The organism is Streptomyces aidingensis, assembly GCF_900112355.1.
Classification (GTDB): Bacteria; Actinomycetota; Actinomycetes; order Streptomycetales; family Streptomycetaceae; genus Streptomyces; species Streptomyces aidingensis.
This window is the reverse complement of record NZ_FOLM01000008.1, coordinates 225,129-282,799: the sequence shown is the minus strand read 5'-3', so window position 1 is coordinate 282,799 and position 57,671 is coordinate 225,129. Positions and strand designations below refer to the sequence as shown.

The window sequence follows — 57,671 nt, the reverse complement described above, 5'->3', positions numbered from 1 at the left end:
GCGGAGGAGCAGCAGGGCGATGTCGTCCGTGCGTTCGCCCTCGGGCCGGGTGCCGTGCAGCAGGGTGTCGGCCAGTGTCTCCAGGTCCGTCTCCCCCTCACGGCCCAGGGTGCGGGCGAAGGTGTGCAGGCTCTCGTCCAGATGCTCGTCGGGCACCTCGATCAGCCCGTCCGTGTACAGGGCCAGCAGCGTGCCCGGGGTCAGCGGCAGTTCGGTGGTGGTGTAGCGCACGTCCGGATCGATGCCGAGCAGAAGACCGGGCGGCAGTTCCACGGTTTCGGTGCGGCCGTCCGGATGGCGCAGCACGGGCGGCGGGTGACCGGCGGTGGCCATGTGCGCCTTGTGCCGGGCCAGGTCCAGGCTGACGTAGAGGCAGCTGGTGAACAGCTCCGGTCCGAGCCCGGTGAGCAGCCGGTTGGTGCGGCCGAGCACCTCGGCGGGCGACGCCCCGGAGGCGGCGTAGGCCCGTACGGCGGTGCGGACCTGCCCCATCAGCGCGGCGGCGGTGACGTTGTGCCCCTGGACGTCGCCGATGACCGCGCCGAGGAAGGTGTCGCCGAGCTGCACCAGGTCGTAGAAGTCGCCGCCGATGTCCATGCCGTGGGTGGCGGGGAGGTAGCGGAAGGCCACCTCCAGTCCGGGGGGCCGGGGCAGGTCGCGCGGCAGCAGACCGGTCTGCAGGGCGTGGGCGAGCCGGTGCTTGGTGTCGTAGAGGCGGGCGCGTTCCAGGGCCTGGGCGATCAGGCCGGAGAGCGCGGCGAGACTGTCGCGCTGTTCGGCGGTGAAGGTGTGCGGTCGCTTGTAGGCCAGCACGCAGGCGCCGATGCGGCGGCGGGAGGCGATCAGCGGCAGAAAGGCCCAGGCGGCCATGGAATCCTTCATGGCCGGGCGGTCCGGGTACGCCTGCTCCATCTCCTCCCGGGAGCCGACGAAGACGGGGCGGCCCGCGGTGACGGCGTTGGTGCCGGGGGTCGGGGCGGAGAGCGGGGTGGCGTCGAACCGGTCCATGGTGGCGTCCGGGTAGCCGCGGTGGCCGATGACCCGCAGCCGGTCGCCCTCTGCCGCCAGCAGCACGAATCCCTGGGCACCGAAGGCCGGCATGAGTTCATTGGCGGTGCGTTCCACCACGTCCTCGACATCGGCGGCCTCGGTGAGCGCGCTGGCGAGGTGGAGCAGGTGGTAGATGCCGCCGATGCGGGCGCGGGTCAGGACGCGGGGGCGGGGCGGCTGCCCCTCGCCGCCCGCCGTCGCCGGGCCGACGTCCCGGGAAGCCGCCGCGGGCCCGGCGGACGGCTCGGTGGACGGCTCGGCGATGGGCTCGGCGGAGGGTTGTTCGACGCGGCCGATCAGGACGCTGAGGCCGGTGGTGTCCGGATAGAGGCGGAAGAGCACCCAGGCCCCGTCGGTGCGGCGGGCGGTGAAGGTGACGGGCCCGCCGCCGACCACGGCGGCGCGGTAGGCGTCCTCGTAGGCGGGGTCGTCCAGCCAGGGCAGGACCACCCAGGGCAGTGCCCCGAGCAGCCGCTCGCGGCGCTCGCCGAGCAGGTCCGCCGCCCGGTCGGTGAGAAAGCTGATGCGTCCGTTCAGATCCAGCGAACAGACGCCCTCGGGCAGGCGCTGGGCGAACTCGACGGCGGCGAGCGCCTCCGCCGGGCTGGGGGCATCGGCGTGCGGCACGGGCAGTACCCGGGGCTGGTCGGCGGCGCGCAGCGGGTGACCGGTCCCGGCGGCCCGGTGCAGGACCTCGCCGATGCGGTCGGCGGCCGAGGTGACGACCTCGCGTTCGCGGGGGGTGAGCGGGGTGTGGCGGGTACCGGGCCACATCAGGACCAGCACCCCGTCGGCCGGACCGCTGCCGGTGGCGGGCGCGCCGGGCCCGGCTGCCGCGCCGGGCGGCGGCTGCCCGGCCAGGACGGGGACGGCGGCCAGCGCGAAGTCGTAGGGCGACACCATGGCGGTGCGGGGGTATGCGGCGGCCAGGTCCTCCCGGCCGGCGAGCCAGACCAGCCGCTTCTCGCGCGCCGCGTCCGGTGCCGGGCCGGGGTGGAGAAGAGGCAGCCGGGCCCAGGGGCCGGTGAATTCGGGAGGCACGCCGGTGACCGCTTCGAGGGCCAGCATGTCGCTCTCCGGCTCGGTGAGATACAGACCGGCCACATGGGCCCCGGTTTCCCGGACGGCCGCGCTCATCGCCCGGTCGATGCGTTCCCGCAGGGCTTCGGGGGGCGCGGCGTGCCGCAGGCGGCTTGGTGGCATCGTCGGCCTCCCGACTGCACCGGCGGCCCGCCTGCCGGCGCGGATGTCCCTGGTGTCACCGCCGAGGGCGGACCACCGCACCGCTGAAGCAGCGGAACGCTCCTCCTACACGGGACAATAGTCCGGAACCGGAGTCATGGCATCCGCTTCGGCTCAGCGCGTCAGCTCACGGGTCCGGTCGACGTCCTCGGCGATCCGGGCCTTCAGCGCCCCGATGCCGTCGAAGGTCTCCTGGCCGCGCAGCCGGGCGAGAAAGTCCACGGCCACATGGTCGCCGTAGAGGTCCAGGTCGGTGCGGTCCAGGGCGTATGCCTCGACGGTGCGGTCGGTGCCGTGGAACTGCGGATTGGTGCCGACCGAGATGGCCGCGGGCATCCGCTCGCCGGCGGCGGTCAGCCAGCCGGCGTAGACCCCGTCGGCGGGAACGGCGGAGAACGGCACGGTATCGAGGTTGGCGGTGGGATAGCCCAGTTCCCGGCCGCGGCGCGCACCGTGCACCACGACGCCCTCGACCCGGTGCGGGCGGCCCAGTACCCGGGCGGCACCGGCCACGTCGCCGTCCGCGATCAGGCGGCGGGCGAGAGTGGAGGAGAACGGCTGTTCGGCCGGGGCGGCGCCGGCCGCCCCCGGAGGTGCTGCGCCGGGCGCCGCCAGCTGGACGACGTCCACCTCGAAACCGTAGGTGCGGCCCAGCTCGGCCAGGGTGTCCACGGTGCCGGCCGCCCGGTGGCCGAAGCGGAAGTTGGGGCCCTCCACCACGGCGATGGTGTGCAGCCGCTCCACCAGCACCTTGACCGCGAAGTCGGCCGGGGAGAGCTGGGAGAAGGCGGTGGTGAACGGCAGCACCAGCACGGCGTCCACGCCCAGCTCGCCCAGCAGCCCGGCACGGCGCGGGTGCGGGGTGAGCAGCGGCGGGTGCAGCCCGGGGCGGACGACCTCCAGCGGGTGCGGGTCGAAGGTGACCACCACGGAGGGGACGCCGAGTTCCCGGGCGCGGGAGACCGTCCGGCCGATGATCACCTGATGGCCGCGGTGCACACCGTCGTAGGAACCGATGGTGACGACGCTGCGCCCCCAGTCGCCGGGGATGTCTTCCAGTCCATGCCAGCGCTGCACCGTCTGCACCGTGTACTCCGTCCCTGCTGTCCGTGCTGTCTGTGATCCGCCGGCCGTGCTCGGAGCCTGCCAGTCCCCAAAAATACCTGCCGGGGGCGGGGCGGCACGGTGCCGGGCCGCCGAGCGGGGTGTGCCGCGCGGCACAGCCCGGCGGTCAGCGGGGCGTGGCGAGGCCGACGGGCCGGTTCCGGCGGGAGGGACGGGGCTCGGTGCCGGCGCCCGGCGGCTGCGGCTGCGGCTGCGGCTGCGGCGACGGTGGCGGTGGCGGTGGCGGCTGTTCGGCCGCGGCCTGTGCGGGCACGGCCGGGGGCCGGGGGCCGGTGGCGCGGCGCAGCAGCTCGCGGCGGGCGCTGGGGCCGATCGTGGCGGCCCACTCCCCCGGCGCCCCGGCGATCCACTCCTGCACCTGGTCCGCGAAGCCGGGCAGTTCACGGGCCAGGGCCACCATCCGGTGGTCGAACAGCCTGGCGCCCTCGGCGGTGCGGTTGAGCAGCAGGCCGAGCCGGTGGACGAGTTCCCGGCCGCCGCCGCTGCGGGCCACCGCCTCCAGCACCTGGTCGAGTACGGCCGGATCGCGTTCGGTGCCGAGCAGTTCGTCCAGCAGCGGGGCGGCGAGCGGGCCGCCGGCCCGCCCCAGGACCCGGCCCAGCGCCGTGCGAAGCTGCGGCGGGCCGTTCCGCAGCAGGCCGGTGACCAGCGGATGGACCACCGAGCGGGCCGCCGGGCCATGGCGCAGCCGCTGTCGCAGAAAACCGGCGACGGGCTCGGGCGAGGTGAGCGGGCACTGCTCGGTGTACTCCCGGACCAGCCGGGCGATCCGGCGCGCCAGGGCCGGGGTGGTGACATCGGCCAGCGGCAGCAGCAGCGCGGCGGCGGCCTCGGTCCCGGCCCGGTCACCGGCGGCCGGGCCGTCGGCGGAGTCACCGGTGGGGAGGAGGCGGGTCCGGAAGGCGCGCAGCACCGGTTCCGGATGGGTGGGCAGCGCGGCGGTCAGCGCCCGGGCGAGCCCGGGCAGACGCGGTGCTCCGCAGGGCAGGGAGGTGAAGTGGTGCAGCGCGGCGGGCAGGTGGCGGGCCCGGGAGGCGGGGTCGGGCAGCAGCAGGGTGTGCGCGAGGGTGTGCAGACCGGCGTAGTCGGGCCGGGCCAGCAGGTCCTCGGCCGCTTCGCGCAGCAGCGCGCGGTCGGGCTCGTCGCGGACATGCGGCAGCACGGCGGCGGCGTGGATACCGGCGGCGGAGCGGCGGGAGGGCCGGTCGTCGGCGGCCCAGCGCCGCACCGCACGGCAGACGGCGGAGGGGTCGTCGTGGGCGAGTTCGGCCAGGAGCTCGTCGGCGCGCGGATGGGTGGCATCGGCCAGGGCCTCGGTGAGGGTGTCGGGCGAGGCCGAGCGGTGGGTGTGCAGCAGTGCCTGGGCGGCGTCGGCCACGGTGACACGGCGGGCGGAGCGGCGCAGCGGCCGTTCGTCGTCGAACCAGCGGCAGAGCAGCCGCTGGACGGTGGCCGGCTCGGCCGCCAGGTGTTCCGCGGCGACGGTGAGCCAGCGGTCGGGGCCGGGACCGGGGCCGTCGGCGGGCAGCAGCAGGCGCAGCAGGGCCAGCTTCTCGGCGACCGGCAGGGAGAGGCGGCGCCAGAAGGCGGGGCCGAAGCGGCCGGCGGGCAGGCGGCCGTCGCCGATGCGTTCGGCGAGCTGGTGCAGCGGGCCGGTGCAGGGGGCGGCGTCCGGCAGCCCGGTCAGCACCTCGGCCAGCAGCCGCTCCGCCCACCAGACGGCCGGGGCGGGGGCGGCGGCGGGGGCCGGGTTCGCGGCGGTCTCGCCGCGGCTGCCGCCGGGCAGCGCGTCGACCAGGCGTTGCAGACGGCGGCGCAGGGATTCCGGGCCGTGCCGCCGCTCCAGGACGAGCATGGCGAAGACGATCGGGCCGACGCGGTGACGGGGGATGGCGTCCTGCCCGGGGCGGGGGGCGAGGAGACGGTCGAGGGTGGTGTCGAGGTCGAGGTGACAGCCCTGGAGCCACTCGGCGAACTCCTCGTCCGCGAAGCGGTATCCGTTGCCGGCGGGGAGGAGGATCTCGTTGTCCAGCACCGCCCGGGCCCAGCCGCCCCGCCAGGGGAAGAGCTCCTCGAAGTCCCGGGCGGGCAGTACGACCGGGCCCAGGCAGCGGCGGGCGGCCTCGTGCAGCCGGGCGGAGACCCGGGCGGCCAGCCGGCACTGGTCGCGCAGCCGGACCGGGCCATGGCCGCGGCAGGTGAGCTGGGTGGCGATCAGCAGCGCGCACAGGTCCAGATGGGCGGAGAAGATGTCCACCCGCCCGGGGGCGCCGCCGGCGTCCCGGCCCTGCGCCGCCCGTACCCGGCTGAGCAGCCGGAGCGAGAGCGGATGCGCGGCCTCCTCGGCCGCGATGCGGCCGGCGGGGATGCCGAGCGCGCTGCGCGCCTCGGCGGCGCTGTCCACGGGCAGATCCCCCAGCTCCACCTGCGCCGCCAGCCCGCTCCCCCACACCTCCGGCCCGGACCCCGCGTGCCCGCCCCGCCCGCCGGAGGGAGCGGCGGCCGGGGCGGGAAGCAGGGGGGTGAGGTTGTGGGTCCAGAATTCGGGGCGGGTGGTGAGGGCCAGGCGGGCGTTCGAGGCGCGCAGCCAGCTCACCGTGCCGGCGAGCCAGGGCCGGAGCCGGGCCAGCAGCCGCCGGGGCATCTCCTCGGGCGCGTCCAGCAGCACCAGCAGCGGGGTGCCGGTGTCGCGGGCGATGCGGGCCACCACGTCCGGGTCGATACGTGCCGGATCGCCCACGGTGTCCGGGTGGGAGGCGGCGTGCGCCCGGCCGGCGTGGGCCAGCCGGCGGGCCAGCGCGTCCCGGACGGAGGCGTCGTCACCGTCCAGATCGGCGCCGGTGAGCCAGAGGGTGATCGCCGGTTCGGGGCCGCTCAGCCGGCGCGCCGCATGGGCGGCGAGCGCGGTGGTGCGGCCGGTGCCGGGCGGGCCGACCACGGCCAGCAGCGACGCCTCGCCGTGTTCGAAGGCGCGCAGCGCCTCGGCCGCCTCCCGCCGGTCCGCGGGCGGGGCGCGGTGCGGGGCGATGGCGGTGTGCACGGCGGCGGAGGTGAGTTCCAGCACTCCGGCGACGTTGAGATCGACGCCGAATGCGGGGACGGTGGCGCCGTTGCGGCGCAGCAGCAGGTCGACCGGGCCGCCCGGCTCGTCCTCGGCGGCGGCGCGCAGCGGCACGGCGAAGCCCGCCGAGCGGCGCGGGGTGTGCAGGGCGGTGCCGAGCACGGCCAGTACCGAGCCGGTCCGCGCGTCCAGCACCGGGCTGCCGGTGGCCGCGGTGTTCAGCCGCAGCTTGCAGGCGGCGGCTTCCGGGAGGTCCAGCTCGACGGCGCTGGGCAGCGGGTGGAAGCGGTCGGTCGCCGTGTAGGTGGCGGGAGACGTGCCGCGCACCGCGGCGGTCAGCCAGCCGCCGAGCCGGACCCGGACCCGGAGGTCCGCGGCGGCCCGGTCGGTGGCGCAGACCAGGGGCCGCACATCGAGCCGGCGGGTGCGCAGCAGGGCGAGGTCCCATGCCGGGACCGCGGTGATGTCCGCGGCCTCGATCACCTCGGTCCGGCCGCTGGGGGTGCGCAGTACCACGCGCGGCAGGCCGTCGACGGCCTCGTGGCTGGTGAGCACCGTGCCCTGGTGGTCGGCGAGAAAGCCGCTGCCGCGCGAGCGTCCGGCCAGATCGCTGATCCGTACCAGGGGCGGCGCGGGAAGCATCGCCGGTGTGGCCGGTGTCGCCGCTGTCATGGACCATCCTCCCGAACGCTTGCGGTGCGGTGAGGTTCTGCCCAGAGACCGGCCGGAATCAGCGGCGTTACGGCGAGTGCGCCCCCTGAATCGCCGAGCGCTCCGGCAGACGGGTGAATGGAGAGTGAGATCTCCGTGACGAAACCCGAAAACGCGTCCCGACCGGCGGCGCGGACTCAGGCGAGGACGGCGAGAATGCGGGCCCTTGCGGCGCGCGGCTCGATCAGGGCGATCAGCCGGCCGTCCGGGCCGAAGGCGGCGACCGGCCCGGACGGCAGATCGTCGGGGGTGGCGATCTGCACCCCGTTGCCCAGCAGGGCGGCGCGGCGCTCGTCCAGATCCCAGCGGGGAAACGCGGCGGCCGTGGCCTGAGCCAGCGGCAGCACGGCGAGTTCCCGCTCCAGCGAGGCCGGGGAATGCGCGGCGGCGATGCCGTAGGGCCCCACCCGGGTGCGGCGCAGGGCGGTGAGATGGCCCCCGGTGGCGAGCGAGTCGCCCAGGTCGCGGGCGAGGGCCCGGACATAGGTGCCGGAGGAGCAGACCACGGTGACGGTCAGATCGGTGACGGGCGTGCCGTCGGCGGCCGTGGTCTCCCGGACATCGTGCAGCGTGAAGGCGGAGACGGTGACCGGCCGGGCGGGCAGTGAGACCTCCTCGCCCTCCAGCACCCGCCGGTAGGCCCGCTTGCCGTCGATCTTGACGGCGCTGACGCTGGCCGGCACCTGGAGGATGTCGCCGGTCAGGGCCTCGATGCCGGCCGCCAGGGCGTCCCGCGCCACCGAGGCCGCGCCCGCCGAGGCGGTGATCTCCCCCTCGGCGTCGTCGGTCACGGTCCGCTGGCCGAGCCGGATGGTGGCCAGGTACTCCTTCTCGGTGAGCGCCAGATGCCCCAGCAGGCGGGTGGCCCGGCCCAGGCCGAGCACCAGCACGCCCGTGGCCATCGGGTCCAGGGTGCCGGCGTGCCCGACCCGGCGGGTGCGGGCGATGCCGCGCATCCGGGCCACCACGTCGTGCGAGGTGAACCCGGCGGGCTTGTCCACGATGACCAGCCCGTCCGGGCCCGCGTCCGGCCTGTTGTGCCGCTTGCTCATGGGGTGGCCGGTCCCCCGCCGTCCTCGCCGTCGCCGCCGTCCTCGCCGTCCCGGGTGTTCCCGCTCCCGTCCTCCTCGCCCGCGGTGCGGTAGGGGTCGGGGTCACCGGCGTACTGGGCGCCCCGGGAGCGCTGGCGCAGCTCCGCGTCCCGGGCCCGGGCGGCGGAGAAGAGATCCTCCAGCACCCGCGCGTTCTCCGGCAGGGCGTCCGGGACAAAGGCCAGCGTCGGGGTGAACTTGATCCCGGCGGCCTGGCCGACCGCGGAGCGCAGCAGCCCCTTGGCGCTCTCCAGGCCCGCCGCGACCTCCTGGCGCGCCGTGTCGTCGCCGTAGACGGTGTAGAAGACGGTTCCTTCCCGCAGGTCGCCGGTGACCCTGGTGTCGGTGACGGTCACCTGGTGATTCCTGATGCGCGGGTCCTTGATGCCGCGCTGGATCTTCTCGGCGACCACCTCGCGGATGAGCTTCGCCAGGTTGTCGGCCCGGGCGTTCTTGGCCACTGGTCCGTCTCCTTGATTTCTGGTGCGTACGGGCGACGGGCGGTGAGCGCCGGTGATACCCGGCCCGTACCGGGCGCCGGAGCACGGCGCGGGGTACGGGACAGGGGGCACGGTACCGGCGCTCAGTCGTCGTCGCCGTGGATGCGCCGCCGCACGGACAGCAGCTCCACTTCCGGGTGGCCGGCGACCAGCCGCTCACACCGGTCGAGAACGTCGGTCAGATGCCCGGCGTCCCCGGAGACCACCGCGAGGCCCAGCTCGGTCCTGCGGTAGAGATCCTGCTGCCCGGTCTCGGCCGCGCTCACCGCGTACTTCCGCTGGAGTTCGGCCACGATGGGCCGCACCACGGAGCGTTTCTCCTTGAGGGAGCGGACGTCTCCGAGCAGCAGGTCAAAGGTCATGGCCCCTACGTACATGACGATGATCGTAGCCGTCATGGCCGGGGCCGATCGACGGAGTTTCGGCTTTCCGCCCTGCTCCGCCGACCGGCCCCGGACCTCGCCGGTTCAGCCCGTCCGGTCAGGACCGGGGCTTCTCCCGCATCTCATAGGTGACGATCTGGTCGTCGATCTTGATGTCGTTGTAGTTGCCGAGGTTGATACCGCCCTCGAACCCTTCCCGGATCTCGGTGACGTCGTCCTTGAAGCGACGCAGCCCCTCGATGTTGAGGTTCTCGGCGACCACCTTGCCGTCCCGGACCAGCCGGGCCTTGGCGTTCCGCTTGACCAGGCCGGAGCGGATGATGACACCCGCGATGTTGCCGAGCTTGGAGGAGCGGAAGACCTCGCGGATCTCCGCCGTGCCCAGCTCCACCTCTTCGTACTCCGGCTTGAGCATGCCCTTCAGGGCCGACTCGATCTCCTCGATCGCCTGGTAGATGACCGAGTAGTAGCGGACGTCCACGCCCTCGCGCTCGGCCATCTGCGTGGCGCGGCCCGCCGCGCGCACATTGAAGCCGATCACGATGGCGTCCGAGCCGGTGGCCAGGTCGATGTCGGTCTCGGTGACCGCGCCGACGCCGCGGTGCAGCACCCGCAGCTCCACCTCCTCGCCCACATCGAGCTGGAGCAGCGAGGACTCCAGTGCCTCGACGGAACCGGACGCGTCGCCCTTGATGATGAGGTTGAGCTGCTGCATCTCGCCGGCCTTGAGCACCTGGTCCAGGTCCTCCAGGGAGACCCGGCGGACCCGCTTGGCGAAGGCCGCGTTGCGCTCGCGCGCCGCGCGCTTCTCGGCGATCTGCCGGCCGGTGCGCTCCTCGGAGACCACCAGGAAGTTGTCTCCCGCGCCGGGGACGCTGGTCAGGCCCTGCACCAGGACCGGCATGGCGGGGCCGGCCTCGGTGACCGGGCTGCCGCTGTCGTCCAGCATGGCCCGGACCCGGCCGTAGGCGTTGCCCACCACCATGGAGTCGCCCACGTGCAGGGTGCCGCGCTGCACCAGGACGGTGGCCACGGCACCGCGGCCCTTGTCCAGATGCGCCTCGATGGCGATGCCCTGCGCGTCCATGTTCGGGTTGGCCCGCAGGTCCAGGGTGGCGTCGGCGGTGAGGATCACGGCCTCCAGCACGCCCTCGATGTTGATGCCCTGCTTGGCCGAGATGTCGACGAACATGGTGTCGCCGCCGTACTCCTCGGCGATCAGGCCGTACTCGGTGAGCTGGCCGCGCACCTTGGTCGGGTCGGCGCCCTCGACATCGATCTTGTTGACCGCGACCACGATCGGCACCTCGGCCGCCTTGGCGTGGTTCAGCGCCTCGATGGTCTGCGGCATCACGCCGTCGTTCGCCGCGACCACCAGGATCGCGATGTCCGTCGACTTGGCACCGCGGGCCCGCATGGCGGTGAACGCCTCGTGACCGGGGGTGTCGATGAAGGTGATCCGCCGGTCCTCGCCATTGACCTCGGTGGAGACCTGGTAGGCACCGATGTGCTGGGTGATGCCGCCCGCTTCGCCCTCGATGACGTTGGTCTTGCGGATGGCGTCCAGCAGGCGGGTCTTTCCGTGGTCCACGTGACCCATGACGGTGACCACCGGCGGACGGGAGACCAGTTCCTCCTCGCCGCCCTCGTCCTCGCCGAACTCGATGTCGAAGGACTCCAGCAGCTCCCGGTCCTCCTCCTCCGGGCTGACGATGCGGACGGTGTAGTTCATCTCCTGGCCGAGCAGCTCCAGCGTCTCGTCGGAGACGGACTGGGTGGCCGTGACCATCTCGCCCAGGTTGAACATCACCTGGACCAGGGACGCCGGGTTGGCGTTGATCTTCTCGGCGAAGTCGGTGAGCGACGCGCCGCGGGAGAGACGGACCGTCTCGCCGTTGCCGCGCGGCAGCATCACGCCGCCGATCGACGGGGCCTGCATGGCCTCGTACTCCTGGCGCCGCTGCCGCTTCGACTTGCGACCGCGCCGGGCCGGGCCGCCGGGCCGCCCGAAGGCGCCCTGCGTGCCGCCACGGCCGCCGGGTCCGCCCGGACGGCCGCCGAAGCCGCCACCGGGACGGCCGCCACCGCCGCCGAAGCCACCGCCCGGGCCGCCCGGACGGCCGCCGCCACCGCCGCCGCCGGGACGGCCGGCGAAGCCGGTGCCCGGACGGCCGCCGCCGCCACCGCCGCCGGGACGGCCGGCGAAGCCGCCGCCACCGCCACGGCCGGGACCGCCGCCGGGACCACGGCCGCCACCGGGGCCGCCACGGCCGCCGGCGCCGCCCGGGCCGGAGGGCCGCTGCGGCATCATGCCCGGGTTCGGACGCGGGCCGCCGGGCCGCGGACCGGCCGGGCCGGCCTGCGGACGCGGCATGTTGCCGGGCGTGGCACGGCCGCCGCCCGGGGCCTGCGGACGGGGACCGCCCGGACCGGCCTGCGGACGCGGACCGCCGCCCGGCCGCTCGCCGCCGGGGCGCTCGCCGCCCGGCTTGGGGCCGGGGCGGCCGGGGGCCTGCGGGCGGCCCATGCCGGTGGCACCGCTGGAGGAGAAGGGGTTGTTGCCCGGCCGCGGACCGGCCGGCCGGCCGCCGCCCGGCTTGGGCGCACCGGGCTTGGGCGCGCCGCCGCCCGGGCGCGGGGCGCCGGGCTTGGGGGCGCCGGGACGCTCGCCGCCCGGCCGGCCGGAACCCGGACGGGGCCCGGACGGCCGCTCGCCGCCGGACCGGGGACCGGCCGGACGCGGCGCCGGGGCGCCGCCGTCGGCCGGGGCGCCCGGGCTCACCGGGGCGGCCGGCTGCGCGGGCCGCCCGCCGCCGGGCTTGGCACCGGGGCGCGGCGAGGGCGCGGGCGCGGCCGGGGAGGGCGCGCCGCCGCCCGCCGGGCCGGCGGGGCCGGGGCGGGGCGTGGCGGGCCGGGGCGCGGGGCCCGGCTTGGGGGCCGCGCCACCGGGTCGCGGCGCGGGGCCGCCGCCCGGCTTCGGGGCGGCGGGACGGGCCGAGGGCCTGGGGGCCGACGACCGGGCGGACTTCTGGGCGCCGCCGTCGCCCTTGCTGAATGCGTCAGTGAGTTTGCGTACCACCGGCGCCTCGATCGTCGAGGACGCCGAACGGACGAATTCGCCGAGCTCCTGGAGCTTGGCCATGACGACCTTGCTCTCGACTCCAAGCTCCTTGGCGAGTTCGTATACCCGGACCTTTGCCACTTCGCTCCTTAGTCGGTCCGGGGTGGGGTGGCCGCCGGACCTTCGCTACTCCACGGGCGTACTCATCGCGTACTCATCGAGTGCTCATCGCAATCTCGACCTGCTTCCGACTCGCGAGGTACGTGAACGCACGGACCTTCCGTGCGAACCGTCTTACGTCTTACGGACATCTTCACGGCATTACGGTGCCGTACCGCCGACCGCAAGCTGAAGATCCGTGGTGTCGAGCGGCCCCTGGACCCGGAAGGCCCGGGGAAACGCCCGGCGGCGGACCGCCAGCTCAAGGCAGGCCGGTATGGGATGCACATAGGCACCCCGGCCAGGCAGCGTACCGCGATGATCAGGGACGCAGCGTCCCTGGACCAGCGCCACACGCAACAGGACGTTCTGCGCGCCGCGCCGCCGGCAACCCACACAGGTGCGTTCCGGGCAGCTCCGGTCGCGCGTCCGGCCAGACACGATCGATTCTACCTCCCCGCGCGGCCCGCTCCACGACCGGGGCAGCGCTCCCGGCACACTGTGGCACACGCGTGTGACAGATGGTTGCGGACGGACGGCAGCGCCGCCGGCGGCGGCTCGGCCGCTTCCCGCCAAGGAGGCAAACACCGCTGCCGGCCGCGGCATTCCCGCCGCCCGCCCGGCGCACCGCCGCCGGCGCCGACCTCGCCCGGGGTCAGCGCCGGCCGGGGGCCTCGTCCAGGCCGGCGGGGGTCTGCTCGGTGTCCGGACGGATGTCGATCCGCCATCCGGTGAGCCGGGCGGCCAGCCGGGCGTTCTGCCCCTCCTTGCCGATGGCGAGCGAGAGCTGGTAGTCCGGCACCGTCACCCGGGCCGAGCGGGCCAGCCGGTCCACCACCTCCACGCCGCTCACCCGGGCCGGCGAGAGCGCGTTGGCCACCAGCTCGGCCGGGTCGTCCGACCAGTCCACGATGTCGATCTTCTCGCCGTTCAGCTCGGACATCACATTCCGCACCCGGCCGCCCATCGGCCCGATGCAGGCGCCCTTGGCATTGATCCCGGGCCGCATGGAGCGCACCGCGATCTTGGTGCGGTGCCCGGCCTCGCGGGCGATCGCCGCGATCTCCACCGCCCCCTCGGCGATCTCCGGAACCTCCAGCTCGAACAGCTTCTTCACCAGGTTCGGGTGGGTGCGGGAGAGCGTGACGGACGGGCCGCGGGCGCCGCGCACCACACGCACCACATAGGTGCGCAGCCGGGTGCCGTGGCTGTAGTCCTCGCCCGGCACCTGCTCCTGCGGCGGCAGGATCGCCTCCAGCTTGCCGATGTCCACCAGCACGTTCTTCGGGTCGCGCCCCTGCTGCACGGTGCCGGTGACGATGTCGCCCTCCCGGCTGACGTACTCGCCGAAGGTGATGTCCTCCTCGGCGTCCCGCAGCCGCTGGAGGATCACCTGCTTGGCGGTGGTGGCGGCGATCCGCCCGAAGCCCTCCGGGGTGTCGTCGAACTCGCGCGGCTCCGGCGGCTCCTCGCCCTCCGCCGCCTCCGGCAGATCGGCGGCGTCCTCCTTGGCCCACACGGTCACATGCCCGGTCCTGCGGTCCAGCTCCACACGGGCCTGGCGGCGGCTGCCCTCGGTGCGGTGGTACGCGATGAGGAGGGCCGATTCGATCGCCTCGACGAGCACGTCGAAGGAGATCTCCTTCTCCCGGACCAGCGCCCGCAGCGCGCTCATGTCGATGTCCACGGCTACGCCTCCTTGCGCTACTGCTGCTGCTTGCTGTCGCCGCGGGCGAAGTCCACTTCACCGCGGGCCTTGTCGATCTCGGCGAAGGCCACCCGACGCTGCTTGGGCCTGCGGCCCTTCTCCCCCGGCACTTCGAGGTCCAGCCCTTCGTCGTCCACCGCGCGCACCCGGGCGGTCAGCGTGCCGCCGCCGGAGAGCTGGAGGTGCACCATGCGGTCCAGGGAACGTTCGAAGTGCCGCCGCTCGGTCAGCGGGCGGTCCACGCCCGGGGAGGTGACCTCCAGGACGTAGGAGACATCGCCGAGCGCCCCGCGCCGGTCCAGGAGTTCCGACACGGCATGGCTGAGTTCGGCGCACTCGTCGAGCTGCACGCCCTCGTCGGTGTCGACCACGATGGTCAGCACCCGCCGGCTGCCGACCTGGGCGAGGGTGAGGTCCTCCAGGTCCATGCCCCGCTCGGCGGCCAGGGGCTCCACCAGTTCCCGGAGCCTGTCGTTCTGGGTGGTGCTCATCCGGGTGACTCCTCGGCCGCGTCTGCTGTTGTGGCGATGGGGGCTGTCTGGGTGACGGACGGTCGGGCACCGCCGCGCGCCGTGCGGCGCCTGCACAGCGGCGGCGACGGCGTCTTGCGCCACAGCCTACTGCCTACGGGAGAGTACGCGGACCGGACCGCACAAGGCCGCATCCATGGCGGCCGGGGTGGCGCCGGGCGGCGCGCGACCGCCCGGGTACGCTCCCATGCGGTGGCCGCCCGGCGGCGGCCCGCCCGCCGCCGGGCCGGACCGGGGCAGACGGTACGGACCGGCGGACGGTACGGGAGAACACGAACAGAACGAACAGAACGAACAGTACGGACGGGACGAGCGTGCGGCGAAACGTGACCGGCGGACCGCCGGGGAAGCCGGAAGGGCCGGCGGTGGCGAGCCCGCCGGGAACGCTGTCCAGGCGCTCCCTGCTGTCCGCGGGCGGCGCGCTCACCGCGGCCGGGGTGCTGACGGCGGGGTGCACCGGCGCCCCCCGGGGGGAACGGGCGGAACACCGGCAGGAGGACGGACAGGCGCGCGCGGAGCGGCGGCTGCGGGAGCAGGCCGCGGCGGCCGGCGCGGCACTGCTCGCCCGGTACGACGCCACCGCGGCAGCGCATCCGGCGCTGGCCGGGACGCTGGCGCCGCACCGTGCCGTCACCGCCGCGCACCTCGATGCGCTGCGCGCCCCCGCGGAGGCCGGCCGGAGCGGGAACGGGAGCGGCGCCGGGATGCGCGGGGGGAACGCCCCGGCCGCCCACCCGGTGCCGGAGCCGCCGGCCGAGCCGGAGGCGGCGCTGGCCGCGCTGGCCGAGGCCGAACAGGGCCTGGCCGAGAGCCGCTTGGCGGCCCTGGCCGGCGCCCCGCCCGCCACCGCCCGGCTGCTCGCCTCGCTGGCCGCGGCCAACGCCGTGCGCTCCCGGCTGCTGGCCCCGTCCGGGGCGGCGGAGCGGAGCCCGGCATGAGGCGGCGGGACGGCACCGGCGCGGCGCTGGCGGCGATCCAGGCGGCGCTGGCCGCCGAGCATGCCGCGGTATACGGCTACGGCGTGGTGGGGGCGTGGGCCCCGGAGGCCGAGGAGGAGGAGATCCGGGCCGCCTACGAGGCGCATCGCGCGCGCCGGGACGCCCTGCGCGACACGGTCCGCGGGATGGGCGGCGAGCCGGTCGCGGCGGCACCGGCCTACGCCCTGCCGTTCGAGGTGACCGAACCGGCGCACGCCCTGGAACTGGCCGCGGAGCTGGAGGCCCGGCTGACCGCGGTCTACGCCGATCTGGTCGCCGCCACCGAGGGTGACGCCCGCCGCAATGCCGCGCGGGCGCTGCGCGAGGGCGCGCTGCGCGCGGTGCGCTGGGGCGGGCCGGAGGCCGCCGTGGCCTTCCCCGGACTGCCCGAGTACGGACCGGCGGACGACGACGACGGCGGCGGACGGCCGGCCGGGCCGGCCGCCACGGCCGCCGAGGGCGGCTGATCCCGGTGGCGGCGGGCCGGGGCGACAGACGAGCCGAGGGGGGCGACCGACCGATGGTTTCCGTGCCGGGTCCACAACCGCCGCGCCGTCTGGTGCTGGCGCAGCAACGGCAGGCGCCCGAGTGGCTGGCCGGGCTTCCCGCGCTGGCCGCGGAGATGCTGCGCCGCTGGGGGCTGACCGCGGAGGCGGTGGCCGAGCCGGGCGGCCGGACCAGCATGACGCTGCTGGTGCGCCGCGGGGACGACGGCTCCCCGGCCGCGCTCAAGCTGTGCGCGCCGCAGTCCCCGGCCGCGCTGGAGGATGCCGCGCTGCGCCGCTGGGACGGGCTGGCCGCGGTGCGGTCGCTGCGTTGCGCGCCGGAGGAGGGCGCGCTGCTGCTGGAGCGGCTGCGCGGGGAGATCTCGCTGCGTTCGCTGCCGGACGCCAAGGCGATGCTGGAGGCGGTCTCCACGGTGCGCCGGCTGTGGGTGGACCCCGGCGGGGAGCATCCGTTCCCGACGGTGGCGGAGCGCACCGGCGCGCAGGCGGCGGCGATGCGGGCGGCGGCGGTGGCCGAGCCCGGGATCGCGCCGCTGGTGGAGGAGGCGCTGGCGGCCCGGGAGCGGATGCTCGGCCCGGCGGCGGCCCCGGGGGAGGGTCGGGAGCACCTGCTGCTGCACGGCGACTTCCGGCAGGGCGCGGTGCTGGCCTCGGACGGCGGGCGGGCGCCCTGGCTGGCGGTGGGGCCGGAGCCGGTGGTGGGCGAGCGGGCGTACGACCTGGCGCGGCTGGTCCGGGACCGGCTGCACGATCTGATGGCCTCGGCGGGCGCGGCGGCGCAGACCCGGCGGCGGGTGACCAGGCTGTCCGCGGCGGTCGAGGTGGACCCGGAGCGGCTGCGCGACTGGTCGGTGTTCCGGGCGGTCGAATCCGCGGTGCGCAACGCCGCCGCGGGCCACCGTGCCGACGCGGAATCCCTGCTGGAGTTCGCCACCTGGCTCTGAGCCCCCGCACGGGCCGCGGCGACGGGGGCCTGAGCGGGGGGCGGGTCAGCGCGGCCCGGCGGCCGGGCGCTCGCGGCGGCGCAGCGGCAGGACGGCGCCCATCACGGCGTACGGGCGCGGGGCGGAGGGGAAGCGGACCTGCCGGGCCAGATCCCGGTAGCCGAGCTTGCGGTACAGGACGCGGGCCGGGCTCTCGGTGTCGATCGCGGAGAGCAGCGAGCGCGGCTGGCGCACCTGGTCGGTCAGCGTGGTGATCAGCGCGCGGCCGATGCCCCGGCCCTGGTAGTCGGGCAGTACATGGAGTTCGGTGACGGTGAAGGAGTCGTCCAGCCAGTCGTCCACGCCGTTCTTGCGCAGACAGGGCTCGACCACCGAGGCCCACCACTGGGCCCGGTCGCAGGGCAGCCCGTAGCCGAAGCCCACCAGCCGTCCGGCGGCGGTGACGGCACCGTAGGCACGTGCCCCCGGGGTGGCCAGATGGCGCAGCACGATATGGCGGCGCACCAGGATCTCTTCTTCGGTGAGGCCGAAGGCGACCGCCTGCACGCGCAGCGCCTCGTCCACCCGGGCCGCGAGATCGAGCGGGCCGACGGCGGGGTCTTCCATGCCCGGAGATTAACGTTCCGCCGGGGAGAAGTCGCGCGCACCCCACCGTTCCCCGGGGCCCGGAAGGCTCAGAACAGGACGCTCATCAGCATGCCGGTCCCGGTGAAGCCCAGGCGGCGGTAGACGGCGCGGGCGGGCGCGTTGAAGTCGTTGACGTAGAGGCTGGCCACGGGTGAGCACTCGGCGAAGGCGTGCCGCAGCACGGTGGCCAGTCCCGCGACGGCCAGGCCCCGGCCGCGCCGGTCCGGGGCCGTCCACACGCCCTGGATCTGGCAGACCCGGGGGGTGACCGCGCCGATCTCGGCCTTGAAGACCACCCGGCCGTCCTCGACCCGGACGAAGCAGCGGCCGTGGCCGACGGTCTCGGCGATCCGGGACTGGTAGGCCAGGCCGCCGTCGGGCGCGCTCAGCGGGGAGACGCCGACCTCCTCGGTGAACATGGCGACGGCCGCGGGCATCACCAGGTCCATCTCGTTGCGCCGCACCCGGCGCACCCGGGGGTCGGGGGTGATGCCCCGGGGCATGGCGGTGGCGGTGAGCAGGGGCTGGCGGGCCCGCACCTCCCTGGCCGGTCCCCAGAAGGGTTCCAGCAGGGCCCACAGGGCGGCGGTGGAGTCCGCGCGGCCGACGATGGAGGAGCACACCCGTCCCTGGCGCACGGCCCGCTCGGCGAAGGAGCGCACCGCGTCCGGGCCGGCGGAGAGCGGCACCAGATTGGCGCCGGAGTAGCAGAGCGCGGAGAGTCTGCCGTGCGGGTACCAGCCCCACATCTCGCCGCCCAGCCGCACCGGGTCCAGTCCGCACTCCAGCACCCGGGAGGTGACGAAGGCGTTGGCGACCGGGTCCCGGTCGAGGACGGCCAGGGCGTCGCTGAGCTCGGCGGGTTCGAGGACCCGCGTGGAGGGCGCAATCAGCACGGGCGGAAAAGCCTTGCCACTCGGGGACGACAGGGATGGCAGGAGGCGCGGAGCGGACGGTGCGGGTGGTGCGGGTGGTGCAGAGGAGCGGGTGAGCGGGCGGTGTGGAGGCACTGTACCCGGTGCCGCCCGCCGGGACGGGCATCCGCGTGCCGGGCGACGGGCGACGGGGAAGGGCGGTGCCGGCCCGGTGGGGCCGGCACCGCCCTCGGCGTGGGTGCCCGGCGAGGATGCGGAACGCCCGGGCCGTCCGGGCGCGCGACGGCGGCGCGGGGGCCGCCGCCCGGGGCTGCTCAGCCGGCCACCGAGATCTGCGGTTCGCCGGAGGGGGTGCCGTCGGCCGCCATCTGCTCGGCGATCTTCATCGCCTCCTCGATCAGGGTCTCGACGATCTTCGACTCCGGCACGGTCTTGATCACCTGCCCCTTCACAAAGATCTGGCCCTTGCCATTGCCCGATGCCACCCCCAGATCGGCCTCCCGCGCCTCTCCGGGGCCGTTGACCACACACCCCATCACGGCCACCCGCAGCGGCACCTCCATCCCCTCCAGCCCCGCGGTGACCTCTTCGGCCAGCTTGTACACATCCACCTGCGCGCGCCCGCAGGAGGGGCAGGAAACGATCTCCAGTCCCCGCTCGCGCAGACCGAGAGACTCCAGGATCTGGATACCGACCTTGACCTCCTCCACCGGAGGCGCCGACAGCGACACCCGGATGGTGTCCCCGATCCCCTCGCTGAGCAGCGCGCCGAAGGCCACCGCCGACTTGATCGTCCCCTGGAAGGCCGGACCCGCCTCGGTCACCCCCAGATGCAGCGGGTAGTCGCACTTCTGCGCCAGCAGCCGGTAGGCGTTGACCATCACCACCGGGTCGTTGTGCTTCACCGAGATCTTGATATCGGTGAAGCCGTGCTCCTCGAACAGCGAGCACTCCCACAGCGCCGACTCCACCAGCGCCTCCGGGGTCGCCTTGCCGTACTTGGCCAGCAGCCGCCTGTCCAGCGATCCGGCGTTCACCCCGATCCGGATCGGGGTACCGCTCTGCGAGGCCGCCCGCGCGATCTCCCCCACCCGGTCGTCGAACTGCTTGATGTTCCCCGGATTCACCCGCACCGCCGCGCAGCCGGCGTCGATGGCCGCGAAGACATACTTCGGCTGGAAGTGGATGTCCGCGATCACCGGGATCTGCGACTTGCGGGCGATCACCGGCAGCGCGTCCGCGTCGTCCTGGGTGGGGCAGGCCACCCGGACGATCTGGCAGCCCGACGCGGTCAGCTCCGCGATCTGCTGCAATGTCGCACCCACATCGGAGGTACGGGTGGTGGTCATCGACTGCACGGAGACGGGGGCGTCACCGCCCACCGCCACCGAACCGACCTGAAGCCGGCGCGAGCGCCGGCGCTCGGCCAGCTTCAGCGGAACGGACGGCATACCCAGCGAGATGGCGGTCATCGGCGTGTGCAACCCCACGTGTGGTTCATCGGACTTCGGATCGGTCCGGTCTGGTCTTGGGGGCCGGAGAAGTCTGCAGCCGCTCGGCCGGTCCGGACGGTACTGAGCGTACGGCACCCGGACGGCCGGCGGATGCCAAGGGCGACGGCCCATGGCCCCCGCCGGTCCCGGGCGGCGGCCGGTGTCCCGTCCGCCCCGCGCGTACCCCGGTCCGGTCCGGCTAGCCGGCCAGCCGGACCGGGGAGACGATGTCGGCGGCGAGCACCAGCAGCGTGAAGCAGATGAAGATGCCCGCCACCACATAGGCCACCGGCATCAGCTTGGCCACGTCGAACGGTCCGGGGTCGGGGCGGCGCAGCGCCCTGGCGACATTGCGGCGGGCGGATTCCCACAGCGCCCCGGCGATGTGCCCGCCGTCCAGCGGCAGCAGCGGCAGCATGTTGAACAGGAACAGGGAGAGGTTGAAGGCGGCCAGCATGAACAGGAAGGTGGCCACCTGCTGGCTGGCCGGGATGTCCAGGGTGAAGACCTCACCGCCCACCCGGGCCGCGCCCACCACGCCGACCGGGGAGTCCGCCTCCCGTTCGCCGTTGCCCAGCGCCGCGTCCCACAGGCCGGGGATCTTGCCGGGCAGCCCGATCAGGGCGTCCAGACCGGAGACCATGATGTCGCCCATGTAGGAGACGGCCTGCGGGAAGTCCTGCTTGACGATGCCGCCGGCCGGGGTGAAGCCGAGAAAGCCGGCCGTGACGAACTCGCCCTCCACATAGCCGTCGTCGTCCAGCTTGGCCACCTGGTTCTCGATCAGGGTGGGGTAGAGGTCGACGGTGGTGCCGTCCCGCTCGACGGTGACCCGGGCGGGGCCGGTGGTGTCGCGGATGGCGTTCTGGAGCTCGCTCCACCCGGTGACCGGTTCGCCGTTGAAGGCGACGATGGTGTCACCGGCCTTCAGGCCGGCCTCGGCCGCGGGCGCCGCCGGATCGCCGGCCCGGCACTCGTCGCGCTGCTCGCTCTGCGGGACGACGCACTCGGCGACCTGGGCGACGGTGGTGGTGGTCTGGTTGATGCCGAAGGACATCAGCACACCGAGGAAGATCGCCACCGCCAGGATCAGATTCATGCCCGGCCCGGCGGCCATCACGATGATCCGCTTCCACGGCTTGCGGGTGTAGAACAGCCGCTTCTCGTCGCCGGGGCGCAGCTCCTCGTAGGCGGCGGCCCGGGCGTCCTCGATCATGCCGCGGAACGGCGAGGTGGAGCGCTGGCGGATGCGGCCGTCGTCACCGGGCGGGAACATGCCGATCATGCGGATGTAGCCGCCGAGCGGGATGGCCTTGATGCCGTACTCGGTCTCGCCCCTGCGGCGGGACCACAGGGTGGGACCGAAGCCGACCATGTACTGCGGGACCCGGATGCCGAACATCTTGGCCGTGGAGAGGTGGCCCAGCTCGTGCCAGGCGATGGAGAACAGCAGTCCGACGACGAAGATGAGTATGCCGAGGACGAACATCAGGGTGGTCACAGTGGCAGCCCCTTTTCCTCGGGCGTCTTCCCGGATGTCTTCTCCGGCGTTCCGGTCAGTTCCCGGGCCCGGTGGCGGGCCCAGGTCTCCGCTTCCAGGACGTCCGCCAGGCCGAGGGAGGTTCCGGCGGCCGTCGGGCCGGCCGCGGCGGCTGCCGTGCCGACATGCTCCTCGACCACCCTGGCGACGGTGTCCACGATCCCGGTGAACGGCAGCCGGCCGGCGAGGAAGGCGTCCACGCATTCCTCGTTGGCCGCGTTGAACACGGCGGGCGCGGTACCGCCGAGGGTACCCACCTCGCGGGCCAGCGGCACCGACGGGAAGGCGTCGGTGTCCAGCGGGAAGAATTCCCAGGTGTGGGCGCGGGTCCAGTCGCAGCCGGGGGCCGCGCCGGGGACCCGGTCCGGCCAGCCGATGCCCAGGGCGATGGGCATCCGCATGTCCGGCGGACCGGCCTGGGCCAGCGTGGAGCCGTCGGTGAACTCCACCATGGAATGAATGTAGGACTGCGGGTGGACGACGACCTCGATCCGCTCGAACGGGATGTCGTACAGCAGATGCGCCTCGATCACCTCCAGCCCCTTGTTGACCAGGGTGGCGGAGTTGACGGTGATCACCGGGCCCATGTCCCAGGTGGGGTGGGCCAGGGCGTCCCCGGGGGTGACGCGGGCCAGCTCGGCCCGGCTCCGCCCGCGGAACGGGCCGCCGCTGGCGGTCACCACCAGACGGGCGATCTCCCCGCGGGTGCCGCCGAGCAGCGCCTGGAAGAGGGCGGAGTGCTCGGAGTCCACCGGCACGATCTGGCCGGGCCTGGCCAGCCCGGTGACCAGCGGACCGCCGACGATCAGCGATTCCTTGTTGGCCAGCGCCAGCACCCGGCCCGCGGCCAGGGCGGCCAGGGTGGGGGCCAGGCCGATGGAGCCGGTGATGCCGTTGAGCACGGTGTGGCACTCGGTGGCGGCCAGCTCTGCGGCGGCGTCCGGCCCGGCCAGGATCTCGGGCAGCGGCTCGCCGGGGCCGTAGCGCTCGCGCAGCGCCTCGCGCAGCGCGGGCACCGCCCCGGCGCGGGCCACGGCCACGGTGCGCACCCGCAGCCGGTGCGCCTGCTCGGCCAGCAGGCCGATCCGGCCGCCGGCCGCGGAGAGCCCGGTGACGGTGAAGCGGTCGGGGTTGCGCAGCACGACGTCGATGGCCTGCGTGCCGATCGAGCCGGTGGAACCCAGGACAACGATCTCCCGGGGACCGGCCGGGCCGGGACCGGGACGCAGATGCGGATCGGCGAGGCAGCCGGCGGCAAGGCCGGGATTGATACCGCTGATGGTCATCTTCTCATTCTCCCCGCTCCCGCCGGCCACCCGACCGGCGCCCGCCCCACTGCACGGCGCACGCCCCGGGCAGTGCGCCGTCGAGGGGCCGCGCCGAGGCGGGTGGGCATGAGTCTGCCGTGCGGTACGCGTCCGGCCCAAGGGGACCGTTGTGCCCGGCGGGGCGTCACAACGGGGGCGTGGCACAAGCCTGTTGAACCACAACGTACGCCTCTTACAGAACAGAGCCGGATCGCTACGGTGAGTGATGGGCCGGTTGCTCGACCGGCTGTCCGAATCGAGCACTGGAGGCAACCGTGACACCAACGACCCCAATGACGCCAATGACGTCGACCGCACGGCACCGAGGGCGGGCCGCCCGCTCGCTCCTGGTGGCGCTCGTCGCGACGCTCGCCGCGCTGCTGGGCATCCCGCAGGCGGTGGCCGCCCCCGCGGACGGCGGCGAGGTGACGGCCGCGGCGTCGTACTACACCGTGTCCGTCTACACCGGGACCGGCGACGGCTCCGGCAACACCAACTCCGACCTCTACGTCAATCTGATCGGCACGGACGGCGAGTCCGGCTGGAAGTACCTCGGCAGGGACTTCCCCGAGGGCAGCCGGCGTGACTTCCCGATCACCACCGACAGCTCGCTGGGCCAGGTCATCGGCGTCCAGTACCGGCTGGACGTGCGGTGGTGGGACCACTGGCGGCACGTCAGGACCGAGATGAACGAGGGCGCCCGGTTCCACGGCTACAACGACGAATCGCGCTGGTACCCCGACGACAACGGCACCTTCCTGCGGATCCACCGCTGACCGCGCGGCGGTGCGGCGGCACGGCCGTCCGCCGCCCGGCCCGGCCGCCGCACTTCCGCGGCCGGCCGGGCCGGGCTCCGCGGCAGCCCCGGCTACTCGGTGCGGGTCTCCGGGCGGTCCGGGGTGGCCCACAGGGTGTGGTAGCTGCCTTCACGGTCGGTGCGCCGGTAGGTGTGGGCGCCGAAGAAGTCGCGCTGGCCCTGGATCAGCGCGGCCGGCAGCCGCTCGGCGCGCAGCGAGTCGTAGTAGGCCAGCGCCGAGCTGAAGCCGGGCACCGGCACACCGTCCCGGACCGCCGTGGAGACCACGGTCCGCCAGGCGGCCTGGGCCGCGCCCGCCTCGCGGGCGAAGCCCTCGTCGGCCAGCAGCCCCGGCAGGTCCGGATTGGCCCGGTAGGCGGCGGTGATCCGGTCCAGGAAGCCGGCCCGGACGATGGAGCCGGCCCGCCAGATGGCCGCCACGGCCGCCGGGTCGATGCCCCAGCCGTACTCCTCGCTCGCCGCCTGGATCATGTGCCAGCCCTGCGCGTAGGCCACCACCTTGGAGGCGTAGAGTGCCTGCTCCACCTGCTCGGCGAAGCGCGCGGCGTCGTCCGGATGCAGTTCCGGCCGGTCCGGGCCGGGCAGCGCGCGGGCCGCCTCGCGCAGCCGGGTGTGGCCGGAGACCGCCCGGGCGAAGACGGCCTCGGCGATGCCGGTGACCGGCGTGCCCAGGTCCAGCGCGGTCTGCACGGTCCAGCGGCCGGTGCCCTTCTGCCCGGCCCGGTCGGCCACGATGTCCACGAACGGCCGCCCGGTCGCGGCGTCGGTGTGCGCCAGCACCTCGGCGGTGATCTCGATCAGATAGGAGCCCAGCCGTCCCCGGTTCCACTCCCGGAAGATCTCGGCGATCCGGGCCGGTTCATAGCCCGCGGCCTGGCGCAGCAGGTCGTAGGCCTCGCCGATGAGCTGCATGTCGCTGTACTCGATGCCGTTGTGCACCATCTTCACGAAGTGGCCGGCGCCGTCCGGGCCGATGTGGGTCACCGTGGGGGTGCCGTCCGGGGCCTTGGCGGCGATGTCCTGGAACAGCGGCGCCAGCGCCTCGTACGCCTCCTTGCTTCCGCCGGGCATCATGGACGGCCCGTGCAGCGCGCCCTCCTCACCGCCGGAGACCCCGGTGCCGACGAAATGGATGCCCCGCTCGCGCAGCTTCGCCTCCCGGCGGCGGGTGTCCGCGAAGTGGGCGTTGCCGCCGTCCACCAGGATGTCGCCGGGCTCCAGCAGCGGCGCGAACTCCTCGATCACCGCGTCGGTGGGCGCCCCGGCCTGGACCATCAGCAGGACCCGGCGGGGCCGTTGCAGCGCGGCGACCAGTTCGGCCGGGGTCCTGGCCGGGACGAAGACCCCTTCGTCGCCGAACTCCCGGACCAGGGCATCGGTGCGTTCGGCGCTGCGGTTGTGGACGGCCACGGCATAGCCGTGGCGGGCGAGATTGCGCGCCAGATTGCGGCCCATCACCGCCAGTCCGGTGACGCCGATCTGGGCGGTTGCGGTCGGTGCCGTCATCGCGGGGTCAACTCCTGACCTGGTTCGGGCGGGGTCCTGGACCGCGTCACTATAAGCCCGTGCCCGCCCGGAGTTCCGGAGCTTGTCACGATGCGGGAAGCGCCGCTGCCCGGGCCGCCCCGCCCCGGGTCCGGCCCCGGCCGGCGGGGCTGGAGCCGGGGCCGGACGGCAAAGGGGCGGAAGGGGCCGGGGCGGGCGGTCAGTGCGCGGTGTCGGTGTCCCAGAGCACCTGGCCCTCCTCGGTGGTCAGGGCCACATTGCCGTCCGCCCGGATCACCAGCACGGAACCGGGCACCGGCCTGGCCGGTTTGGTCCACAGCAGTTCGTCGAAGGCATTGCGGATCGCGAGCCGGCCGTCGGCCTGGAGGGTGAGGCGGACCCCGCCGTTGCCGCCGGTGTGGGATTCCCAGACCAGCTCCTGGTGTTCGTTGTGCACGGTGAGATTGCCGTCCGCCTGGAGGCGGAGCTGGGCCTTGCCGCTGCTGAGCGGCGGATCACCGGCGTTGAGGGTGAACGGTGCCCGGATCACCCGGTCCCCCTCCTCCAGCAGGGTGCCGTCGGCCAGTTTCTCCAGGGCGTGCAGGGAGGGGCAGAAGGCGTAGACCGAGCCCTCGGTGCGCACGAACTGCCGGAAGCGCAGTGGCACCGTGCCCTTGGTGCCCAGGTCCTCCGAGTCCGGGAAGGCGACCGTGGTGTCCGAGCCGCACAGCGGGTCCCGTCCCACGCTGGGTGAGCGGTGCGGGAAGTCCTTGGCCTCGATCCACCCCTCCTGGATGAACTCGAACTGGGCGACCAGATCGCTCTGGTAGCAGACGAAGACCAGGCCGCGCGGCGCGTCCGGGCCGTTCTTCTCGCCGGCCGCCGGATCGAAGGGCTCGCCGTACGGGATGCCGCGCCGGATGATCCGGCGGCCGTCCAGATTGGTCGCCTCCTTCTCGAACTCCGCGCTGTCCGGATGGAGCCGGAGGCCGTCGCGCGGGCTGGTCTTGCGCAGATGGGAGAAGAGCGGGGTGATTCTGCCCTCCGGGTCGTTGGCGTAGGAGATGTCGTTGTCGCGGGACAGATCGGCGTTGGCGGGCCGGTCGGCGTCCGGGCTCTTGTGCACCGGGACGCCCGAGCGCCAGCGGCCCACCAGCCGGGCCGCCAGCCACTCGACGGTGGTCCCGGCGGGGACCACCCGCTGTTCCTTGAGCACCTGGAGCTGCTCGGTGATCTGTGCCCACCAGCCGGGCACGTCCTGGCCGAGGCGGCGGACCACCTGGAAGGAGCCGTTGGTCATCCACCCGGGCAGCTCCGGCGCGGCCGGCAGCGGCCCGTCCCCGCCGCGCGGCTGCACGCGCTCATGGCCGATCACGAACTCCCCGGCCGGGATGAGCCGGGTGCCGGGCCGGTCGCGCTTCCAGTGCGGATGCCCCGGGTCGGGCTCGTCGAAGCCGCGCACGGCGGGCTCGCTGACGCCGTCCTTGAAGCCGAAGTGCTCCCGGCCGCGGCGGGTGCCCGGCAGGGTGGCGCCGTCCTGTTCGAAGAGGATGGCGATCTGGTGGGAGGCGGCGTCCTTGCGCTCCCAGGAGAGGGTGGAGCGCAGGTCCTCGGCCTCGTCGGCGGCGAGGGTGAGCACGGCGTGCACGGTGTGCTCGGCGTCCCGGGCGCCGTCGCTGAACAGCCAGTGCTCGGGGGCGTCGACGCCGGTGTCGCCCAGGCGTCCGGCGCGGACGGCGCTGCCCTCCCGGAACGCCACCAGGGCGGGGGCGTCACAGTCGCCGAACAGCGCGGGATCCCCGGTGAGGAAGCGCAGCCCGGCCGCGGTGAAGCTGACGCAGCGCCAGATCGCCTTTTTGCGCTCCGGGTCGGCGCCGCCGGTGATCGCATGGCCGCGGCGGAACTCCTCGTTGTAGAGGGAGACGTCCAGGGTGGTGGCGATCCGGTGGCGCAGGAGGTTGAGCCAGCGCCGGGCGGGCGGGAGTTCACCGAACCGCAGGAAGAGAAACTGTGCGTGGTCCTTCTTGAAGCCGGCGATGATGTCGCCCTGGATCTCGGTGCTCTCCCGGAGCGGGAGCCCGGGGTCGGCCGGGCGGTGGTCCGCCGGGTGAACGGCGTCGCCCGGCTGGCGCGGGAGTGCGGTCGTCGCGGTGGCGGTCCCGGTCCCGGTGGTGCCGGGTCCGGGGGACGGCGTGGCATGGGTCATGGGCCCTCCGGAGCGTACGGGTGTGAGGTGGGGACGGGCTCCGGTCAGCGCCGGGGCGGACCGAACTGGATCCACTGCGCCTCGCTGGGCACGCCGTCCTCGTCGAGCAGGAAGAGCATGTAGAAGCCGGGGATGGCGTCCTCGGGGGAGTGCGGGGCGAGGAGTTCCAGGGAGTCGCCGTCGCGGGCGGTGATCTCCAGCTCCAGATGGCGCTGGCTGGTGTTGATGGAGTGGGTGGAGGTGGAGGGCGCCAGCACCACGGCGCGGGCCACCTGGTCGGGGGTGCTGGTCCCGACGTCGAAGTGGCGTCCGTAGCGGATGGTCTGCCGGGGGACGTCGCCGAGGTCGGGGCGGTCGCCGCGATGCAGATAGGCGGGCTCGTAGATCTCGATGGCGCCGTGCATGTCGTCGGTGATGTCGGGGTCGTTGGCGATCTGCTGGAGCTCGTCGCCGGTGATCATGATCCGGCCGTCGGGCATCACCACGGCGTTGGAGTGGTAGCCGCGCGGCAGCCGCTGCACGGGGCCGAGCTCCCAGTTCTCGCCGCTGCTGTCGCCCAGCTCGGTCTGGCGGTACTTCTGGTCGGCATTGGGGTTGTACTCGCCCTTGCCGTAGTCGCGGATGTCGGGGGCGCCGTTGACGGTGAACAGGGAGCCGTCGGGGAGGATCAGGGTGTCGTCCTGGGTGCGGCCGAAGTGCTTCTCCTCGCCCACGGTCCAGGTGCCGTCCTTGAACAGGTAGGTGGCCGGGTCGTTGGGGTCGCCGCCCATCTGGAGGATGGCCTCGGGGCCGTCGGTGCCGTTGGGCAGGAGGACCGAGGAGCCGTACCAGCGCTCCGGGTGCTTGCGCCCCTCGGGGTGGTCGGGCCGGTCCGGCAGATCGGCGCGGGTCTCGGCCCGCGGGTCGAACACCCACTGCTCGTCGGAGTTCCGGCCCAGGGTGTAGACCAGGCCGTCGTTGAGCGCGAACGCCTGCGGGTAGTCGCTGCTGAACGGGGCGTCCGCGCCGAAGCGGTCCACCGGGACCTCCTCCGGCTGGAAGCTGGTGCCGATGGGCACGGCGTAGTCCTTGGCGGGCCAGCGCTCGACGATCTCGGTGGGGGTGCCCCAGCCGCGCTCGGACTGGCCGGAGAAGATCAGCTGGCGGCCGTCCGGCCCGGTGACCACGGTGGGGTACCAGCGGCCGACGGACATGTCCGGCTGCTGGAGCCAGACCTCCTCCCAGGGGTCGAAGACCAGGGCGAGCATGGCGCCCGTGCCGTGGTTGCCGCCCAGATTGCCGCCGAAGACGCCGAGCATGCCGTTGGGCAGGAAGGAGTGGCCGGCGCAGAAGAAGGGCGCCGGGCGGGGCTCGTCCAGGCCGTCCGGCATATTGACCTCGGGGGGATGCACGGCCGTGAAGGCGTCCTCGCCGGTGCCGCGCTCGGGGTCCCACAGAAAGGCGCGGCCGGCGTTCTCCGCGCCGATGACCTGGGTGGGCGCGGTCTCCCGGTTGGGGTTGTCCTCCACCGGCTCGAAGGAGAAGACCAGGATCTTGCCGGTGGGCAACTGGGCGATGTGGACGCCGTAGTCGGGGGACGGGAAGAAGTCGGTGAACTGCCCGAACTCGGCCGGGTCGAACGCGGCGTTCTTGGTCTCCTGGTCCTGGGTCAGCCAGTTGAGGCTGGCGGTGCGGGTGGTCTGCGGATAGTCGGCGTCCTCACCGGCGGCGATGCGGATCTTGGCATGCTCCTCGGCATGCTCCTCGCCGAGGACGGCGGCCTCCTCGGGATCGACCTCGGCGGCGACCTCCTCCTCGGAGATCCCGGCGGTGCGCAGGGTGCTGGGCGCGGTGGAGTCGTCGGTGCCGCCGGCGGAGTGCCCGAGGGCGGAGCCGGACGCGGCGAGCAGGGTGGAAGCGGTGACGGCCGACACCACGGCACAGGCCACGGCAAGCCTCGACAGCTTTCGCTGGACCATGAGCGCGCTCCTTCAGAGCAGTCTGATGATGAACGGCAGAGCGCTCAACAGACTGTCGGTGAGGAGGATCTTGCGGTAAGTAGCCATTCGCCGGTGCGCGAGGCGCCCCGACGCGCATACCTCACCACGAGCGACCCCCGTCCCCCACGCACTCAGGCGCACGGCCCGGTACCCCGCGCAACCCCGGGCGCGACCGGCCGGCCGGCGCACCGCGCGCCGCGCCGGAGCCGGCCGGGCCACCGGCCGCGCGGGCGTGGTGGCGGGCCGGACCCCGCGGGGAACGGACAGCGGTGCGGGAGGCTCGGCCGGGCCGGAGGTGGGGGGCGGCGGCGTCCTTCGGGGACGCGGATGCCACCCGGCCGAGCGGAGGGAGCGGCGCGGCTCAGGCGCCGACGGGGATACGCAGAAGCTGGCCCGGGAAGATCAGGTCCGGGTCGGTGATCTGCGGATTGGCCCGGACGATCCGGGTGTGGAGAGAGGCATCGCCGTAGTGGGACCGGGCGATGGCCGACAGGGTCTCACCGCTTGCGACCGTGTGCTCACGGTAGCCGATGTAGTCCGGCACGATACGCGGCCCGTAAATGACCGGAACCGTCACCTTGTTGATTTCGCTGCCGTCCTTCGCGCTGATCTCGAAGACCTGGACGAACAGGCGGTCCAGGGTGAACGCGGCCCCCGAGACATCGGCCCGGATCTGGAAGTGATCGTGCTCGCCGGTGCCGCCGCCGACCGAGAAGTGGCCGCCGACCTCGTCGTGGCCGTCCTCCACCCGGTAGTGGAGAACCGCCTCGAAGCCGGTCCCCACGCCGCCTATCAGCACCGGATTGCCGACCAGGTCGAACTCCCTGGGCTGATCGATACGAATGGTCACTTCGCCTCCTTTTCCGGAGATGGTGTGATGTGACTGCCACGATCCGACGCCGCTGCCCACCGGTCAATCCGGACCCGGACGTACCGCTCGTTTCGGGCCGCACGGCCGCCGCTCCGGCACCGCCGCGCCCCGGCCGTCCGTGGAATTGCCCCCGGCGCCGGCGGTGCGAGGATGGAAATGTCTGGACGAGTGACGTGAGACGGACACCTCCGCCCCGCGCGCCCGGCCGCCGCGCAGCGGAAGGGGCAGCCAGTGGGTACGCCATTGCGGATCTACGTGTCGGAGGAGGAAGCGGAGGCCGACCGCCTGGAGCAGCTGGCGCGTCAGCTCCGCGAGGAACTGCTGCTGCTGGAGGCCGACGACATCGAGGACGTCGTGCCGCTGGCCACCGGCGGCCCCGCGCCGCCCGGCTCACGGGCCGTCGGGGTGGTGGAGATCGGCGCGCTGCTGGTCACGCTGAGCAAGTCGGCGGGCGCGCTGCGGGACATCATCGGCCTGCTCCGCTCCTGGCGGGGACGCCGCGCGTCCCGCCCCACCATCCGGCTGGAACTGGGCGGCGATGTGCTGGAGATCTCCGAGGCCACCGAGGAACAGGTGGCCGGCACCTACGAACTGTTCATCAGCCGCCACGCGGCCCGCAGCCAGGGCGGGGAGAAGGGGCCCGGGTGAGGAGTCATGGCCACCGCCGGCAGCCGGCGAGCACTGATCATCGCCAATGACGACTACCGCGACGAGGGCCTGCGCCGTCTGTTGTCGCCGACCGAGGACGCCACCGCGCTCGCCGGGGTGCTGGGCGATCCCCGGATCGGGGACTTCCAGGTCGAGGTGGCGCAGAACGAGCCCGCGCACGAGATCTCCCGGCGGATCGACGACTTCTTCGCCGAGCGCAGGCCGGGCGATTCGCTGCTGCTGCACTTCTCCTGCCACGGGCTGAAAAGCGAATCCGGGGAGCTGTTCTTCGCGGCCACCAACACCGTGCCCGGGCGGCTGGCCTCGACCGCCGTCTCGGCGGACTTCGTACGCCGCTGCATGAGCGGCAGCCGGGCCCGCTCCATCGTGCTCTTCCTGGACTGCTGCTACGGCGGCGCCTTCTCGCAGGGCGTGGGCGTGCGGGCGGCCGGCGACGTGCGGGTGCTGGAGGCGTTCGGCGGCGAGAAGCTGGGCGGCGGCCGGGGCCGGGCGGTGATCACCGCGTCCAATTCCATGGAGTACGCCTTCGAGGGTGCAGATCTGGCCGAGGACACCTCGCCCAAGCCCTCCGTCTTCACCCACGCCCTGGTGAACGGCCTGTCCACGGGTGACGCCGATCTCGACGAGGACGGGCGCATCTCGCTGGACGAGCTCTACGAGTACGTCTTCGACCGGGTGCGGGAGCAGAATCCGCACCAGACACCCAGCCGCAGCGTGGATCTCCAGGGCGATGTCTATCTGGCGCGCAGCAACCGGAGGAAGATCAGGGCCAGGCCGCTGCCGGAGGATCTGCGGCAGGCGGTCACCAGCCCCAACGCCTACACCCGGCGCGGCGCCATCGCCGAGCTGCGGTTCCGGATGGAGAACGAGGACCTGGAGATCGCGGCCGGGGCCCGGGACGCGCTGCTGGCGCTGCAGCGCAACGACATCCGCTCGATCGCCGACGAGGCGGGGCGGGCGGTGCTGGAGGTCCGGGTCCATCCGGTGCCCGGGGTGCTGGACTTCGGCCGGGTGGCCCAGCACGGGCCCGCGCCGCGGCAGCGGGTGGAGCTGCTGGGGCCGCCGCTGGCCAGGAGCTGTGTGCCGCATCCGAAGGAGGACTGGCTGAGGGTCACGGAGGCGGAGGGCGGACTCGATGTCTCGCTGGACACCTCACGGCCGGGACGGCTGACCGGGACGCTGGTGCTCAAGGGGGCGGTGGGCGAGGCGGCGGTGCAGGTCACCGCCGAGGTGGTGCCGATGCCGGCCGCCGCGCCGAAGCCCCCTCCCCCGCCGCTGCCGCCCCGGACCCTCAGACCGCCGCGGACGGACGTCCGCGAGCCGCAGGACGTGCGGGAACGGGAGGACGTACGGGAACGGGAGGACGTACGGGAACCGGTGCGGGGGGAGGAGCGGCGGCCCGGCCCGCCGGCCCCGGCCACGCCCGCTCCCCCGCCGCCGCACCCGCACCGGCGGCGCGATCGGGCGGCGGCCGGTGCCGGGCCGACGCCTGCCGGGCCGGTTCCCTCCCTCTGGAACCCGCTGATCCTGCCGGTCACGGCCCTGGTCTCGGCGGGCATCTCGGCCATCCTGGCGGCGACGGCCGCCGCCCGGCTCGCGGCCTTCCACCGGGAGGTCCTCTCCCGCAGCAGCACCACGGGCGAGCCCTACTGGGAGGCGCTGGGGAACTTCGGCGAGGCGCCCGGCGGGGTACTGGGCCTGTCGGTCACCGGGCTGGTCCTGGCGGTGGTCGCCGGAGTGCTGGCGGCGATCTCCCACCGGCGCCGTCCCGACGCCCCGACCGAGGCCCTGACCTGGGTCTCCCGCCTGCTGTACTGGCTGGCCATCCCGCTCTGTCTGCTGCTGATCGCCGCGGTGACGGCGATCGGTGTCCACCAGGGCTGAGCGCCACCCCGGAGCGGACGGCCGGTGGCGGTACCGCGACGGCACCGCCCCTCGGCGGGGTGATCAGCGGATGGGGCGGTGGACGTTCTTCCGGGCGCCGTCGGGGCCGGCGGCGGGCCGGGTGGTGCCGGCGATCCAGGGGCCGGGGGTGGAGGGGTCGAGGATGCCTTCTTCCAGCCAGGTGTACTCGTCGGCGATGACGTGCGTGGTGATCCGGCGGTCCATGGTGTCGGTGTTGTGCCAGAGATCGCGGAAGCGGGCCTCGACCCGCAGCTGGGCCTGGCGGCAGAAGGCGTCGGCGAGTTCGTAGGCCGCCTCGCCGTGGCCGGTGCGGGCGCGCATGCGCTCGGCGCGCACACAGGCGGCGCTCATGGCGAAGAGTTCCGCGCCGATGTCCACGATCCGGCCGAGGAAGGCCTGCCGGGACTCCAGACCGCCCTGCCAGCGGGACATGGCGTAGAAGGTGGAGCGGGCCAGCCTGCGGGCGGCGCGCTCCGCATAGCGCAGATGGACGGCCAGATCCGGCAGCCCGCGGCGGCGGAAGGCGGCGTAGGAGAACGGCAGCTGCCCCCGGCCGGCGGCCAGCCCGGGCAGCCAGCGGGCGTAGAAGCGGGCGGCGGCCAGGGCGGCCTGCCGCTTCGCGGCCAGGGTGGCGTCGGGGTCCACCAGATCGCCCGCGACCTTCAGGTGGGTGTCCACCGCCTCCCGGGCGATGAGCAGGTGCATGATCTCCGTGGAGCCCTCGAAGATGCGGTTGATGCGCAGGTCGCGCAGGAGCTGTTCGGCGGGTACGCCGCGTTCGCCGCGCGCGGCGAGCGAATCGGCGGTCTCGAAGCCGCGTCCGCCGCGGATCTGGACGAGCTCATCGGCGATCCGCCAGGCCATTTCGCTGCCGTAGAGCTTGGCCAGGGCGGCCTCGATGCGGATGTCGCGGCGGTCCTCGTCGGCCATCTGGGAGCAGAGGTCGAGCACCGCCTCCAGGGCGAAGGTGGTGGCCGCGATGAAGGAGATCTTGCCGCCCACGGCTTCGTGCTTGGCGATGGGCCGGCCCCACTGGACCCGGGCCTCCGACCACTGGCGGGCAATGCGCAGGCACCACTTGCCCGCTCCCGCGCACATCGCGGGCAGCGAGAGGCGGCCGGTGTTGAGGGTGGTGAGGGCGATCTTGAGGCCGGCGCCCTCGTCCCCGATCCGCTGGTCCGCCGGTACCCGTACGTTCTCGAAGCGGGTCACGCCGTTCTCGATGCCGCGCAGGCCCATGAAGGCGTTGCGGTGCTCGACGGTGATGCCGGGTGAGCCGGCCTCCACCACGAAGGCGGTGATGCCGCCGCCCCGGCCGGAGGAGGCCGGCACCCGGGCCATGACCACCAGCAGATCGGCGATCACGCCGTTGGTGGTCCAGAGCTTGGTGCCGTTGAGCACATAACTCTCGCCGTCGGGATCGGGGACGGCGGTGGTGGCCAGGCGGGCGGGGTCGGAGCCGACGTCGGGCTCGGTGAGCAGGAAGGCGGAGATCTCGCCCCGGGCGCAGCGCGGCAGATAGCGCGCCTGCTGCTCCTCGGTGCCGAAGCGCTTGAGGGGCTCGGGCACGCCGATCGACTGGTGTGCGGAGAGCAGCGCGCCCACGGCCGGGCTGGCCGAGCCGGCCAGGGCGAGTGCCTTGTTGTAGTAGAGCTGGGTGAGACCGAGGCCGCCGTGGCGGGGGGAGATCTTCATGCCGAAGGCGCCGAGCTCGCGCAGGCCGCGGACCACTTCGTCGGGGATGCGGGCCTCGCGCTCGATCAGCCCGCCGTCGATCCGGGTGGCGCAGAACTCGCGCAGCCGGGCGAGGAACTCCTCGCCCTCCCGCACGGCCTCGCCGTCCGGTTCGGGGTGGGGGTGGATGAGGTCCAGGCGGAGCCGGCCGAGGAAGAGTTCCCTGGCGAAGCTGGGCCTGCGCCACTCCTGTTCGCGGGCCGCCTCCGCGACCCGCCGGGCCTCCCGTTCGGTCACGGGGGCGGCGGCGTTCCGGTGGGTGCCGTGGGTGCCGTGGGCGCCGTCGTGCAGGGCTGTCATCGCGCCTCCTCGTCGTCGAGGCCATCGGCGAAGGGAGTCATTCGGCAGGATGTGCCGCATGTGCTCCGGGACAGACGGTGTGAGCTGATGGCTACTGGTGCGTATCTATGGCGTATGTACCCGATCCGGGCAGACTGCACCAGCCGTCCCGGCCATGGCGGGGGTGCGCGTTGCGCCGCGCGCCGGGAGCGGGGAGGATCGTTGAAGCGCTTCGACGGATCTCTGGACAGCCGCTCACGGCCGGTTTAGTGTCAGTGCGGCAGGGCAACTAAACATCGCCTGACGACGGGCGAGGCGCTATCGAAGCGCTTCACCAGTCCGTCTCCGCCGTCCTCATCTCCGTTCCGCGGCTTCTTCTGAGACTGGGAGAGCTCTATGGTCACCCTCGCCGAGGTCGCCCGGCATGCCGGGGTCTCCGCCAGCACGGTGAGCTATGTGCTCAGCGGCAAGCGGACCATCTCCAAGCAGACCCGTGACCGTGTCGAGCGCTCCATCCGCGAGCTGGGCTACCACCCCAACGCCGGCGCCCGCGCGCTGGCCAGCAGCCGCTCCAACATCATCGCCCTGATGATGCCGCTGCGCACCGACATGTATGTGCCGGTGATGATGGAGATCGCCATCGCCGTGGCCACCACCGCCCGCGAGCGCGACCGCGATGTGCTGCTGCTCACCGGGCAGGAGGGCCCGGCGGCGGTACGGCGGGTGGTGGGCAGCGGGCTGGCCGACGCCATGATCCTGATGGACGTGGAGCTCCAGGACGACCGGCTGCCGCTGGTGCACGAGGCCGACCGGCCCGCCGTGCTGATCGGACTGCCCGCCGACACCACCGGCCTGACCTGCGTGGATCTGGACTTCACCGCCACCGGACGGCTGTGCGCGGAACATCTGGCGGGGCTGGGCCACCGGGAGATCGCGGTGATCGGGGAGGCGGCCGGCGTCTATGAACGCCACACCGGCTTCGCCGAACGGACCATGACCGGTATCCGGGAGGGCGTCCGGCAGCACGGGCTGCGGATGCTGCACCGGCCCTGTGAGGGCAGTTACGAGTCGGTGGCCGGCACCCTGGCCCGGATCTTCGACGAGCGGCCGGGCACCACCGGTTTCGTGGTGCAGAACGAGGCCGCCATCGGGCCGCTGCTGAGTCTGCTGCGGCAGCAGGGCAGAGCCGTGCCCGAGGACGTGTCGGTGGTGGCGGTCTGCCCGGACCAGGTGGCCACCCAGCACTCGGTGGCGCTCACCTCGGTCGCCATACCGGCGGAGGAGATGGGCCGCCGCGCCGTTGAGCTGGTGATGGCCAAGGTGGACGCGGCCGAGGCGGCCGGCGGACGCGGCAACGGCAGCGCCCACGGGAACGGCAACGGCAGTGCGGCGGGCCCGGCCGCGGCCGGGGCGCCGGACCGGGTGGAGCTGCTGCCGCCGCAGCTCACCGTCCGCTCCAGCACCGGACCGGCGCCCCGGTCATGAGCCGTCACGGCGGTCCGGACCCGCCGGCCCGGCCGTCCGCCGTACCCGCACCACCGATTTCCGGCGGCCCGGCCCCCGGCCCCGCGCCGGGGCGCCCGGCCGGGCCGCCGGTCCGGCCGGCCCCGTCCGCCGCGCCGGACGCCGTCCCCCGCCGTGCGGTCCGGAGATCCGCCGTCATCCGCACTGGTTCCGTGTCTTCGTCCTAGGGAGTTCTGTTGAACGACTCTGCACCCGCGGTGTCACTCGCCCAGTCGTCGCCCACCGTCGGCACCCTGCGGGAGCGCGACGGCGCTCTGGAGTGGAGCGGGCGGCAGGAGACGCTGCGCATCGAGCCCTGGGGACCGGACGCGATCCGGGTCCGGGCCCGCCTCGGCGGCCCGGTGCTGCCGGATCTGCCCGGCGCGCTCGCGGCCACGCGCCCGGACTCCCCCGGCTCCTCCGTCAAGATCCACAGCGGCTCGGGCACCCTCACCAACGGCGCCGTCACCGCCGAGGTGGACGCCGACGGCATGATCCGCTTTCTGCGCTCCCCCGGCGGCGAGGAACTGCTGGCCGAGGAGCGCGCCCACTTCTGGTGGCCGGGCTCCCGGCTCTACACCGCCACCGGCAACGGCTACCACCGGCTGGAGCAGCGCTTCGCCGCCTATGCGGACGAGCGGCTGTACGGGCTGGGCCAGCACCAGCACGGACTGCTGGACCAGAAGGGCGCGGTGGTGGACCTGGTGCAGCGCAACGCCGAGGTGTCCATCCCGGTGCTGACCTCCAGCCGGGGCTACACCCTGCTGTGGAACAACCCGGCGATCGGCCGGGTGGAGCTGGGCGTCAACGGCACCCGCTGGGTGGCGGACAGCGCCCGGCAGATCGACTACTGGATCACCGCGGGCGATCCGGCCGAGGCCCAGCGCCGGTACACCGCGGTCACCGGCCGCGCCCCGCTGCTGCCCGAGTGGGCGGCCGGTTTCTGGCAGTGCAAGCTGCGCTACCGCACCCAGGAGGAGCTGCTGGAGGTGGCCCGCGAGTACCGGCGGCGCGGGCTGCCGCTCTCCGTCATCGTCTGCGACTTCTTCCACTGGACGCATCTGGGCGAGTGGAAGTTCGACCCGGCCGAGTGGCCGGACCCGGCGGCGATGGTGCGGGAGCTGGCCGGAATGGGCATCCGGCTGATGGTCTCGGTGTGGCCGTCCGTGTCGCCGCTGAGCGAGAACCATCCGGTGATGGACCAGAAGGGCTACTTCATCGGCACCGAGTACGGCCCGATGGCGCACGCCGACTGGCCGGACAAGGAGGTCGCCGAAACGGTGCAGGTGGCGTTCTACGACGCGACCAATCCGGAGGCCCGCGACTTCGTCTGGTCCCGGGTGCGGGAGAACTACTTCGAGCCCTACGGCATCTCGGCGTTCTGGCTGGACGCCTGCGAGCCGGAGCTGAAGCCGGGCTTCCCGGCCAATCTGCGCTATCACGCCGGGCCCGGGCTGGAGGTGGGCAACCTCTATCCGCGGGAGAACGCGCGGGCGTTCTGGGAGGGCCTGACCGCGGCCGGCGAGGAGGAGGTGCTCACCCTCAACCGTTCGGCGTGGGCGGGCAGCCAGCGCTACGGCGCCGCCCTGTGGTCCGGCGACATCGGCACCGACTTCGCCACCCTGCGGCGGCAGATCGCGGCCGGGCTGAACACCGCCCTGTCCGGCATTCCGTGGTGGCACACGGACATCGGCGGCTTCCACGGCGGCGACCCGGACGACCCGGCCTACCGCGAGGTGATGGTGCGCTGGTTCCAGTTCGGCACCTTCTCCCCGCTGATGCGGCTGCACGGCTTCCGCGACCCGGCCATGCCGCTGGGCCCGGAGATGACCGGGGGCCCCAACGAGGTGTGGTCCTATGGCGAGGAGGCCGGGGCGGTCCTGGAGTCGTATCTGCGGCTGCGGGAGCGGATCAAGCCCTATGTGCTGGCGCAGATGCGGGCCGCGCACGAGGAAGGGCTGCCGCCGATGCGTCCGCTGTTCCTGGAATTCCCGCGGGATCAGCGGGCCTGGGAGGTGGCGGACGCCTATCTGTTCGGGCCGGATGTGCTGGTGGCCCCGGTGCTCCGGGCCGGGGCACGGGAGCGCACGGTGTATCTGCCGGCCGGCGCCCGCTGGACGGACGCCTGGACGGGCGAGGAGTACCCGGGCGGCGGCGAGGTGACGGTGCCGGCGCCGCTGGAGCGCATCCCGCTGTTCCTGCGGGACGGGGCGCGGCTGCCGGTGGTGGCGGAGTAGCGCCCGGAGCCGGGCGCGGGGGCCCGGTGCCCGGCTGTCCGGCCGGGCACCGGGCCCCCGCGGGTGCGGCGCGCGGGGCGCCTCAGGAGACGGTGAGGGCGGTGGGGTCGCTGTTGCTGCCGCTGTAGCCGGCGAGGAAGCCGAAGGCGACCGAACCGCCGTCCGGCACACTCGCGTTCCAGCCGGCGTTGGTGCAGGTCACCCGGGTGCCGCTCTGGGTGCAGTCGGCGCCCCAGGACTGGCCGAGCTGCTGGCCGGAGGGCCAGTCCCAGCTCACGGTCCAGCCGTTCAGGGAGGAGCCGGAGCAGGAGACGGTGATCTCGCCGGTGAAGCCGGAGCCCCAGTCGTTGGTGTTGCGGTAGGCGGCCGAGCAGTCCCCGTTGCCGCCGCTGCCGCCGCCGGAGCCGGAACCGCCGGAACCGCCGGAGCCGGAACCCCCGGACGTGGACCCCCCGGAGGTGGAGCCCCCGGAGGTGGAGCCGGTGCCTTCGCTGACGCTGAAGTCCAGGGTGCTGAACCGGAGCCCGCCGGAGGCCGAGGTGATCTCGTAGCCGAACTGGACATCACCGATCTGCTCGGACTGGCTGATCCAGCCGCGGCCGGCGATCCAGTCCAGCACGGCCAGCAGGTCCACCGTCCCGGAGGTGCGCTGGCTGGTGCGCAGGAACGAATAGACCATGTTGTGGCCGTTGCTGCCCCGGTAGACGTCGTAGGAGGCGCCGCCGATGGTGAACTGTCCCTCGGGCGACCCGAGCGGCCCGACCGGGCCGAACCAGTTCTCCCAGATCATCACCTCGTGGTCGTAGTCGGTGTCCCAGATGTCATAGGCCGTGTTGTAGGCCCCGGCGGACGGCACGGACTCCCGGTGCGTGCTGGTCAGCGAGGTGATCTGGTCCAGCGGTGCGTCCACGATGTACTTGGCGTTGGGGTAGGACTTGATGCCGCCGGTGTTGGGGTGGTCGGCGGTCACCGTCCAGCTCGCGTGCGAGTCGGCCTCGATGCACTGGCTGCCGGCCCCGGAGCCCCAGATGTTGTTGTAGACGATGTAGCCGTCCGGGTCGGTCCAGTTGCCCCATTGTTCACAGCTCTGCCAGACGGCGGCATGGGCCGGGGAGACGCTCAGGGCGAAGGTCACACCGAGCGCCGCCAGCAGGGCGGTCAGCGGTACCAGGAAGAGCTTGCGTGCGGCTCGTTTCATGCGTGCTGCTTCCATTTCTGTCAGGTCCCGGTCAAGCCAGGGCGCGGGGCGCCCCGGGACGGGCCGGGACGGGTGGGGGGATCAGGACCGGAGCACGGCCGCGCCGTACCGGTCCAGCGTCACCTCCTCGGTGTGGTGCGTGCCGGTGAGCAGGTCGGTGCCCGGTCCGGGCAGCGGCACGGTCACCGGTCCGCGCCGGTGGTTGAGGAGGAAGAGCAGACCGCCGCGGCGCACCGCCTCCACGCCGTCCGGCAGGCCGGACAGCACGGGGGAGACGCCGGCGGTGGCCGCGGCGTCGGCGAGCAGACGGCGCAGCGCGCCGTGCCCGGGCTGGGTGGAGAGGTACCAGGCGGTGCCGGCACCGAAGCGGTTGCGCAGCACGGCGGGACGGCCGGCCAGCTCGCCGTCCGCGTACCGGGCCGGCACCGTGAGGGTGTCACCGGCCGCCCCGGAGACGATGTCCAGCTCCTCGGACCACAGACCGGCCGGGGAGCCGTCGTCCAGGGTGAGTTCGTCCCCGGGATGCAGCGGCCACCATTCGTGCAGGGTGGCGATGCCGGCCAGGGCGCGCAGCCGGGCGTCCATGCCGCCCTCGCGGATGCGGTCGTCGCTGTCGGCGACGCCGGTGAAGCAGCCGCAGACCAGGGTGCCGCCGTCGCGCACATAGCCGGTGAGGTTGTCCAGCGCGGCGTCCGAGAGCAGATACAGATGCGGCAGCACGACCAGCGGGTAGCCGGACAGATCGTGCTCGGGGTGGGCCAGGTCGGTGGTGAGGTTCTGCTCCCACAGCGCCCGGTACCAGGAGGTGAGCACCTGGGCGTAGTCCAGCTCCGCGGACGGGCGGCCGGGCTGGCCGTCCGCCCACCAGGAGTGCCAGTCGTGCAGCACCGCCACCGAGGCGGTGACCCGGGTGCCGGTGACCTCGGGGCCGATCCGGGCCAGTTCGGCGCCGAGCTCCCGCACCTCCCGGAAGGTCCGGGAGTGCTCCCCGGCGTGCGGCACCATCCCGGAGTGGAACTTCTCGCTGCCCTGCCGTGACTGCCGCCACTGGAAGTAGCACACCGCGTCCGCGCCGCGGGCCACCGCCTGGAGGGACCACAGCCGGTTCAGACCGGGCGGCTTGGGGTGGTTGACGCCGCGCCAGTTGACCGGGCCGGCGGCCTGCTCCATCAGCATCCAGGGGCCGCCGGCCTGGGAGCGGGTGAGGTCCTGGACCAGCGCGCCGTGCGCCGGGCCGTCCGGGGAGTCCCAGCCGGCCCGCGGGTCGGGGTAGATGTCGACCGAGACCACATCCTCCTCGGCGGCCCAGCGCCAGCCGTCCTGGCCGTGCCAGAGCGGCATGAAGTTGGTGGTCACCGGGATGTCGGGGGTGTGCCCGGCCAGGATGTCGCGCTCGCCGGTGAAGCACTCCAGCAGGGCGTCGGAGGTGAAGCGCCGGAAGTCCAGCAACTGGGTGGGGTTGTGCAGATACTGGGCCCGGCGGGGCGGGATGATCTCCTCCCAGGAGTCATAGCGCTGGCTCCAGAAGGCGGTGCCCCAGGCGGTGTTCAGCGCCTCGACGGAGCCGTAGCGGTCGCGCAGCCAGCGGCGGAAGTGGCGGGCGGTCTCGTCGCACCAGCAGAAGGTGCAGTACTCGTTGTTGACATGCCACAGCTTCAGCGCCGGATGGCCGCCGTAGCGCTGCGCCAGGTCCTCGGTGATCCGCCGGGCGTACTCGCGGTACACCGGGGAGGAGGCGCAGAACTGCTGGCGGGAGCCGTACCAGACGGTCTGGCCGTGCTCGTCCCTGGGCAGGGTCTCGGGGTACCGGGCCCCCATCCAGGGCGGCGGGGAGGCGGTCGGGGTGGCCAGGCAGACGTCGACGCCGTTCTCGTGCAGCAGCTCCAGCACCCGGTCCAGCCAGCCGAACTCGCGGGCGCCTGGGCGGGGTTCCAGCGTCGCCCAGGAGAAGACGCCGACCGTGGCCAGATTGACCCCGGCCGCGCGCATCAGCCGGACGTCCTCCGCCCAGACGGACGGCGGCCACTGTTCCGGGTTGTAGTCGCCGCCGAAGCGGAGACGTCCGCCGGTGACCCGGCTCAGCGCGGACATGGCGTGGATCTCCTTTCCCTTCCGGTCCTTCTCCGGTGCTTCCGGTTTTTCCCGTCAGCCCTTGACGGCGCCGATCAGCATGCCCTTCTTGAAGTGCTTCTGGACGAACGGGGAGAGCACCGCCACCGGGATCAGGGCCAGCACCATCACGGCCGTCTGCACGGAGATGTCCGGGATCTGGCCGGTGTTGACCGCCTGCGACATGCCGGTGGGGCGCTGCTGGGCGATCACGATCTGCTGGAGCACGTTCTGCAGCGGCAGCTTCTCCTGGGTCTCGATGTAGAGGAAGGCGCTGAAGTAGTTGCCCCAGTAGCCGACGGCGTAGAACAGCGAGATCACCGCCAGCACGGCGCGGGAGAGCGGCAGGACGATGCGCCACAGGATGCGGAACTCGCCGGCCCCGTCGATGCGGGCGCTGTCGATCAGCTCGGTGCCGATGTTCATGAAGAAGGCGCGCAGCACCAGGATGTTGAAGACATTGACCGCGGTGGGCAGGATCAGCGCCGCATAGGTGTCCATCAGGCCCAGGGTCTGCACCAGCAGATAGCTGGGGATGATGCCGGCCCCGCCGAAGAACATGGTGATCAGCAGCGTCATCAGAATGGGCCGGTGGCCCAGGGAGCCCATCCGGGTCAGGCCGTAGGCGCAGAGCACCGAGATGGTCATGGAGAAGGCCGTGCCGACCAGGGTGACTCCGATGGCGACCATCATCGCGCGGGCCACCTGGCCGCCGCTGAGCAGTTCGGTGTAGGCGCGGAAGGTGATGCCGTCCGGCCAGATCACCAGGCCGCCGGTCTCCCGGATGGTGGCGGCGTCCGAGAGGCTGGTCATCACCACGATCCAGATCGGGAAGAGGATCGCCAGCAGGGCGATGGCCAGGATGACGGCCTTGGCGCCCAGGCCCACCCGGGTGGGCTGTTCCTCCCAGGCCGGGCGCTTGCGGGTGCCCTCGGTGGTGTCGTCGGTGAGAACGCTCATGACCGCTTGTACACCCCCGCTTCGCCCATGGCGTGGGCGACCCGGTTGGCCGCCAGCACCAGGCACAGACTGAAGATTCCCTTGACGATGCCGACCGCCGCGGCATAACTGAACTGGCCGCGCTCGATGCCCACGAACCACACATAGGTGTCGAGCACCTCGGAGGCGCCGGGGCCGACCGCGGTGCGCTGGATCAGATACTGCTCCATGCCGACCGAGAGCATGTTGCCCACCTGGAGCACCAGCAGCAGGGCGATCACCGGGCGCAGCGCGGGCAGGGTGACATGCCACATCCGCCGCCAGCGGCCGGCGCCGTCCACCGCCGCCGACTCGTACAGCTCGGTGTTGACCGCGGACAGCGCGGCCAGGAAGACGATGATGCCCCAGCCCGCGTCCTTCCAGATCAGCTGGGCGGTGACCAGCCATTTGAAGAAGGCCGGGTCGGTCATCAGGTCGAAGCCCTCGGCGAAGCCGGCGTTCCGGCCGGCCTGGGCGATCAGGCCGGCGCCGCCGAAGATCTGCTGGAAGACGGTGATCACCAGCACCCAGGAGAAGAAGTGCGGCAGATAGAGCACGGCCTGGGACCAGGCCCGCACCTTGCTGTGCAGAAAGCTGTTGATCAGCAGGGCGAGCGCGATCGGGATCGGGAAGAACAGCACAAGCTGGAGGAAGGAGAAGACCAGGGTGTTCTCCAGCGCCGCGCGGAAGTAGCTGTCGTTCCACATCCGCTCGAAGTAGTAGGTCCCGGCCGAGGCGCTGTTCGCCAGCGAGTCGAAGAACCCTTCGCCGTTGTACGGGCTGAAGTGGTAGAAGGCGATGACGTTTCCGGCGATCGGGATGTAGGCGAAGATCAGCAGCCCCAGGACGACGGGCATGGTCATCACGATCAGCGCCCAGTCCCGGCGGAAACGGTGGCGCAGGGTGACCCCGCCGCGCAGGCGGGGATCGTCCTTGGGCAGGCCGGGCCGCCGGTCGCGGCGGCGGAGCAGCCGGCCGCGGCGGGCGGGCGGCGGGCCGTCACCGGCCGGCCGGCCGGTGCGCGGCGGGGCGGTGCCGCCGCCGTCCTCCTCGGGGGTCCGCGGGGGGCGCGGGCGCGGGACCGTGCTCTGCGACACGGCGTACTTCCTTCCGTCGCCGGGGCGTGATGCCGGTGGTGCGGGATGGTACGGGGCCGGTGCCGGGCCGGCCGGCCCGGGGAGGGACCGGGCCGGCCGGCGGGCCGGAGGGGCGGCCGGAACCGGCTCCGCTCAGGCCGTCTCTTCGTCCAGCAGCTTCTGGTACCAGTCGCGCAGCTCGTCGCCGCCCGTGCGGCGCCATTCGGCGACGGCGTTCTGCATGTCGCTGAGGGACTTGCGTCCCCGCACCACGTCGTCCTCCAGGGCCTCGAACGGGTCGGAGAGATTGGCCAGGTGGTCGGGCTCCTGGATCTGCCGGCCGTAGAACAGCGGCTCCTGGACGAACGGCATCATCCGCTGCTCCCAGGCGCACTTGTCCTCGACCACCTTGGGCTGGTCGGGGTGGGCGATGGCGACCTCGGGGGAGGCGATGAAGCCGTAGGTGACCTGGGCGGCCTGGGCCTCGCCGTCCGGGGTGCGGACCGGCACGCCGTTCTCCACGGTGTAGTGGGTGCCCTCCACGCCGTAGTCGCGCAGCCGGTTCTCGTAGGTGCCGTAGGGGGCGGCGCAGAAGTTGGCCAGCTCCAGGGCGGCGAGGATCTTCTCCTCCGGCAGGTCCTTGCTGAGGAAGGTCCAGATGCCGGCGCCGTTGCCGGCGTAGAGCACCGGGTCGCCGCCGTCGTGGCGGAAGAAGTCCATGGCGTTCATCCGGAAGTCCGGGTTGCCGCCGGTGAGCTGCTCGCTGACGGTGCCGTGCCAGACGCCGGAGCCGGTGTTCATCATCAGCGACTCGCCGGCGGTGAAGCGGGCGGTGGCGTCACCGGCGGCGGCCACCGCGTCGGGGTGCACCACGCCTGCCTCGTAGAGCTTGCGGGTCCACTCCAGCGCCTCCAGATAGGCGTCGGTCTCGTAGCGGTGGACCAGCTTGCCGCCCTCCTCGCGCCAGCACATCGGCTTCTCGGGCAGCACCCCGAAGTAGACCCAGGCGGACCACTTGAAGTCCTCGCAGGCCCAGCGCTTGCTCCCCGCGTCGGTGATCTCCTTGGCGAAGGCCAGGAACTCGTCGGCGCTGGTCGGCGGGGTCCAGCCGTTCTGCTCGAAGATGTCCTCCCGGTAGAACGGGACCACGCCGCCGATGACCTGCTGCGGCATGGGCAGGCCGCGCAGCGCGCCGCCGAAGATCGAGGCCTTCCAGGCGGCGGTGGGAATGGCGGCCAGGTTGGGGTACTTGAGCACCTTGTCGCCGGACAGGTACGGCCCGAGGTCGGCGAAGCGCTGCTCGACGGCCTTGGGGATCTGGCCCTTGTTGTACTCCCAGCCCGGTATGCAGACCAGGTCGGGGATGTCGCTGCCGGCCAGTACCGCGCCGAGCTTGTCGCCATAGGTGTTGCCGTCCTGGATCTGCCAGGTCATCGCGGTGCCGATGGCCTCGTCCATCGCCGTCCAGTAGGGGTTGCCCTTCTTGGGCGCGGTGCCCCACAGCGGGGTCATGGCGCTCAGCGCCGTGCCCCCGGCCAGCGGTTCGGGGACCGACACGCCGAGGTCGGCCACCTCGATGTAGCTGGTGTAGCCGGGGCTGGAGCCGCTCTGGCCGGGGATGTCCGGCTGGACCGCGAACTCGGACGCCTGGTAGGCGGGCAGGATCTGCTCGGCCTCCTTCTCGCTGACCCGGCCCGGACCGCCGCCGTCGCCGCTGCCGCCGTCCGAACTGCACGCGGTGAGCAGGGGGCCCGCGCTGCCGACGGCCGCCGCGGCGACCGCCGTCGAGGCGAGGAACGATCTCCGGCTGGGGGCGGAGCGTGTGTTCGGCATGGTGGCGACAACCCTTCTAGCGTCTTTGCTGGCACCACGACCCGGGTGGCGCATCGGTCGAAGCGCTTCGATGTGTCGCTGAGGTTAAGCCGACTCGGCAGGCCGCACAAGACCTCACCCGAAGAATTCTCAACAACATCCAACAGGTTCGACAACACTCCCCCAACCACTGATGGCTAGGGGAATCCGGGGCACGGCGGGGCGCGCGCCGGGTGACGCGCCGACCGGACCCCTTGACAGAAATGCCGGACAATCCCAGCATCGAAGCGCTTCAATAGATCGTCTCTGATCTTGCCCGATCTTGCTCGAAGTTGCTCGATCTTGCCCGCGCTCGCTCAAACTCGCATGCTCTCGCCCGACTCCCCGATCCTCCCGGCTTCCCCCGGCCCCGGCCCCCGCCCGGGCCCGGAGCCGACCGGGACGGCCCGAAAGGAAGCTTCCGACGTGACCCCGCCCGCGACCGCCGGCCCGTCCCCCGCACCCGAGCCCCCGCCCGGCCCGGAGCCGGAGTCCCGGCCGCCCTGGCGCGATCCGCTGCGGCCGGTCGCCGAACGCGTCGAGGACCTGCTCGGCCGGCTCACCCCCGACGAGCGGCTGGCCATGCTCCACCAGTTCGCCCCGCCCGTGGACCGGCTCGGCCTGGCCGCCTTCCGCACCGGCCAGGAGGCCCTGCACGGCGTCGCCTGGATGGGCCCGGCCACCGTGTTCCCGCAGGCCGTCGGGCTCGGCGCCACCTGGGACGACGAACTGGTGCGGCGGATCGGCGAGGCGGTCGGCCGGGAGGTGCGGGCCATGCGCGCCAAGGACCCCAGGGTGGGCCTGAACGTCTGGGCGCCGGTGGTCAACCAGCTCCGCCATCCGCTGTGGGGCCGCAACGAGGAAGGCTATGCCGAGGACCCGGTGCTCACCGCGGCCCTCGCCACCGCCTACACCCGCGGCCTGCGCGGCAGCCACCCCGACTACTGGCGGACGGCCCCGGTGCTCAAGCACTGGCTGGCACACAACCACGAGACCGGCCGGGACACCGCCTCCACCTCGGTGCCCGCCCGGGTGCTGCACGAGTACGAGCTGCCCGCCTTCCGCGGCCCCGTCCGGGCGGGCGCGGTGGCCGGCGTGATGCCCGCCTACAACCTGGTCAACGGCCGGCCCAACCACCTCTCCCCGCTGCTGGAGAGCGAGCTGCGGCAGTGGACCGGCCGGCCGCTGGTGGTCTGCTCGGACGCCGGCGCGCCCAGCAACATCGCCGGCTCCGAGCAGTACCACGACAGCCATGAGGAAGGGCTGGCGGCGGCGCTGCGGGCCGGGGTGGACAGCTTCACCGACCACGGCGAGGACTCCTCGGTGACCCTGGAGCGGCTGCGCGGCGCGCTCAAGCGCGGGCTGATCGGGCAGCCGGACGTGGACCGGGCGGTGCGGCGGCTGCTGACCATGCGGTTCCGGCTGGGCGAGTTCGATCCCGGACTGGACCCCTACCGGCCGGAGAACGACCCGGCCGAGGCGGCCTTCGACACCCCGGACCACCGGGCGCTGGCCCTGCGCGCCGCCGAGGCGGCCGTGGTGCTGCTCAAGAACGCCCCGGTGGCGCCGGCGGACGCGCCGGCCGGCCGCCCGCTGCTGCCGCTGCCGCCCGGGCTGCGGCTGGCGGTGGTCGGCCCGCTGGCCGACGAGACCAAACTCGACTGGTACAGCGGCGCGCTGCTGCGCGCGGTGAGCCCGCTGGCCGGGCTGCGCGACCACCCGGCCACCGGCTCGGTGGTCTTCGCCGAGGGCACCGACCGGGTGCGGCTGAGCTGCCCGGAGGGCTGGCTCACCGTGCCCGACGCCGAGGTGGCCGAGCGGGCCGACACCGGCGCGCTGGACCCGGCCCTGCTGGCCGGCCGCACCGATCTGCCGCCGCTGACGCTCTCCGCCGACCGGGCACGGGCCGCCGAGTTCGCGCTGGCCGACTGGGGCGGCGGGGTGTTCACCCTGCGCGCGGAGAACGGGCACTACCTCTCCGTCGCCGAGGACGGCTTCGTCCGGGCCTCGGCGCGGCAGCCCGGCGGCTGGGTGGTGCAGGAGACCTTCGAGCCGGTGCCGCAGCCGGACGGCGGCGAGCTGATCCGGCACCGGGGCACCGGCCGGCTGCTGACCGCCGCGCCGGAGGGCCTGCGGCTGGCCGGGGAGGAGGAGCCGCCCACCGCCTTCCGGCGGGAGGTGGTGCGGGACGGCGCCCGGGCGGTGGCGGCGGCAGCCGCCGACGCCGACGCGGTGATCGTGGTCGCCGGGAACGATCCGCACATCAACGGCCGGGAGACCGAGGACCGCACCACACTGGCGCTGCCGCCGCAGCAGGACCGGCTGTGGCGGGCCGCGCACGCCGCCAATCCGAACACCGTGCTGGTGCTCACCTCGTCCGGTCCCTATGCCGTGCCGGAGGCCGCGGCCGGGCTGCCCGCGCTGCTGTGGACCGCGCACGGCGGCCAGGCGGCGGGCACCGCGCTGGCCCGGGTGCTGCACGGGGAGAGGGCGCCCGGCGGGCGGCTGCCGCAGACCTGGTACGCGGCCGACACCGACCTGCCGGAGCTGCTGGACTACGACCTCATCGGCTCCCGGCTGACCTACCTCTACCACGACGGCGAACCGCTGTTCCCGTTCGGGCACGGGCTGTCCTACACCTCCTTCTCCTACGACGGCCTCACCCTGGCCGGGGAGGGGATCGCCGAGGGTGTGCTGACCGCCGGGGTGAGCGTCCGCAACACCGGGGAGCGGGAAGGGGAGGAGGTGGTGCAGCTCTATGTGCGGGCGGTGGAGCCGAGCGTGCCCCGGCCGCACCGCGCCCTGGCCGCCTACCGCCGGGTCCGGCTGGCGCCGGGCGCCACCGAGCGGATCACCTTCACCGTGGACGCGTCGGAGGCGCTGGGCTTCTGGGACGTCGCCCATGCCCGCTGGACGGTGGAGCCGGGCGACTACGAGATCCAGGCCGGTGCCTCCAGCCGGGACATCCGGCGCAGCGTCACCCTGACGGTTCCCGGCGACGGCCGGCCCGCGCCGCGGCCGGTGGCGGCCGTCGGCCTGGACGCCTCCGCCTTCGACGAGCACTCGGGGGCGGAGCTGGTGGACCGCTCCCGCACCGAGGGCGACGCGGTGCGGCCCGCCCGGGCCGGGGAGCGGCCGGCGGTACTGCACTACCGCCGCTGCGACCTGGGCGAGGGCGCCGGCGCGGTGCGGGTGGAATACGCCGCAGACGGCGCCGGAGCGTGCCGCGGACGGCTCGAACTCCTCGCCGACGGCCGCCCGGTCGCCGAGGCGGAACTCGCCGCGGACGGCGGCGTCTACGCCTACACCACCGCCGAGGTGCCGCTGAGCGGGCCGCCGGTGCGGGGTGTGGTGGACCTGGAGGCCCGGCTGCACGGGGCCCTCCGGCTGGCCCGTCTCGGTTTCGCCGCGGAGGGGGCGCGGCGGTCCGGCTGACCGGGACGGTACTCCGCGCCGCGGTCCGGTCCTCCCCCTGGCGTCCTCCCCGGACCGGACCGCGGCACCCTCCCGGCCGCCGCGGTACCGTCCGGCCCTCCCGGCGCCCCCGGCACCGCTCGGCCGGCCGTCAGCCGGTGCCGCAGACGGCGTTGTCGATGAGCCGGACGGCGGCCTCGGCGCGGGCCTGCTGCCGGTCGTCCAGGCTCAGGGTGAAGGCCGCGGCGGCGGCCGAGTGGCGGCCGTCCCCGCCGACCCCGGTCTCGGAGACGGTGCCGAAGGAGGTGCCGCCGTGGAACCACAGGCCGCCGCCCGGGCAGCGCTCCGGGTCCGCGCCCGCCACCGGCCGCCAGGCGATGCCCAGCCCGTACTCGGCGCCGGGGGACTCCTCGCCCCAGCCGGGCGCCGGCACGGTCCGCCGCATGGCGGCCAGCATCTCCTCGCCCAGCAGCCGGCCGTCCATCAGGGCGCGCAGAAAGGTGTTCATGTCGGCGGTGGTGGAGATGATGCCGCCGTCCGCCCAGCCGCCCTGGCCGACCGTGGTGTCGGTGGGTTCCGTGTCCCCCGGGAAGACGGTGTAGGCGGTGGCGGTCGGCCTCGGCACATAGGCCGAGCTGCCCGGCGTGAGGGTGTGGCGCAGGCCGAGCGGCTCGATGATCCGCTCGTGCACCTCCTGCTCCCACGGATTGCCGGTCAGCTTCTCCACGATCATCCCGGCGAGCAGATAGTTGGTGTTGGAGTAGCCCCAGCGCAGCCCGGGGTCGCCGGGGTCGTCCCCGTCCGGCAGCCACTCCGGCGGCTGGGTCAGGGCGAGCGCCAGCAGGTCCTCCGGCCCCCGGTGGACGAAGCGGCGCTCCCGGTAGACCTCGGCGGACAGCTCCCGCGGGTCCCCGAAGAGGAGGGTGTCGTAGTCGGGCAGCCCGCTGGTCTGCTGGAGCAGATTGCGCACGGTGATCCGGCTGCCGTCGTTCCCGTTGCCGGTGACCAGGCCGGGCAGCAGGTCCTCCACGGTGTCCGGGAGCGACACCCGTCCCTCCTGCACCAGTTGCAGCAGCAGCACGGCGGTGAAGGTCTTGGTGTCGCTGCCGATCCGGTAGTAGGCGCCGTACGGCACCGGCTCCCCGGTCGTCAGATCGGCCACCCCCGCCCGGGCGGTGCGGGACCGGCCGCGGGCGTCCCGGGCCTCGGCGAGCACTGAGCTGGTCCCGGCGTCCCGCACCGCCGCCGCGTCGCGCCGCAGGGTGTCCCCGCGGCCCGCCGGCCCGTCCGCGGCGGTGGCCCGGTCCGCCTGGCCCGCCAGCACCGTCATCAGCACCCCGGCCGCCGCCAGCCCGGCCGCGGTCAGCCGGGTCCGGGTCGCGCCGCCGCTGCTCGGAAACCTCATCGGTCACGCCTCTCGGATCGATCTCTCACAGGGCGAATCTAGCGGAGAGTGATGCCGCGAGTCGTTACGGTTACCTGCCGTATCCGGGGTGGGGCTGGCCCCACCCCGGATACGGCACCGTCCGTCAGAGGGCGTCGAGGCCGGTGAGCACCATGACCCGCTCGTAGGTGTAGTCGGCCATGGCATAGCGCACGCCCTCGCGGCCGACGCCGGACTGCTTGACGCCGCCGTAGGGCATCTGGTCGGCCCGGTAGGAGGGCACATCGCCGATGATCACGCCGCCCACCTCCAGGGCGCGCTGGGCGCGGAAGGCGGTGGCCAGGTCATGGGTGAACACGCCCGCCTGAAGCCCGTAGCGGGAGTCGTTGACGGCGGCGAACGCCTGCTCCTCGCCGAACACCCGGGTCACCGTCATCACCGGGCCGAAGACCTCCTCGCGGGCCAGCCTGGTGTCCGGCGAGACGTCGGTGAGCACCGTCGGGGCGTACTGGGCGCCGTCCCGGGAGCCGCCGGTGAGCAGGGTGGCGCCGCTCTCGATGGCCTCCTTGACCCAGCTCTCCACCCGCTCCGCCGCCTCCTCGCTGACCAGCGGGCCGACATCGGTGGCCGGGTCGGAGGGGTCGCCGGTGACCTGGGCCTCCACCGCGGCGATCAGCCGGGGCAGCAGCCGGTCGTGGACGGAGTCGTCGACGATCACCCGCTGCACCGAGATGCAGGACTGCCCGGCCTGGTAGTTGGAGAAGGCGGCCAGCCGCTGGGCGGCCCGGTCCAGGTCGGCGTCCGAGGACCAGTCGGCCAGCACCACCGCGGCGCCGTTGCCGCCCAGTTCCAGGGTGACCCGCTTGCGCGGCACCGAGTCCAGGATGGAGTAGCCGACCGGGGCGGAGCCGGTGAAGGAGACCACCGGCAGCCGCTCGTCCCCGACCAGCGACGGCATGGCCTCGTTCGGCACCGGCAGCACGCTCCAGCTCCCCTCGGGGAGGTCGGTCTCGGCCAGCAGTCCGCCGAGCAGCAGGGCGGAGAGCGGGGTGGCGGGCGCGGGCTTGAGGATGATCGGCGCGCCCACGGCGAGGGCCGGTGCCACCTTGTGGGCGCAGAGGTTGAGCGGGAAGTTGAACGGCGCGATGCCGAGCACCGGGCCGTAGGGGATGCGGCGGGTCAGGGCCAGCCGGCCGGCGCCGCCGGGGTCGGAGTCCAGCCGCTGGCCCTCGGCGCCGTTGAAGCGGCGGGCCTCGTCGGCGGCCCAGCGGAACACCGAACGGCAGCGGCCGACCTCGGCGCGCGCCCACTTCAGGGGTTTGCCGTTCTCATCGGTGATCAGCTGGGCGATCTCCTCGGCCCGTTCGCCGATCCGGGCGGCGAGGTGGTCCAGGGCGGCGGCCCGGACATGGGCGGGGGTGGCGGCGAACTCGCCGGCCACGGCCGCGGCGGCGGCCACCGCCCGCTCGGTCTGGTCGGGGGTGGGGACGGAGATGGTGGCGACGGTGCGGCCGTCCCAGGGCGAGGTGATGTCCCGGGTCTCCTCGCCGGTCGCCGCGCGGCCGGCGAGCCAGAACGCGTGGGGGGATGTCGCTGTAGTCATCGCGTGACCGGCCCTTCCGATGGGTTCCGATGGGGCTGCGCGCGGTGGGATCTGTCTGCGGATCGGTATGCGGATCGGTATGCGGATCGGTATGCGGATCGGTATGCGGATCGGTATGCGGATCGGTATGCGGATCGGTATGCGGAGGAGGACCCCGCCGGCCTGCGGTGCCCGCTCCCGCTCCACCGCGCTGCCTCCACCGTAGGTCCGCCGGGGGCGGCCCGCTCTTGTCCGACGCGTAGCACTGCGGTGACGCCGCACTACGCGGTGGCTGGATTTCGATTCTTGACCAGTGCATGTCACTGACGCAACGATGTGCCGGCGCGCCACCCATGCGCGCATTCCCCCACCCGTCGCACTGGACGATCCCAGGAGACGCGATGCGTATCCCGTTGCCCCAGGCCCCACCCCCCGCGCGCCTGCCGCGCGGACGGCGGCTCCGCGCCGCCGCCGTGCTCACGCTGGTGCTCGCCCTCGCCCTCACCCTCGGCGCCCAGGCCACCGCCGCACCCGGCGACCGGACCGGCACCGACCGCACCCGCGGCTACGAGGTGCGCGGCGTCGGTTCCGCGGCCCAGCGCTCCGCCCTGGCCATGCAGGGCGGCGTGGCCATCGACGCGGTGCACGGCCACTCGGTGACCATCACCGCCGACCCCGCCACGGCGCGGAAGCTGGAAGGGCTCGGCTATCTGCTGGAGGAACTGCCGGCCGGCCGCCCCTCGGCAGCGGCGGCGGACGGAGCCGCCTCCGCGCTGTCCACCCCGTCGGAGTACCACTCCTACAGCCAGACCATGGCCGCCGTGAACGCGCTGGTCTCCCGCCACCCCGGGCTGATGTCCAGCCGGGTGATCGGCACGTCCTACCAGGGACGGCCGATCGTCGCGGTGAAGGTCAGCGACAACGTCGGCACGGACGAGAACGAGCCCGAGATCCTCTTCACCCACAACATGCACGCCCGCGAGCACCTCACCACCGAGATGGCGCTCTACCTGCTCGACGAGTTCGCCACCGAGTACGGCCGGGACGCCCGGCTGACCCGGCTGCTCGACACCCGGGAGGTGTGGATCATCCCCTCCGTCAACCCGGACGGCAAGGTCTACGACCAGGACTCGGGGGTGTTCCGGTCCTGGCGCAAGAACCGGCAGCCGAACAGCGGCTCCCGGTACATCGGCACCGACATCAACCGCAACTTCGCCTACCGCTGGGGCTGCTGCGGCGGCTCCTCGGGCAGCACCTCCAGCGCCACCTACCGGGGCAGCGGGCCGGAATCCGCGCCCGAGACCCGGGTGGTGACCGACTTCGTGCGCAGCCGGGTGGCCGGCGGACGCCAGCAGGTCGCGGCGCACATCGACTTCCACAGCTACAGCGAGCTGATCCTGTGGCCCTACGGCTACACCTACAGCGACACCGCACCGGGGCTGGACCAGGACGCGCGCAACGCCTACGCCGCGGTCGGGCAGGAGATGGCCGCCAGCAACGGCTACCGGCCGCAGCAGTCCAGCGACCTGTATGTCACCGACGGCACCATCAACGACTGGATGTGGGGCAGCCAGGGCATCTGGTCCTACACCTTCGAGATGTATCCGCGCAGCAGTTCCGCGGGCGGCTTCTACCCGCCGGGCAGCGTCATCGACCGGGAGACCGCGCGCAACCGTGAGGCGGTGCTGATCCTGATGGACCACGCCGACTGCATGTACGAGGCCATCGGCAAACCGGCCCTGTGCTCCTCCTGAGCCCCCCGGTCCCGGGCGGCGCCCCCCGCGGGCGCGCCGCCCGGGACCGGCCGGGCCCACGGCACAGGTCCGGGCCGGGCCGGGTCAGGGCCCGGTGGCCTTGAGGGCCAGCCACAGCTCCATCCGGACATCGGCGTCGTCCAGCGAGCGGTCCAGCAGTTCCTCCACCCGGCGCATCCGGTAGCGCAGCGTATGGCGGTGCACGCCCAGTTCGGCCGCCGCCGCGTCCCACTGCCCGTGGTGGCCCAGCCAGGCGCGCAGCGAGGCCACCAGATCACCGCGCCCCCGGGCGTCGTGCTCGCGCAGCGGACGCAGCAGGCCGTCCGCGAACGCCCGCACCGCGTCGTCCGCCACCAGGGCCAGCACCGGCCCGGCCGTCACCTCGTCGTGCCGGGCCAGCGTCCGGCCGCGCCGCCGGGCCATCACCACGGCCTGGCGCGCCTGCCGGCAGGCGGTGTCCGCGGAGGCCGGACCGGCCGGTCCGGAGATGCCGAGCACCACCCGGCCGTCCCCGTCCGACGCGTACCCGGCGCAGGCCGCCAGCACCGCCCCGGACTCGGCCGCCACCAGCACCGACCGCCCGGCGTCCGGCACCGCCAGCAGGTGCTCCCCGGCGCGGGCGGCCACCGCCTCCATCGCCGCGCGGAACCGCGCCGGCCCGTCGTCGCCGGCACCGGCCGCGGGTTCGGCGACCACGATCCGCAGCGGCGCGTCCAGCAGCCCGCCGTAGAGTTCCCCGGCGATGGCCCGGGCGTGCTCCGGCTCGCCGCTCAGCAGCAGATGCAGCACGGCGGCGCCGAGCCGCCGCTCGGCGTCCCGCAACGCCCGGGACCGCTCGGTGAGCAGGGTCAGCACGCTGACCGCCGACTGCACGGCATGGCGGGCGGCGGTGCCCGGCGGACCGGCGGTGCCGATGGCCAGCACCGCCCGCGGCGGTGCGGCGCCGCCCACGGGCTGCAGCTCGACCCGGTCGCCGGCCGGCCCGTCCGGGGCGCCGGCACCCACCACGGCACTGGCCGGCACCGGCCGCCGGCACAGCCTGCGCACCTCCTCGCCCAGTGCGGCGGCCCGCCGCTCCGCCCAGGCGGGGGCGAAGTCGCCCACGGCGCCGGTGGCGTCGTAGAGCGCGGTCCAGCCGTCCACCTGCGCGGCCAGCTTCTCCAGCAGGGCCCGGTGGCCGCCGGCGGAGAGCGCCGCCCGGGTCAGTTCGCGCTGCGCGGCGAAGCCCGCGGTGACCGCCCGGTACTGCTCCTGGGCGATCGCCGCGGACACCGCCTTGCTGATCGCGATGAACGGCGTACGGCGGGGCACCGCCAGCAGCGGCAGCCCGGCCTCCCGGCAGGCGGCCAGCAGCGCCCCGGGAACCCCGGGATGGAAGATGCCGACCCCGAAGCCCAGGCCCACGACCCCGGCCCCGGCGAGCCGGCCGGCATAGCCGCGCATCGCCGCCGGATCGGTCACCTCGGCCTTGACCCCGGTGGTGAGCAGCAGCTCGCCGCCCTCCAGATAGGGCACCGGGTCGGCCAGTTCGCTGACATGCGCCCAGCGCACCTCGGCCCCGAGAGAGTCCCCGCCCGTCAGCACCTCCAGCTTGAGCGCGGGGTGCTGGACCAGCGAGGCCAGGGTCGGATGCATGCGGGGCAGACCTTGCGGCGAGTGCGGGAACGAGGGCGCGGGCGGCCGGCTCGCACCGGGCCCGCACCTCACGGTACCGCCCCGCGCGCCGGCCCCCGGCCCGCGGACCGGCGCGCGGGGAGGGCACCGCTCAGGGATGGAGGCGGACCAGGAGCGGCGGGCCGGGGTCGCCGGTGACGGTGGTGAGGGAGACCACCGCGTGCCGCGGCGGCACCCGGTGCGCCAGCTCCGACGCCGGCCACCGCTCCCGCTCCACCCGCCGCACGGTCACCGTCTCGGTCGTCGCGTCCCGCCCGGTGAACGCCTTGCGCACCCCGCGCACCGCGCGGCGCAGCAGCCCCCCGGTGCGGTCCGGGGTGCTGGTGACATCCCGGTCCTCCCGCCACTCCTTGCCCCAGACCCGGGCGAACTGCTCGGCGTCCCAGGTGGTGAGGGAGGAGAACGCCATCCGGCAGCCCACCGCGCCCAGCAGTCCGGTGCGCAGCCGCTCCGGCACCTCCTCCAGCGAGCGCAGCGCCAGCACCACGCCCGCGTTGGCGGGCCGCAGCCGGGTCAGTCCGCGCACCGCGCCCTCGGTGACGGCTGCGGTCGCGTCGTCCAGCACCAGGCAGGCGAAGAGCGAGCGGTCGCCGCGGGCGGTGACCGCCGCGGTGAACTGGGCCAGCAGCAGCCGGGTCAGGATGCGCCCGGCTTCGGCGTGGCCCGCCCCGGGCAGGTCGACGCGCGCCCGCACCGGATGCTCCAGGGCGCCCAGCAGCGAGAACGGCCGGGTACGCCGCTCCCCCGCCGGTGCGCCGCCGAAGCCGGCCCGGTCCAGCACGGCCAGCCGGTCGGCCAGCAGCCGCCCCATGTCCTCCGGGCGGGCGGCCTGCCGCTCCCGGGCGTCCAGCTCGCGCTGCTGGTCCCACGCCCCGGCGTGGGCCAGGTCCCCGCGCAGGGTGGCCAGCAGCGCCGGTGCCCCGTCCAGCAGCGCGCGAAGCTCCGGCACACCGGGGAAATGTCCGTAGGCGGCCCGGTACGGGCCGATCAACTGGGCCAGCACGGCGGCCCCTTCGGCCGGGTCGAGACGCCCGCCGCCCAGCAGCGCCTCGGCCAGCAGCGCCGCCGCCGCGTCGGTGGAGCCGGCCCCGCCGTACAGGTCCAGCCGGTGGCCGGGGGCCGGGGAGCCGACCCGCACGATGATGTCGAAGGCGGCGTCCGGGCCGAGCCCGGCGCCGGCCTCGCCGACCGCGACCACCGCCGCCTGCCCGGTCAGCGCCTGAAGGCACAGCGACTCGGCGACCGGCCGGATCACCCGTCCCGTCTTGCCCGCCCCGGGCGGCCCCACGGCCAGCAGCGACGTCCCCAGCACGGCCGGCTCCAGCGCCAGCCCCTCGCCGCGCTCCGCATAGGGATTGCGCTCGTCGTCCACGACCCGGCCGATCAGCACCTGGCGGGTCAGCAGATCGTGGCGCGCGGTGCGGGCGGGCAGATCGCGGTCCCCGCTGGGGTGGCTGAACGCGGCGGCGCCGCGCGCGGCCACCTCGGCGGTGAACTCGCCCAGCGCGGTGGGCCGGGCCCGCACCCCCCGCCAGGCATGGTCGATCCGGGTCCAGTCCAGGTCGGACATGGCGCCCGAGCGGGCCGCCTCGCCGAGCAGATCGGCGGCGTCGGCCGCGCCCGCCGCCCGCAGCGGCTCCCAGCGGGTCAGGTCCCCGGCCGGGGCGCCGGCCGGGCCGCCGTCACCGTCCGCCCCCGGACCCCGGGCGCGCCCGCCGCGCAGTGCCCCCCAGGCGCCGCGCCAGTCGCCGAGCCGGCCGAAGACGGCCGCCAGCAGCGCCGCGTAGAGCGCGTAGTAGATGTTGTAGGCGATCACATACGGGGTGGTGTCGCCGTCCGGCCCGGCCCACCAGTCGTCGGGGACCAGCGCGTACAGCGGCTCAAGCCAGAATCCCCAGACCTCGTTCCAGCTCAGCCGCCAGACGGTGACCGCGGCCACCGCCGCCAGCCAGCCGCGCAGGGTGCGGGAGCGCGGCAGGGCCGGGGCGCCCGGATCGGCGCGCAGCGCCCGCAGCACGCCGGGCCGCAGCCGCCGCCAGACCCGGGGCAGCTTCCCCGCCCGCCCGAAGATCCACA

Annotated in this window: 39 protein-coding genes and 1 pseudogene (2 of these 40 cut by a window edge); 10 read left to right on the top strand and 30 right to left on the bottom strand. The window is 73.9% G+C overall.

The features are described from left to right. From BM242_RS16580 to rimP, 10 genes are all read right to left on the bottom strand, one after another. Nucleotides 1-2,253, bottom strand: partial view of a SpoIIE family protein phosphatase gene (locus BM242_RS16580; RefSeq protein WP_093839611.1) — the 5' portion only. Its footprint begins 9 nt before the window's first position; only the first 2,253 of its 2,262 coding nucleotides appear in the window; its start codon is at nucleotides 2,251-2,253; its stop codon lies off the left edge, out of view. A 153-nt stretch (nucleotides 2,254-2,406) separates the two neighbouring features. Then, nucleotides 2,407-3,369 (bottom strand): bifunctional riboflavin kinase/FAD synthetase, encoded by a 963-nt coding sequence (locus BM242_RS16575; RefSeq protein ID WP_093839645.1) that lies wholly within the window; start codon nucleotides 3,367-3,369, stop codon nucleotides 2,407-2,409. 154 nt (nucleotides 3,370-3,523) lie between these two features. After that, complete coding sequence (locus BM242_RS16570) at nucleotides 3,524-7,150, bottom strand: trypsin-like peptidase domain-containing protein (RefSeq protein WP_175541450.1); 3,627 nt, start codon at nucleotides 7,148-7,150, stop codon at nucleotides 3,524-3,526. A 176-nt stretch (nucleotides 7,151-7,326) separates the two neighbouring features. After that, the gene (gene truB, locus BM242_RS16565) at nucleotides 7,327-8,241 is read right to left on the bottom strand and encodes a tRNA pseudouridine(55) synthase TruB (protein ID WP_093839610.1); all 915 of its coding nucleotides are present in this window, start codon (nucleotides 8,239-8,241) and stop codon (nucleotides 7,327-7,329) included. Continuing rightward, nucleotides 8,238-8,741, bottom strand: a complete 504-nt coding sequence (rbfA, locus tag BM242_RS16560; protein ID WP_093839609.1) for a 30S ribosome-binding factor RbfA — start codon at nucleotides 8,739-8,741, stop codon at nucleotides 8,238-8,240. Before rbfA ends, truB begins: the two co-directional genes overlap by 4 nt. Nucleotides 8,742-8,863: 122 nt before the next feature. Further along, on the bottom strand, nucleotides 8,864-9,157 hold the full coding sequence (locus BM242_RS16555) for a DUF503 domain-containing protein (RefSeq protein ID WP_093839608.1): 294 nt from the start codon (nucleotides 9,155-9,157) through the stop codon (nucleotides 8,864-8,866). 103 nt (nucleotides 9,158-9,260) lie between these two features. After that, on the bottom strand, nucleotides 9,261-12,365 hold the full coding sequence (gene infB, locus BM242_RS16550; RefSeq protein ID WP_093839607.1) for a translation initiation factor IF-2: 3,105 nt from the start codon (nucleotides 12,363-12,365) through the stop codon (nucleotides 9,261-9,263). Between the two features lie 180 nt (nucleotides 12,366-12,545). Further along, on the bottom strand, nucleotides 12,546-12,824 hold the full coding sequence (locus BM242_RS16545; RefSeq protein WP_093839606.1) for a YlxR family protein: 279 nt from the start codon (nucleotides 12,822-12,824) through the stop codon (nucleotides 12,546-12,548). A gap of 214 nt (nucleotides 12,825-13,038) precedes the next feature. Continuing rightward, entirely contained in the window at nucleotides 13,039-14,070 is a 1,032-nt protein-coding gene (nusA, locus tag BM242_RS16540; RefSeq protein ID WP_093839605.1) for a transcription termination factor NusA, read from the bottom strand. 17 nt (nucleotides 14,071-14,087) lie between these two features. Continuing rightward, nucleotides 14,088-14,582 (bottom strand): ribosome maturation factor RimP, encoded by a 495-nt coding sequence (gene rimP / locus BM242_RS16535; RefSeq protein WP_093839604.1) that lies wholly within the window; start codon nucleotides 14,580-14,582, stop codon nucleotides 14,088-14,090. A gap of 404 nt (nucleotides 14,583-14,986) precedes the next feature. Here rimP and BM242_RS16530 point away from each other — a divergent pair, with 404 nt between their 5' ends. From BM242_RS16530 to BM242_RS16520, 3 genes are read left to right on the top strand one after another with little or no spacing between them, the layout of a single operon-like run. Continuing rightward, nucleotides 14,987-15,559 carry a hypothetical protein gene (locus BM242_RS16530; protein WP_245834160.1) on the top strand — a complete coding sequence of 191 codons (573 nt, stop codon included), beginning with the start codon at nucleotides 14,987-14,989 and terminating at the stop codon, nucleotides 15,557-15,559. After that, nucleotides 15,556-16,065 (top strand): ferritin-like domain-containing protein, encoded by a 510-nt coding sequence (locus BM242_RS16525; RefSeq protein WP_093839603.1) that lies wholly within the window; start codon nucleotides 15,556-15,558, stop codon nucleotides 16,063-16,065. The genes BM242_RS16530 and BM242_RS16525 overlap by 4 nt, the downstream gene beginning before the upstream one ends. Before the next feature lie 53 nt (nucleotides 16,066-16,118). After that, complete coding sequence (locus tag BM242_RS16520; RefSeq protein ID WP_093839602.1) at nucleotides 16,119-17,048, top strand: aminoglycoside phosphotransferase family protein; 930 nt, start codon at nucleotides 16,119-16,121, stop codon at nucleotides 17,046-17,048. Nucleotides 17,049-17,093: 45 nt separating this feature from the next. On the opposite strand, the gene BM242_RS16515 is transcribed toward BM242_RS16520, so the two are convergent. The 5 genes from BM242_RS16515 to dxr form a co-directional block, all read right to left on the bottom strand. Then, nucleotides 17,094-17,654 (bottom strand): GNAT family N-acetyltransferase, encoded by a 561-nt coding sequence (locus tag BM242_RS16515; protein ID WP_093839601.1) that lies wholly within the window; start codon nucleotides 17,652-17,654, stop codon nucleotides 17,094-17,096. Between the two features lie 68 nt (nucleotides 17,655-17,722). Then, on the bottom strand, nucleotides 17,723-18,571 hold the full coding sequence (locus BM242_RS16510) for a GNAT family N-acetyltransferase (protein ID WP_093839600.1): 849 nt from the start codon (nucleotides 18,569-18,571) through the stop codon (nucleotides 17,723-17,725). Between the two features lie 293 nt (nucleotides 18,572-18,864). Then, a complete protein-coding gene (gene ispG / locus BM242_RS16505) occupies nucleotides 18,865-20,022 on the bottom strand; it encodes a flavodoxin-dependent (E)-4-hydroxy-3-methylbut-2-enyl-diphosphate synthase (RefSeq protein ID WP_093839599.1) in 1,158 nt (385 codons plus the stop codon). A 220-nt stretch (nucleotides 20,023-20,242) separates the two neighbouring features. Then, nucleotides 20,243-21,544: a M50 family metallopeptidase gene (locus tag BM242_RS16500; protein ID WP_093839598.1), complete on the bottom strand. Its 1,302-nt coding sequence runs from the start codon at nucleotides 21,542-21,544 to the stop codon at nucleotides 20,243-20,245. Further along, a complete protein-coding gene (gene dxr, locus BM242_RS16495) occupies nucleotides 21,541-22,869 on the bottom strand; it encodes a 1-deoxy-D-xylulose-5-phosphate reductoisomerase (protein ID WP_093839597.1) in 1,329 nt (442 codons plus the stop codon). Before dxr ends, BM242_RS16500 begins: the two co-directional genes overlap by 4 nt. 323 nt (nucleotides 22,870-23,192) lie before the next feature. Between dxr and BM242_RS16490 the strand changes: the two genes are divergently transcribed. Further along, the gene (locus BM242_RS16490; RefSeq protein WP_175541449.1) at nucleotides 23,193-23,666 is read left to right on the top strand and encodes a PLAT/LH2 domain-containing protein; all 474 of its coding nucleotides are present in this window, start codon (nucleotides 23,193-23,195) and stop codon (nucleotides 23,664-23,666) included. 92 nt (nucleotides 23,667-23,758) lie between these two features. Here the strand turns inward: BM242_RS16490 and gndA are convergent, their stop codons facing one another. From gndA to BM242_RS16470, 4 genes are all read right to left on the bottom strand, one after another. Further along, nucleotides 23,759-25,213 (bottom strand): NADP-dependent phosphogluconate dehydrogenase, encoded by a 1,455-nt coding sequence (gene gndA, locus BM242_RS16485; RefSeq protein WP_093839595.1) that lies wholly within the window; start codon nucleotides 25,211-25,213, stop codon nucleotides 23,759-23,761. A 199-nt stretch (nucleotides 25,214-25,412) separates the two neighbouring features. Next, the gene (locus tag BM242_RS16480; protein ID WP_093839594.1) at nucleotides 25,413-27,398 is read right to left on the bottom strand and encodes a Dyp-type peroxidase; all 1,986 of its coding nucleotides are present in this window, start codon (nucleotides 27,396-27,398) and stop codon (nucleotides 25,413-25,415) included. 44 nt (nucleotides 27,399-27,442) lie between these two features. Next, complete coding sequence (locus BM242_RS16475) at nucleotides 27,443-29,356, bottom strand: galactose oxidase early set domain-containing protein (protein ID WP_093839593.1); 1,914 nt, start codon at nucleotides 29,354-29,356, stop codon at nucleotides 27,443-27,445. 382 nt (nucleotides 29,357-29,738) lie between these two features. Next, nucleotides 29,739-30,227, bottom strand: a complete 489-nt coding sequence (locus BM242_RS16470) for a Gmad2 immunoglobulin-like domain-containing protein (RefSeq protein ID WP_093839592.1) — start codon at nucleotides 30,225-30,227, stop codon at nucleotides 29,739-29,741. Between the two features lie 252 nt (nucleotides 30,228-30,479). Between BM242_RS16470 and BM242_RS16465 the strand changes: the two genes are divergently transcribed. Together BM242_RS16465 and BM242_RS16460 are read left to right on the top strand one after the other, a co-directional pair. After that, nucleotides 30,480-30,896: a hypothetical protein gene (locus BM242_RS16465; RefSeq protein WP_217652508.1), complete on the top strand. Its 417-nt coding sequence runs from the start codon at nucleotides 30,480-30,482 to the stop codon at nucleotides 30,894-30,896. Nucleotides 30,897-30,902: 6 nt separating this feature from the next. Next, a complete protein-coding gene (locus BM242_RS16460; RefSeq protein ID WP_093839590.1) occupies nucleotides 30,903-32,801 on the top strand; it encodes a caspase family protein in 1,899 nt (632 codons plus the stop codon). 63 nt (nucleotides 32,802-32,864) lie between these two features. Here the strand turns inward: BM242_RS16460 and BM242_RS16455 are convergent, their stop codons facing one another. Then, nucleotides 32,865-34,856: an acyl-CoA dehydrogenase family protein gene (locus BM242_RS16455; protein WP_093839589.1), complete on the bottom strand. Its 1,992-nt coding sequence runs from the start codon at nucleotides 34,854-34,856 to the stop codon at nucleotides 32,865-32,867. Between the two features lie 375 nt (nucleotides 34,857-35,231). Here BM242_RS16455 and BM242_RS16450 point away from each other — a divergent pair, with 375 nt between their 5' ends. Next, a complete protein-coding gene (locus BM242_RS16450; RefSeq protein ID WP_093839588.1) occupies nucleotides 35,232-36,320 on the top strand; it encodes a LacI family DNA-binding transcriptional regulator in 1,089 nt (362 codons plus the stop codon). 215 nt (nucleotides 36,321-36,535) lie between these two features. Next, nucleotides 36,536-38,575, top strand: a complete 2,040-nt coding sequence (locus tag BM242_RS16440) for a glycoside hydrolase family 31 protein (RefSeq protein ID WP_245834158.1) — start codon at nucleotides 36,536-36,538, stop codon at nucleotides 38,573-38,575. A gap of 82 nt (nucleotides 38,576-38,657) precedes the next feature. Here the strand turns inward: BM242_RS16440 and BM242_RS30855 are convergent, their stop codons facing one another. The 6 genes and pseudogenes from BM242_RS30855 to BM242_RS16415 form a co-directional block, all read right to left on the bottom strand. Next, nucleotides 38,658-39,083, bottom strand: a complete 426-nt coding sequence (locus tag BM242_RS30855; protein ID WP_281254690.1) for a cellulose binding domain-containing protein — start codon at nucleotides 39,081-39,083, stop codon at nucleotides 38,658-38,660. Then, nucleotides 39,060-39,773: pseudogene (locus BM242_RS30315) on the bottom strand (GH12 family glycosyl hydrolase domain-containing protein); the annotation flags it as partial. The gene BM242_RS30855 and the pseudogene BM242_RS30315, both read right to left, overlap by 24 nt. 81 nt (nucleotides 39,774-39,854) lie before the next feature. Then, nucleotides 39,855-41,864, bottom strand: a complete 2,010-nt coding sequence (locus tag BM242_RS16430; RefSeq protein ID WP_093839584.1) for a beta-galactosidase — start codon at nucleotides 41,862-41,864, stop codon at nucleotides 39,855-39,857. 54 nt (nucleotides 41,865-41,918) lie between these two features. Further along, complete coding sequence (locus tag BM242_RS16425; RefSeq protein ID WP_093839583.1) at nucleotides 41,919-42,842, bottom strand: carbohydrate ABC transporter permease; 924 nt, start codon at nucleotides 42,840-42,842, stop codon at nucleotides 41,919-41,921. Beyond that, nucleotides 42,839-43,957, bottom strand: a complete 1,119-nt coding sequence (locus BM242_RS16420) for an ABC transporter permease (protein ID WP_425443870.1) — start codon at nucleotides 43,955-43,957, stop codon at nucleotides 42,839-42,841. Before BM242_RS16420 ends, BM242_RS16425 begins: the two co-directional genes overlap by 4 nt. A 132-nt stretch (nucleotides 43,958-44,089) precedes the next feature. Further along, a complete protein-coding gene (locus tag BM242_RS16415; protein WP_093839582.1) occupies nucleotides 44,090-45,769 on the bottom strand; it encodes a type 2 periplasmic-binding domain-containing protein in 1,680 nt (559 codons plus the stop codon). Nucleotides 45,770-46,213: 444 nt separating this feature from the next. On the opposite strand from BM242_RS16415, the gene BM242_RS16410 reads away from it, so the two are divergent. Beyond that, entirely contained in the window at nucleotides 46,214-49,222 is a 3,009-nt protein-coding gene (locus BM242_RS16410) for a glycoside hydrolase family 3 C-terminal domain-containing protein (protein ID WP_425443869.1), read from the top strand. 130 nt (nucleotides 49,223-49,352) lie between these two features. Here the strand turns inward: BM242_RS16410 and BM242_RS16405 are convergent, their stop codons facing one another. Then, nucleotides 49,353-50,606, bottom strand: coding sequence for a serine hydrolase domain-containing protein (locus BM242_RS16405; protein ID WP_093839580.1), 1,254 nt, complete (start codon nucleotides 50,604-50,606; stop codon nucleotides 49,353-49,355). A 124-nt stretch (nucleotides 50,607-50,730) separates the two neighbouring features. Further along, nucleotides 50,731-52,188 carry an aldehyde dehydrogenase family protein gene (locus tag BM242_RS16400; RefSeq protein ID WP_093839579.1) on the bottom strand — a complete coding sequence of 486 codons (1,458 nt, stop codon included), beginning with the start codon at nucleotides 52,186-52,188 and terminating at the stop codon, nucleotides 50,731-50,733. A gap of 380 nt (nucleotides 52,189-52,568) precedes the next feature. Between BM242_RS16400 and BM242_RS16395 the strand changes: the two genes are divergently transcribed. Continuing rightward, nucleotides 52,569-53,921: a M14 family metallopeptidase gene (locus BM242_RS16395; RefSeq protein WP_093839578.1), complete on the top strand. Its 1,353-nt coding sequence runs from the start codon at nucleotides 52,569-52,571 to the stop codon at nucleotides 53,919-53,921. An 84-nt stretch (nucleotides 53,922-54,005) separates the two neighbouring features. Here BM242_RS16395 and BM242_RS16390 read toward each other — a convergent pair whose 3' ends face one another. Both BM242_RS16390 and BM242_RS16385 read right to left on the bottom strand, forming a co-directional pair. Then, nucleotides 54,006-55,556, bottom strand: coding sequence for a PucR family transcriptional regulator (locus BM242_RS16390; protein ID WP_093839577.1), 1,551 nt, complete (start codon nucleotides 55,554-55,556; stop codon nucleotides 54,006-54,008). Nucleotides 55,557-55,686: 130 nt separating this feature from the next. Beyond that, a protein-coding gene (locus BM242_RS16385) for an ATP-binding protein (protein ID WP_093839576.1) crosses the window boundary here: on the bottom strand, nucleotides 55,687-57,671 show its 3' portion. It continues 400 nt past the right edge of the window; only the last 1,985 of its 2,385 coding nucleotides appear in the window; its start codon lies beyond the right edge, outside the window; it ends in the stop codon at nucleotides 55,687-55,689.

Excerpts from the sequence above, each read along its gene's own strand:
- BM242_RS16520 (WP_093839602.1), top strand. The coding sequence starts at position 16,119 with ATGGTTTCCGTGCCGGGTCCACAACCGCCGCGCCGTCTGGTGCTGGCG.
- BM242_RS16480 (WP_093839594.1), bottom strand. The coding sequence starts at position 27,398 with ATGACCCATGCCACGCCGTCCCCCGGACCCGGCACCACCGGGACCGGG.
- BM242_RS16490 (WP_175541449.1), top strand. The coding sequence starts at position 23,193 with ATGACGTCGACCGCACGGCACCGAGGGCGGGCCGCCCGCTCGCTCCTG.
- BM242_RS16450 (WP_093839588.1), top strand. The coding sequence starts at position 35,232 with ATGGTCACCCTCGCCGAGGTCGCCCGGCATGCCGGGGTCTCCGCCAGC.
- BM242_RS16515 (WP_093839601.1), bottom strand. The coding sequence starts at position 17,654 with ATGGAAGACCCCGCCGTCGGCCCGCTCGATCTCGCGGCCCGGGTGGAC.
- BM242_RS16455 (WP_093839589.1), bottom strand. The coding sequence starts at position 34,856 with ATGACAGCCCTGCACGACGGCGCCCACGGCACCCACGGCACCCACCGG.
- dxr (WP_093839597.1), bottom strand. The coding sequence starts at position 22,869 with ATGACCATCAGCGGTATCAATCCCGGCCTTGCCGCCGGCTGCCTCGCC.
- BM242_RS16460 (WP_093839590.1), top strand. The coding sequence starts at position 30,903 with ATGGCCACCGCCGGCAGCCGGCGAGCACTGATCATCGCCAATGACGAC.
- BM242_RS16425 (WP_093839583.1), bottom strand. The coding sequence starts at position 42,842 with ATGAGCGTTCTCACCGACGACACCACCGAGGGCACCCGCAAGCGCCCG.
- rimP (WP_093839604.1), bottom strand. The coding sequence starts at position 14,582 with ATGAGCACCACCCAGAACGACAGGCTCCGGGAACTGGTGGAGCCCCTG.
- BM242_RS16395 (WP_093839578.1), top strand. The coding sequence starts at position 52,569 with ATGCGTATCCCGTTGCCCCAGGCCCCACCCCCCGCGCGCCTGCCGCGC.
- BM242_RS16390 (WP_093839577.1), bottom strand. The coding sequence starts at position 55,556 with ATGCATCCGACCCTGGCCTCGCTGGTCCAGCACCCCGCGCTCAAGCTG.
- BM242_RS16475 (WP_093839593.1), bottom strand. The coding sequence starts at position 29,356 with ATGGTCCAGCGAAAGCTGTCGAGGCTTGCCGTGGCCTGTGCCGTGGTG.
- BM242_RS16570 (WP_175541450.1), bottom strand. The coding sequence starts at position 7,150 with ATGACAGCGGCGACACCGGCCACACCGGCGATGCTTCCCGCGCCGCCC.
- truB (WP_093839610.1), bottom strand. The coding sequence starts at position 8,241 with ATGAGCAAGCGGCACAACAGGCCGGACGCGGGCCCGGACGGGCTGGTC.
- ispG (WP_093839599.1), bottom strand. The coding sequence starts at position 20,022 with ATGACCGCCATCTCGCTGGGTATGCCGTCCGTTCCGCTGAAGCTGGCC.
- BM242_RS16400 (WP_093839579.1), bottom strand. The coding sequence starts at position 52,188 with ATGACTACAGCGACATCCCCCCACGCGTTCTGGCTCGCCGGCCGCGCG.
- BM242_RS16525 (WP_093839603.1), top strand. The coding sequence starts at position 15,556 with ATGAGGCGGCGGGACGGCACCGGCGCGGCGCTGGCGGCGATCCAGGCG.
- BM242_RS16415 (WP_093839582.1), bottom strand. The coding sequence starts at position 45,769 with ATGCCGAACACACGCTCCGCCCCCAGCCGGAGATCGTTCCTCGCCTCG.
- BM242_RS16555 (WP_093839608.1), bottom strand. The coding sequence starts at position 9,157 with ATGTACGTAGGGGCCATGACCTTTGACCTGCTGCTCGGAGACGTCCGC.
- BM242_RS16430 (WP_093839584.1), bottom strand. The coding sequence starts at position 41,864 with ATGTCCGCGCTGAGCCGGGTCACCGGCGGACGTCTCCGCTTCGGCGGC.
- gndA (WP_093839595.1), bottom strand. The coding sequence starts at position 25,213 with ATGACGGCACCGACCGCAACCGCCCAGATCGGCGTCACCGGACTGGCG.
- BM242_RS16405 (WP_093839580.1), bottom strand. The coding sequence starts at position 50,606 with ATGAGGTTTCCGAGCAGCGGCGGCGCGACCCGGACCCGGCTGACCGCG.